The 50495-nt window shown below is 67.6% G+C and carries 63 protein-coding genes (1 of these 63 running past the window's edge); 18 read left to right on the top strand and 45 right to left on the bottom strand.

The genetic code is table 11. The features are described 5' to 3' along the window. From QRN67_RS19230 to QRN67_RS19305, 16 genes are all read right to left on the bottom strand, one after another. Positions 1–528, bottom strand: the 5' portion of a protein-coding gene (locus QRN67_RS19230) for a phosphatase PAP2 family protein (protein WP_106936607.1). The gene continues 180 nt to the left of window position 1, outside the view; 528 of the gene's 708 nt are visible here — the first part of the coding sequence; the start codon lies at positions 526–528; its stop codon lies off the left edge, out of view. 25 nt (positions 529–553) lie between these two features. Beyond that, the gene (locus QRN67_RS19235) at positions 554–1681 is read right to left on the bottom strand and encodes a Gfo/Idh/MocA family protein (RefSeq protein WP_409196308.1); all 1128 of its coding nucleotides are present in this window, start codon (positions 1679–1681) and stop codon (positions 554–556) included. A gap of 37 nt (positions 1682–1718) precedes the next feature. Further along, positions 1719–2681 (bottom strand): substrate-binding domain-containing protein, encoded by a 963-nt coding sequence (locus tag QRN67_RS19240; protein ID WP_106936605.1) that lies wholly within the window; start codon positions 2679–2681, stop codon positions 1719–1721. 44 nt (positions 2682–2725) lie between these two features. Then, the gene (locus tag QRN67_RS19245) at positions 2726–3760 is read right to left on the bottom strand and encodes an ABC transporter permease (RefSeq protein ID WP_285413150.1); all 1035 of its coding nucleotides are present in this window, start codon (positions 3758–3760) and stop codon (positions 2726–2728) included. Further along, a complete protein-coding gene (locus QRN67_RS19250; protein WP_285413151.1) occupies positions 3720–5264 on the bottom strand; it encodes a sugar ABC transporter ATP-binding protein in 1545 nt (514 codons plus the stop codon). Before QRN67_RS19250 ends, QRN67_RS19245 begins: the two co-directional genes overlap by 41 nt. Further along, entirely contained in the window at positions 5261–6430 is a 1170-nt protein-coding gene (locus tag QRN67_RS19255) for an ROK family protein (RefSeq protein ID WP_285413188.1), read from the bottom strand. The genes QRN67_RS19250 and QRN67_RS19255 overlap by 4 nt, the downstream gene beginning before the upstream one ends. 254 nt (positions 6431–6684) lie before the next feature. Further along, positions 6685–7104 (bottom strand): F0F1 ATP synthase subunit epsilon, encoded by a 420-nt coding sequence (locus QRN67_RS19260; RefSeq protein ID WP_081266093.1) that lies wholly within the window; start codon positions 7102–7104, stop codon positions 6685–6687. Positions 7105–7116: 12 nt separating this feature from the next. Beyond that, positions 7117–8517, bottom strand: a complete 1401-nt coding sequence (gene atpD / locus QRN67_RS19265; protein ID WP_081266094.1) for a F0F1 ATP synthase subunit beta — start codon at positions 8515–8517, stop codon at positions 7117–7119. A 127-nt stretch (positions 8518–8644) separates the two neighbouring features. Further along, positions 8645–9025 carry a hypothetical protein gene (locus QRN67_RS19270; protein WP_285413152.1) on the bottom strand — a complete coding sequence of 127 codons (381 nt, stop codon included), beginning with the start codon at positions 9023–9025 and terminating at the stop codon, positions 8645–8647. A gap of 95 nt (positions 9026–9120) precedes the next feature. Further along, complete coding sequence (atpG, locus tag QRN67_RS19275) at positions 9121–9996, bottom strand: F0F1 ATP synthase subunit gamma (RefSeq protein ID WP_081266096.1); 876 nt, start codon at positions 9994–9996, stop codon at positions 9121–9123. 21 nt (positions 9997–10017) lie between these two features. After that, positions 10018–11631, bottom strand: coding sequence for a F0F1 ATP synthase subunit alpha (gene atpA / locus QRN67_RS19280; RefSeq protein WP_106936601.1), 1614 nt, complete (start codon positions 11629–11631; stop codon positions 10018–10020). A gap of 38 nt (positions 11632–11669) precedes the next feature. Next, positions 11670–12200: a F0F1 ATP synthase subunit delta gene (locus tag QRN67_RS19285; protein ID WP_081266098.1), complete on the bottom strand. Its 531-nt coding sequence runs from the start codon at positions 12198–12200 to the stop codon at positions 11670–11672. Between the two features lie 8 nt (positions 12201–12208). Beyond that, complete coding sequence (locus tag QRN67_RS19290) at positions 12209–12679, bottom strand: F0F1 ATP synthase subunit B (protein WP_081266099.1); 471 nt, start codon at positions 12677–12679, stop codon at positions 12209–12211. 82 nt (positions 12680–12761) lie between these two features. After that, a complete protein-coding gene (gene atpE / locus QRN67_RS19295; protein ID WP_019657641.1) occupies positions 12762–13025 on the bottom strand; it encodes a F0F1 ATP synthase subunit C in 264 nt (87 codons plus the stop codon). A gap of 60 nt (positions 13026–13085) precedes the next feature. Continuing rightward, positions 13086–13955: a F0F1 ATP synthase subunit A gene (atpB, locus tag QRN67_RS19300; protein WP_081266100.1), complete on the bottom strand. Its 870-nt coding sequence runs from the start codon at positions 13953–13955 to the stop codon at positions 13086–13088. A gap of 4 nt (positions 13956–13959) precedes the next feature. Further along, positions 13960–14445 (bottom strand): ATP synthase subunit I, encoded by a 486-nt coding sequence (locus QRN67_RS19305; RefSeq protein ID WP_081266101.1) that lies wholly within the window; start codon positions 14443–14445, stop codon positions 13960–13962. A 157-nt stretch (positions 14446–14602) separates the two neighbouring features. On the opposite strand from QRN67_RS19305, the gene QRN67_RS19310 reads away from it, so the two are divergent. The 5 genes from QRN67_RS19310 to lipA are packed head-to-tail and all read left to right on the top strand — an operon-like array spanning position 14603 to position 18728. Further along, a complete protein-coding gene (locus QRN67_RS19310; RefSeq protein WP_285413155.1) occupies positions 14603–15496 on the top strand; it encodes a D-amino acid aminotransferase in 894 nt (297 codons plus the stop codon). Beyond that, the gene (locus tag QRN67_RS19315; RefSeq protein WP_081266103.1) at positions 15493–15801 is read left to right on the top strand and encodes a YbeD family protein; all 309 of its coding nucleotides are present in this window, start codon (positions 15493–15495) and stop codon (positions 15799–15801) included. The genes QRN67_RS19310 and QRN67_RS19315 overlap by 4 nt, the downstream gene beginning before the upstream one ends. Next, on the top strand, positions 15798–16994 hold the full coding sequence (locus QRN67_RS19320) for an MBL fold metallo-hydrolase (RefSeq protein ID WP_285413157.1): 1197 nt from the start codon (positions 15798–15800) through the stop codon (positions 16992–16994). Before QRN67_RS19315 ends, QRN67_RS19320 begins: the two co-directional genes overlap by 4 nt. Continuing rightward, positions 16991–17719, top strand: coding sequence for a lipoyl(octanoyl) transferase LipB (lipB, locus tag QRN67_RS19325; RefSeq protein WP_285413158.1), 729 nt, complete (start codon positions 16991–16993; stop codon positions 17717–17719). The genes QRN67_RS19320 and lipB overlap by 4 nt, the downstream gene beginning before the upstream one ends. Positions 17720–17726: 7 nt before the next feature. Next, positions 17727–18728 (top strand): lipoyl synthase, encoded by a 1002-nt coding sequence (gene lipA, locus QRN67_RS19330; protein WP_285413159.1) that lies wholly within the window; start codon positions 17727–17729, stop codon positions 18726–18728. Between the two features lie 20 nt (positions 18729–18748). On the opposite strand, the gene QRN67_RS19335 is transcribed toward lipA, so the two are convergent. Both QRN67_RS19335 and QRN67_RS19340 read right to left on the bottom strand, forming a co-directional pair. Beyond that, on the bottom strand, positions 18749–19243 hold the full coding sequence (locus QRN67_RS19335; RefSeq protein ID WP_285413160.1) for a hypothetical protein: 495 nt from the start codon (positions 19241–19243) through the stop codon (positions 18749–18751). A 13-nt stretch (positions 19244–19256) separates the two neighbouring features. Then, positions 19257–19499 carry a GlsB/YeaQ/YmgE family stress response membrane protein gene (locus tag QRN67_RS19340; protein ID WP_081266107.1) on the bottom strand — a complete coding sequence of 81 codons (243 nt, stop codon included), beginning with the start codon at positions 19497–19499 and terminating at the stop codon, positions 19257–19259. Between the two features lie 194 nt (positions 19500–19693). Between QRN67_RS19340 and QRN67_RS19345 the strand changes: the two genes are divergently transcribed. From QRN67_RS19345 to QRN67_RS19390, 10 genes are all read left to right on the top strand, one after another. After that, positions 19694–21226, top strand: a complete 1533-nt coding sequence (locus tag QRN67_RS19345) for a class I adenylate-forming enzyme family protein (protein ID WP_285413189.1) — start codon at positions 19694–19696, stop codon at positions 21224–21226. Positions 21227–21264: 38 nt separating this feature from the next. Then, positions 21265–22725, top strand: coding sequence for a sensor histidine kinase (locus QRN67_RS19350; RefSeq protein WP_285413161.1), 1461 nt, complete (start codon positions 21265–21267; stop codon positions 22723–22725). Next, positions 22710–24071: a sigma-54-dependent transcriptional regulator gene (locus QRN67_RS19355; protein WP_285413162.1), complete on the top strand. Its 1362-nt coding sequence runs from the start codon at positions 22710–22712 to the stop codon at positions 24069–24071. The genes QRN67_RS19350 and QRN67_RS19355 overlap by 16 nt, the downstream gene beginning before the upstream one ends. Positions 24072–24221: 150 nt before the next feature. Then, entirely contained in the window at positions 24222–25019 is a 798-nt protein-coding gene (locus QRN67_RS19360; RefSeq protein ID WP_285413163.1) for a hypothetical protein, read from the top strand. A gap of 19 nt (positions 25020–25038) precedes the next feature. Continuing rightward, positions 25039–26301: an MFS transporter gene (locus QRN67_RS19365; protein WP_285413164.1), complete on the top strand. Its 1263-nt coding sequence runs from the start codon at positions 25039–25041 to the stop codon at positions 26299–26301. Next, complete coding sequence (locus QRN67_RS19370) at positions 26298–27458, top strand: SLC13 family permease (protein ID WP_285413165.1); 1161 nt, start codon at positions 26298–26300, stop codon at positions 27456–27458. Before QRN67_RS19365 ends, QRN67_RS19370 begins: the two co-directional genes overlap by 4 nt. Positions 27459–27500: 42 nt before the next feature. Continuing rightward, entirely contained in the window at positions 27501–28055 is a 555-nt protein-coding gene (locus QRN67_RS19375) for a hypothetical protein (RefSeq protein ID WP_285413166.1), read from the top strand. Between the two features lie 52 nt (positions 28056–28107). Further along, positions 28108–28824, top strand: a complete 717-nt coding sequence (locus tag QRN67_RS19380) for an AraC family transcriptional regulator (RefSeq protein ID WP_285413167.1) — start codon at positions 28108–28110, stop codon at positions 28822–28824. Positions 28825–28910: 86 nt separating this feature from the next. After that, positions 28911–29756 carry a DMT family transporter gene (locus QRN67_RS19385; protein ID WP_285413168.1) on the top strand — a complete coding sequence of 282 codons (846 nt, stop codon included), beginning with the start codon at positions 28911–28913 and terminating at the stop codon, positions 29754–29756. Positions 29757–29827: 71 nt separating this feature from the next. Beyond that, entirely contained in the window at positions 29828–30145 is a 318-nt protein-coding gene (locus QRN67_RS19390; RefSeq protein WP_081266143.1) for a hypothetical protein, read from the top strand. 31 nt (positions 30146–30176) lie between these two features. Here QRN67_RS19390 and QRN67_RS19395 read toward each other — a convergent pair whose 3' ends face one another. From QRN67_RS19395 to QRN67_RS19450, 12 genes are all read right to left on the bottom strand, one after another. Beyond that, positions 30177–31220, bottom strand: coding sequence for an NADP-dependent oxidoreductase (locus QRN67_RS19395; RefSeq protein ID WP_081266142.1), 1044 nt, complete (start codon positions 31218–31220; stop codon positions 30177–30179). Positions 31221–31341: 121 nt separating this feature from the next. After that, positions 31342–32721: a HAMP domain-containing sensor histidine kinase gene (locus QRN67_RS19400; RefSeq protein ID WP_205367927.1), complete on the bottom strand. Its 1380-nt coding sequence runs from the start codon at positions 32719–32721 to the stop codon at positions 31342–31344. A gap of 26 nt (positions 32722–32747) precedes the next feature. Beyond that, entirely contained in the window at positions 32748–33440 is a 693-nt protein-coding gene (locus QRN67_RS19405; RefSeq protein WP_172839771.1) for a response regulator transcription factor, read from the bottom strand. A gap of 50 nt (positions 33441–33490) precedes the next feature. Next, positions 33491–33874: a hypothetical protein gene (locus QRN67_RS19410; protein WP_285413169.1), complete on the bottom strand. Its 384-nt coding sequence runs from the start codon at positions 33872–33874 to the stop codon at positions 33491–33493. Then, entirely contained in the window at positions 33871–34275 is a 405-nt protein-coding gene (locus QRN67_RS19415) for a DUF4260 domain-containing protein (protein WP_285413170.1), read from the bottom strand. The genes QRN67_RS19410 and QRN67_RS19415 overlap by 4 nt, the downstream gene beginning before the upstream one ends. 95 nt (positions 34276–34370) lie before the next feature. Beyond that, positions 34371–34826: a Spy/CpxP family protein refolding chaperone gene (locus QRN67_RS19420; protein ID WP_205367666.1), complete on the bottom strand. Its 456-nt coding sequence runs from the start codon at positions 34824–34826 to the stop codon at positions 34371–34373. Positions 34827–34958: 132 nt separating this feature from the next. Then, positions 34959–35336, bottom strand: coding sequence for a DUF4148 domain-containing protein (locus tag QRN67_RS19425; protein ID WP_285413172.1), 378 nt, complete (start codon positions 35334–35336; stop codon positions 34959–34961). 107 nt (positions 35337–35443) lie between these two features. Further along, the gene (locus tag QRN67_RS19430; RefSeq protein ID WP_285413174.1) at positions 35444–36169 is read right to left on the bottom strand and encodes a YoaK family protein; all 726 of its coding nucleotides are present in this window, start codon (positions 36167–36169) and stop codon (positions 35444–35446) included. Positions 36170–36218: 49 nt separating this feature from the next. Further along, positions 36219–38030, bottom strand: coding sequence for a phosphoenolpyruvate--protein phosphotransferase (gene ptsP / locus QRN67_RS19435; RefSeq protein ID WP_081266135.1), 1812 nt, complete (start codon positions 38028–38030; stop codon positions 36219–36221). A gap of 10 nt (positions 38031–38040) precedes the next feature. Further along, the gene (locus QRN67_RS19440; RefSeq protein ID WP_081266134.1) at positions 38041–38310 is read right to left on the bottom strand and encodes an HPr family phosphocarrier protein; all 270 of its coding nucleotides are present in this window, start codon (positions 38308–38310) and stop codon (positions 38041–38043) included. Then, on the bottom strand, positions 38279–38734 hold the full coding sequence (locus QRN67_RS19445; RefSeq protein WP_081266133.1) for a PTS sugar transporter subunit IIA: 456 nt from the start codon (positions 38732–38734) through the stop codon (positions 38279–38281). The genes QRN67_RS19440 and QRN67_RS19445 overlap by 32 nt, the downstream gene beginning before the upstream one ends. Positions 38735–38877: 143 nt before the next feature. Next, complete coding sequence (locus QRN67_RS19450) at positions 38878–39414, bottom strand: hypothetical protein (RefSeq protein ID WP_285413178.1); 537 nt, start codon at positions 39412–39414, stop codon at positions 38878–38880. A gap of 98 nt (positions 39415–39512) precedes the next feature. Here QRN67_RS19450 and QRN67_RS19455 point away from each other — a divergent pair, with 98 nt between their 5' ends. Further along, positions 39513–40010 carry a TlpA family protein disulfide reductase gene (locus QRN67_RS19455; RefSeq protein ID WP_081266131.1) on the top strand — a complete coding sequence of 166 codons (498 nt, stop codon included), beginning with the start codon at positions 39513–39515 and terminating at the stop codon, positions 40008–40010. A gap of 50 nt (positions 40011–40060) precedes the next feature. Here the strand turns inward: QRN67_RS19455 and QRN67_RS19460 are convergent, their stop codons facing one another. Next, entirely contained in the window at positions 40061–40507 is a 447-nt protein-coding gene (locus QRN67_RS19460) for a c-type cytochrome (RefSeq protein ID WP_106936582.1), read from the bottom strand. 154 nt (positions 40508–40661) lie between these two features. Between QRN67_RS19460 and QRN67_RS19465 the strand changes: the two genes are divergently transcribed. Next, entirely contained in the window at positions 40662–41381 is a 720-nt protein-coding gene (locus tag QRN67_RS19465; RefSeq protein ID WP_285413179.1) for a cytochrome b/b6 domain-containing protein, read from the top strand. After that, positions 41378–41965: a GNAT family N-acetyltransferase gene (locus QRN67_RS19470; RefSeq protein ID WP_106936580.1), complete on the top strand. Its 588-nt coding sequence runs from the start codon at positions 41378–41380 to the stop codon at positions 41963–41965. The genes QRN67_RS19465 and QRN67_RS19470 overlap by 4 nt, the downstream gene beginning before the upstream one ends. 5 nt (positions 41966–41970) lie before the next feature. On the opposite strand, the gene QRN67_RS19475 is transcribed toward QRN67_RS19470, so the two are convergent. From QRN67_RS19475 to rpsJ, 14 genes are all read right to left on the bottom strand, one after another. Then, positions 41971–42477, bottom strand: a complete 507-nt coding sequence (locus tag QRN67_RS19475) for a peroxiredoxin (protein WP_081266127.1) — start codon at positions 42475–42477, stop codon at positions 41971–41973. A gap of 82 nt (positions 42478–42559) precedes the next feature. Then, positions 42560–42829 (bottom strand): 30S ribosomal protein S17, encoded by a 270-nt coding sequence (gene rpsQ / locus QRN67_RS19480; protein WP_015867662.1) that lies wholly within the window; start codon positions 42827–42829, stop codon positions 42560–42562. Positions 42830–42838: 9 nt separating this feature from the next. After that, on the bottom strand, positions 42839–43048 hold the full coding sequence (rpmC, locus tag QRN67_RS19485) for a 50S ribosomal protein L29 (protein ID WP_026284221.1): 210 nt from the start codon (positions 43046–43048) through the stop codon (positions 42839–42841). Positions 43049–43103: 55 nt separating this feature from the next. Next, positions 43104–43520, bottom strand: a complete 417-nt coding sequence (rplP, locus tag QRN67_RS19490; RefSeq protein WP_007838137.1) for a 50S ribosomal protein L16 — start codon at positions 43518–43520, stop codon at positions 43104–43106. Positions 43521–43572: 52 nt separating this feature from the next. Next, complete coding sequence (gene rpsC / locus QRN67_RS19495; protein WP_081266126.1) at positions 43573–44484, bottom strand: 30S ribosomal protein S3; 912 nt, start codon at positions 44482–44484, stop codon at positions 43573–43575. A 17-nt stretch (positions 44485–44501) separates the two neighbouring features. Beyond that, the gene (gene rplV, locus QRN67_RS19500) at positions 44502–44834 is read right to left on the bottom strand and encodes a 50S ribosomal protein L22 (RefSeq protein ID WP_007838134.1); all 333 of its coding nucleotides are present in this window, start codon (positions 44832–44834) and stop codon (positions 44502–44504) included. Between the two features lie 9 nt (positions 44835–44843). After that, positions 44844–45122, bottom strand: coding sequence for a 30S ribosomal protein S19 (rpsS, locus tag QRN67_RS19505; protein WP_007838132.1), 279 nt, complete (start codon positions 45120–45122; stop codon positions 44844–44846). Between the two features lie 10 nt (positions 45123–45132). After that, a complete protein-coding gene (gene rplB, locus QRN67_RS19510; RefSeq protein WP_015867666.1) occupies positions 45133–45957 on the bottom strand; it encodes a 50S ribosomal protein L2 in 825 nt (274 codons plus the stop codon). Positions 45958–45959: 2 nt separating this feature from the next. Beyond that, positions 45960–46295, bottom strand: coding sequence for a 50S ribosomal protein L23 (gene rplW, locus QRN67_RS19515; protein ID WP_007838129.1), 336 nt, complete (start codon positions 46293–46295; stop codon positions 45960–45962). Continuing rightward, positions 46292–46912 carry a 50S ribosomal protein L4 gene (gene rplD / locus QRN67_RS19520; protein ID WP_081266125.1) on the bottom strand — a complete coding sequence of 207 codons (621 nt, stop codon included), beginning with the start codon at positions 46910–46912 and terminating at the stop codon, positions 46292–46294. The genes rplW and rplD overlap by 4 nt, the downstream gene beginning before the upstream one ends. Continuing rightward, the gene (rplC, locus tag QRN67_RS19525) at positions 46912–47592 is read right to left on the bottom strand and encodes a 50S ribosomal protein L3 (protein ID WP_081266124.1); all 681 of its coding nucleotides are present in this window, start codon (positions 47590–47592) and stop codon (positions 46912–46914) included. The genes rplD and rplC overlap by 1 nt, the downstream gene beginning before the upstream one ends. Before the next feature lie 224 nt (positions 47593–47816). Then, positions 47817–48341, bottom strand: a complete 525-nt coding sequence (locus QRN67_RS19530; protein WP_285413183.1) for a hypothetical protein — start codon at positions 48339–48341, stop codon at positions 47817–47819. Positions 48342–48352: 11 nt separating this feature from the next. Then, positions 48353–49957 carry a hypothetical protein gene (locus QRN67_RS19535; protein ID WP_285413184.1) on the bottom strand — a complete coding sequence of 535 codons (1605 nt, stop codon included), beginning with the start codon at positions 49955–49957 and terminating at the stop codon, positions 48353–48355. Between the two features lie 148 nt (positions 49958–50105). Further along, on the bottom strand, positions 50106–50420 hold the full coding sequence (gene rpsJ, locus QRN67_RS19540) for a 30S ribosomal protein S10 (protein WP_007838118.1): 315 nt from the start codon (positions 50418–50420) through the stop codon (positions 50106–50108). Between the last annotated feature and the right edge of the window lie 75 nt (positions 50421–50495).

Here is a 50495-nt window from a genome sequence, read left to right on the forward strand (position 1 = left end):
CGCGCCCGCATCGCGCAACTGCCGCGCGAGCATCACGCAGGCGAACACCGAGAACGACACATGCAGCGACGGAAAGGCATTGCCCGCCGAATCGACCATCTTCAGGAACTGCAGCGAAGTGCCCGGCGTGGTGGCGACCGCGAAATTGGGAATGGCCGTGGGCATGAACCAGAACACGAGCAGCGCCAGCAAGGTCATCGCCGCGCAGCCGAGGGAGAAGCGCGTCAGCTCGCGCATGTCCTTGGCCAGCAGCACCGGCAGCGCGATGTAGCCCCACAGCGAGAGATACACCGGCAGCAGCGCCGGCCAGAAGGCGATGGCGCGGTCGAAGGCGGTGAGCGGCAGCACCCAGGCCTGGCCCGCGTTCTTCGCGATCCAGAAGTACAGCGGGAAGAAGCCGAGCGTGGCGACCGTGTTGCCCACCAGCTTCAGCGGGAACAGCGTGATGCAGCGCCGCCAGAGCGCCGCGGGCCATGTCTGCGTGGCCGGGCGCGAGGCGCCGGTGTTGTCGGTGATGGTGGATGTCATGGAAGCCCGCGGCAGCGCGCATGCGCTACCAGGGCGTCCACTTTAATTCGCTTTGCGCGGATGCCACCGTGCGTTCGATGAAGCGCACGCCGCGCGCGCCGTCTTCCACGCGCGGATAGTCGGCGGCCAGCGGGTCGGCCGCACGGCCTTCGAGACGGGCGCGGATGTCCGCCGCCACGCCGGCATACACGTTGGCGAAGGCCTCGATGAAGCCTTCGGGGTGCCCCGCCGGCAGCCGGCTCGCGCGTTGCGCGGCCTCGCACAGCCAGGGCGCGCCGCGCGTCAGCACGCGCCTGGGTCCGTCGTGCGGCAGGTGCTGCAACTGGCTGGGCTGCTCCTGGTGCCATTCGAGCGTGCCCCGCGTGCCGGAGATGCGCAGGCGCAGGTCGTTCTCCAGCCCCGTGCTGATCTGCGAGGCCACCAGCACGCCGCGCGCGCCGCCCTTGAAGCGCAGCAGCAGGCTGCCGTCGTCGTCGAGCATGCGGCCCGGCACCAGCGCGCTGAGGTCGGCGCAGAGGCTTTCGATCTCCAGGCCGGTGACGCTGGCCACGAGGTTCTCGGCATGCGAGCCGATGTCGCCGATGGCCCCGGCCGCGCCGCTGCGCGCGGGGTCGGTGCGCCAGTCGGCCTGCTTGTTGGTGCCGCCTTCGACATGGCTGGCAAGCCAGCCCTGGTTGTATTCGACGACGACCTTGCGCACTTCGCCGATCTGGCCCGACCGCACCATCTCGCGGGCCTGCCGCACCATCGGGTAGCCGGTGTAGTTGTAGGTGACGCCGAACACCGTGCCCCGCTTAGCGACCGTGGCGACCAGCGCATCGGCCTGCTCGCGCGTGTGCACCAGCGGCTTGTCGCACACCACGTGGAAGCCGGCGTCGGCAAAAGCCTGCGCCACCGGAAAGTGCACGTGGTTGGGCGTGACGATCGACACGAAGTCGATGCGTTCATCAGCGGGCCGCTTCAGCTCGTCGGCCAGCAGCGACTGCCAGTCGCCGTGGTTGCGGCCGTCGGCCAGGCCGAGGTCGCGGCCCGAGGCGCGCGCCTTGTCGGGGCTCGACGACAGCGCCCCCGCCACGAGCTCGATCTGGCCGTCGAGCGCCATGGCCTTGCGGTGCACGGCGCCGATGAAGGCGTCGCGGCCGCCGCCGACCATGGCGTAGCGGAGCTTGCGTGGAGCGATCTCGATCACCTCAGAACGGCGAGTTGGGGTGGTAGAACTCTTTGGCGTTTTCCTTCGTGATCAGCACCGAAGGAATGATCGTCGTCGCCGGCAGCTTCTCGCCCTTCAGGCGCGCTTCCGCCGTGAGCTTGATCGCGTCGTAGATGAACTTGGGCGAATAGCTCACGTCGGCCGTGATGCGCGGGTCCTTGCCGTCCATGATGGTCTTGACCATGTCCTTCGCGCCGGCGCCGCCGAACACGATCTTGATGTCGTCGCGCTTGGCCTGCGAGATGGCCTTGAGCACGCCCACGGCCATGTCGTCGTCGGCGGCCCAGATGGCGTCGATGTTCTTGAAGCGCGTGAGGTAGTCCTGCGTGACCTTGAAGGCGTCGTCGCGGTTCCAGTTGGCGTACTTGGCGTCCAGCAGCTTGATGTCGGGGCTGCCCTTGAGCACGGCGTTGAAGGCGTCCATGCGCTCGTTGTCGAGCGTGGTCGCGATGCCGCGCAGCGCCACCACGTTGCCCTTGCCGTTGAGCTGCTTCACGATGTACTCGGCCGGGATCTTGCCGAAGGCGGTGTTGTCGCCGGCCACGTAGGCATCCTGCGCGCTGGTGTCGGTCAGGCCGCGGTCGACCACGGTCACGTACGCGCCCTTGGCCTTGACCTGCGCGACCGGCTTGGTCAGCGCGGCGGATTCGAACGGGAACACGACCAGCGCGTTGATCTTGGTCACCGTCGACAGGTCCTGCAGCTGGTTGGCCTGCTCGGGCGCGTTGGCGGCCGTCTTGATGGTGATCTTCAGGTCCTTGTGTTCCTTCTCGAGGTCCTTCTTCGCCTGGTTGGCCCAGTAGTTGATGCCGCCCATGAAGCTGTGCGTGGCCGCGGGAATCGAAACGCCGAGGTTGACCTTCTCTGCGGCGAGCGCGGGCAGGCTGGCGAAGGCCGCGGCGGCAACGGCCGTGAGCGCGAGGCGTCTGGTGAAAGTTGTCATGCTGGATGTCTCCTCTTGGTGGATGGAACGGAACGGGAACGGAACTAGCGCCGGCCGCGCTGCAGGAACGCGACGATGATGATCACGAAGCCCTGCACCGCGGCATTCAGGTACACGCTGATGATGCTGGTGAGGTTCAGGATGTTGCTGATGACCGAGAGCAGGATCGCGCCCACCACCGTGCCGGTGATGCTGCCCGCGCCGCCCTTGAGCGCGGTGCCGCCGACGATCACCGCGGCAATGGCTTCCAGCTCCCACAGCAGGCCGGTGGTCGGCGAGGCCGAGCCCAGGCGCGGCACGTAGAGCAGCGTGGCGATGCCCACGCACACGCCGAGCAGCACGTAGGTCATGATCTTCACGCGGTCGACGTCCACGGCCGCGTAGCGCGCCACCTGCTCGTTCGAGCCGATGGCCTGCACGTAGCGCCCGTAGGCCGTGCGGTTCAATATGACGCCGCCGATGATCGCGACGATCACGAACACCCACACCGGCACCGGAATGCCCGCGAGGCTGGCGTAGTACACCGGCGCGTAGAGGTCCGACAGTTCGTTGTCGAGCGTGAGCGCGCCGCCGTCCGCAAAGTAGGTGAGGTACGCGCGGAAGATGCCCAGCGTGCCCAGCGTCACGATGAAGGGCTCGATGCGCCCCTTGGTGATGAGCAGGCCGTGCGCAAGGCCGAACACGGCACCCAGCACGATGGCCAGCACCGCGCCCATCAACACCGCCAGCAGCGGCGAGCCCGAGGCCGGGCCGGCCCAGTTGATGAACATGATCACGCTGCCCGCGATGAGCGCGGCCATCGAGCCCACCGACAGGTCGATGCCGCCCGAGATGATCACGAAGCACATGCCCACCGCGATGATGCCGATGAAGGCCGTGCGCGTGAGCACGTTCATCGCGTTGTCGACGGTCGCGAAGTCGCTGTTGAGCAGGGTGCCGGCAATGCAAAGCAGCACCAGGCCGATGACCGGGCCGAGGCCGTGCAGGCGCTCGGTCCAGCGCGGCTTTGCCTCGCTGCGGTGCTGCTGCTGCGCGGCTTCAAGCGTGCGCGGCGGTGGTGTCTGCTGTTCCGGTGGCATGAGCGATGAGCTCCTCTTCTGTCAAATGGTCCGCGTCGAGCGTGGCGACCAGCTTTCCGGCGCGCATCACCGCCACGCGGTGGCACAGGCCGATCAGCTCCATCAGCTCAGACGAGACGACGATCACAGCGAGCCCTTCGCGGGCCAGTCGCTGGATCAGGAAATAGATGTCGCGCTTGGCGCCCACGTCCACGCCGCGCGTGGGCTCGTCGAGCACCACCACCTTCGGCTGCGGCTGCAGCACCTTGGCGAGCGCGAGCTTCTGCTGGTTGCCGCCCGACAGCGACGAGGCCTTGACCTCGAGCGAGCCGGTGCGGATGCCGTAGTCCTTCACCGCCCCGGCCAGCGCGCCGCGTTCGGCTTCGGGCTTGAGCCAGGGCTGCGCATAGCGCTCGAGCGCCATCAGCGTGAGGTTCTGCCGCAGGCCGAAGTTGACGTGCAGGCCCTTGCCCTTGCGGTCTTCGCTCAGATAGGTGAGGCCGTGCTTCGCCGCGTCGCGCGGGTTGCGCCAGCCCTTGCCGCCGGGCACGGGCTTGCCGAGCATCTCGACGCTGCCGCTCGCGGGGCGAAGGCCGAGCAGGCCTTCGAAGAGCTCGGTGCGGCCCGCGCCCACGAGGCCTGCGAAACCGAGGATCTCGCCGGGGCGCACCTCGAAGCTCGCGTCTTGCGCCCAGCCGGGCACATTGAAATTTCGCACGCGCATGGCGGGCGCATCGGCGGCCACCACCACGTCGCGCGGCGGGTACAGGTCGGCCAGCTCGCGGCCCACCATGAGGTTGGCCATCTGCTGGCGCGTGACCTCGGGCGTGGGCGCGCGCGCGACGAAGCGGCCGTCGCGCATGACGATCACCTCGTCGGTCACCTGCTCCACCTCGTCGAGCTTGTGCGAGATGTAGACGATGGTCACGCCATCGGCGCGCAACTGCGCGATGAGCTTGAACAGCCGCTCGGTCTCGCCGGGCGTGAGCGTGGCGGTGGGTTCGTCCATCACGAGCAGGCGCGCGCGGCGGGCGATGGCCTTCGCGATCTCGACGAGTTGCTTTTCGGCGACGATGAGCTTTCGCACCTTGGTGCGCGGATCGATGTTCAGCCCGACGGCGGCGAGCGCGGCGGCGGCTTCGCGTTCCATCGAGGCGTCGTCGAGCAGCCAGCCTTTCTTCTTCTCGTGGCCCAGGAAGATGTTCTGCGCCACGCTCAGGTCTTCCGCGAGGTTGAACTCCTGGTGGATCAGCACGATGCCCAGCGCCTCGGCGTCGCGCGAGCTACCGAACTGCTGCGGCTGGCCGTTGATGCGCAGCGTGCCGCCGGTGAGCTGCTCGTAGCCGGCAAGAATCTTCATCAGCGTCGACTTGCCCGCGCCGTTCTCGCCGAGCAGGCCGTATACGCGACCGGGCGCGAGCGCAAAGCTCACGCCGTGCAGCACCTGCACCGGGCCGAAGGCCTTGACCACGCCGTCGAACTCGACGGCGACGCTGCCCTTGTTGCTTGGCGTACTGCTGCTCATGGCGCCACTCCGCGGACCTTCAGGGTCTCGTGCATCGCAAGCACGCCCGCGCCTATCAGTCCGCCCTGCATGCCCAGCGGCGTGTACTGGATTTCCAGGTGCCGCGTGGAGAGCGCGAGCGAGCGCTGGTACACGCTCTGGCGCACCGCCGCGAGGAACAGCGGCCCGATTCGCGTGATGCCGCCGCCGATGAACACATGCGACGGATTGAAGAAGTTGACGACCGACGCGAGCATCTGGCCGATGAGGCTGCCCGCGCGCTGGATGATGCCGTTGGCCGCGGTGTCGCCGCCGCGGCTGGCCTGGCCGACGTCGATCGCGTCGATGCGGCCATGCACGCGCAGGCACTCGGACAGCAGTTCGCTTTCGCCGGCCTCGGCCGCCTGCACGGCCATGCGCGTGATCGCGGGGCCGGCGGCCATGGCCTCGACGCAGCCCAGGTTGCCGCAGTGGCAGCGCGGGCCTTCCTGGTCGACGCAGATGTGGCCCACGTCGCCCGCGGAGCCGGCCGCGCCCCGGTACACCTCGCCGTGGCAGACGATGCCGCAGCCGATGCCGGTCCCGATCTTGATGACGAGGAAATTGGTCAGCGAACGCTTGAGCCTCCACAGCTCGCCGAGCGCCATGAGGTTCACGTCGTTGTCGACGAAGACGGGCGCGGCGTAGTCCTCGCGCAGGTAGTCGCGGATCGAGAAGCTGTCCCACGCGGGCATCAGCGGCGGGTTCACGAGCTGGCCGATCTCGAAGTTGACGGGGCCGGGCACGCCGATGCCGATGCCGAGCACGTCGCGCGCGGCATGGCCGCCTTGCGCCAGCAATTCGCGCATCAGCACCCGGACCCGGGCCAGCACCACGGCCGGGCCCTCGCGCACGTCGGCGGGCTCTTCATGTTGCGCAAGCACGGTGAGGTCGGGCCGCAGCACGGCCACGCCGAGGCTGGTCGCGCCGATGTCGATGCCGACCAGCACGCCGAGCCCGAAGTGCAGCTGGAGGTTTTCGGCACGCCGCCCGCCCGATGAACGCTGCAGGCCCGCTTCGGCCAGCAGCCCCTGTTCGACAAGGCCGGCGATGAGCGCATTGGCCTTGCTCTTGGAGAAACCGAGCTGCTCGGCCATGGCATGGCGCGATCCGCCGGCCGACCAGAAGGTCGTTTCCAGCAGCCGCATTTCATCGGCGGTGATGCCGCTCCAGGGTGCCACGCGTTTGTCTCCGTGTTCTTTCTTTTGAAGTCGCCGCCCGCAACCTTCGGCTGTCGGGCGAAGGCGAATACTAGGTGCAGGTCTTCAGCCGGACAAGGCCGAACTTCGGCCAAGTTCAAACCGAAGTCGACTTGAATGGGGAAACGCCGGACGCAAAAAAGCCGCCCGGAGGCGGCTTTTCAGGAAGAGAGCCCAGGGGCTCCCTTTGATTGCTTGCTTACTTACTTCTTCTGGCGGTACTTGCGCAGCGCCGCGATCTGGGCGGCCATCACGGCCAGCTCCGATTGCGCCATCGCAATGTCGATGTCGCTCTTCGCGTTCTTCAGTGCTTCCTCGGCCGCGGCCTTGGCCTGGTTGGCCTTCTCGTCGTCGAGGTCCTTGCCGCGGATCGCGGTGTCGGACAGCACGGTCACGGCGTTGGGCTGCACTTCGAGAATGCCGCCGGCCACGAAGACGAACTCTTCGCCGCCATCGGCCATTTCGATGCGCACGGCGCCGGGGCGGATGCGCGTGATCAGCGGGGTGTGGCGCGGGTAGATGCCGAGCTCACCGGCTTCACCGGGCAGCGCGACGAACCTGGCTTCGCCCGAGAAGATCGACTCTTCCGCGCTGACCACGTCCACATGAATGGTGCCTGCCATGGTGATTCCTTCTTAAGCGACCTTCTTGGCCTTTTCGAACGCTTCGTCGATGCCGCCCACCATGTAGAACGCTTGTTCCGGCAGGTGGTCGGCTTCGCCGTTCACGATCATCTTGAAGCCACGGATGGTTTCGGCCAGCGGCACGTACTTGCCGGGCGAGCCCGTGAACACTTCGGCCACGTGGAACGGCTGCGACAGGAAACGCTGGATCTTGCGGGCGCGGGCCACGGCGAGCTTGTCGTCGGGAGCCAGTTCGTCCATGCCCAGAATCGCGATGATGTCGCGCAGTTCCTTGTAGCGCTGCAGCGTGCCTTGCACGGCGCGGGCCACGTTGTAGTGCTCTTCGCCGACCACGTTCGGGTCGAGCTGGCGCGAGGTCGAGTCCAGCGGGTCCACGGCGGGGTAGATACCGAGCGAAGCGATGTCACGCGACAGCACCACGGTCGAGTCCAAGTGGGCGAAGGTGGTGGCGGGCGACGGGTCGGTCAAGTCGTCGGCGGGAACGTAAACGGCCTGGATCGAGGTGATCGAGCCGACCTTGGTCGACGTGATCCGCTCCTGCAGGCGGCCCATTTCCTCGGCCAGCGTCGGCTGGTAGCCCACGGCGGAAGGCATGCGGCCCAGCAGAGCCGACACTTCGGTACCGGCCAGCGTGTAGCGGTAGATGTTGTCCACGAAGAACAGAACGTCACGGCCTTCGTCGCGGAACGACTCGGCGATGGTCAGGCCGGTCAGCGCCACGCGCAGACGGTTGCCCGGGGGTTCGTTCATCTGGCCGTAGACCATGGCCACCTTCGAGTCCTCGAGCTTCTCGAGGTTCACGACGCCGGAGTCGGCCATCTCGTGATAGAAGTCGTTGCCTTCGCGGGTACGTTCACCCACACCGGCGAACACCGACAGACCCGAGTGAGCCTTGGCGATGTTGTTGATGAGTTCCATCATGTTCACGGTCTTGCCCACGCCGGCGCCACCGAACAGGCCCACCTTGCCGCCCTTGGCGAACGGGCACACCAGGTCGATCACCTTGATGCCGGTTTCCAGCAGGTCTTGCGAAGGCGACAGTTCGTCGTACGCGGGAGCCTTGCGGTGGATCGAAGCGGTGAGCTCCTGGCCGACCGGGCCGCGTTCGTCGATGGGCGCGCCCAGCACGTCCATGATGCGGCCGAGCGTGGCCTTGCCGACGGGCACCGTGATGGGTGCGCCGGTGTTCGTGACGATCAGGCCGCGGCGCAGGCCGTCGGACGAGCCCAGTGCAATCGTGCGCACCACGCCGTCGCCGAGCTGTTGCTGGACTTCGAGAGTCAGCGCGCTGCCTTCGAATTTCAAGGCGTCGTACACCTTGGGCATCTGGTCACGCGGGAACTCCACGTCGACCACGGCGCCGATACATTGGACAATTTTTCCTTCAGCCATGGCGTTTCCTTCTGGATGGATCTCAATAAATTTGCGACAGGTTCTTGCAGAAGCGTCCTGGTGCCGAAACGGGCCGCTTTTGCAAGAATGCCGGACGGGCCGGCACCCTTGATTGGTTCAGTTCAGGTCAGCACTTCATTGCCGTGGCTTGCGCCGCGAATGCGTCCGAGGCGGCCTTGCAGGCCTGACCCAGCGCAGCCTTGTCGGCACCCATGGAAGCCCAGGTGGCCTTGGTCTGGTCGAGGCTTGCCTTCATCGCGTCGGCGGCTGCACCGCTTTGCGCGGAAACGCAGGTCTGCACCTTGGCCAGGTAGTCGTTGCACTCTTGCGGCAGGTCGGCCGAAGCCGTCGATGCCGCTGCGGGGGCTGCAGGCGTTGCGGCGGCGGGAGCGGGCGCGGGCGCCGCGGGTGCAGCGGCCGGAGCCGGTGCAGGCGCGGGCGCCTCTTCCTTTTTGGAGCAGGCGGTCAGAGCGGCAGCAACCGCCACCAGAGCAAGAATTTTCTTCATTTGCGCGTAGTCCCCTTGAAAGAAGGCCTTGAATCACTGTGCACGCTAGGCGCGCACGGCAGGCAATGTGGCCCGTTCCATTGCCCCGCCAACCATCAAACGCCCGCGGCGGCTGCAGCGCCGGACACGATCTCCGACAGTTCCTTGGTGATGCCGGCCTGACGGGTCTTGTTGTAGACCAGCTTCAGTTCGCTGATCACGTTGCCCGCGTTGTCCGTTGCAGCCTTCATGGCCACCATGCGCGCCGAATGCTCGGACGCCATGTTCTCGGCCACGGCCTGGTACACCAGCGATTCCACATAGCGCACCAGCAGCTCGTCGATCACGCTTTGCGCGTCGGGTTCGTAGATGTAGTCCCACGAATGGTGTCCCGACTCGGTCTGCAGCGTTTCGGCCTTGAGCGGCAGCAACTGCTCCACCATCGGCTCTTGCTTGATGGTGTTGATGAACTTCGTGTAGCACAGGTACACGGCCGACAGCTTGCCTTCCGCATAGGCGTCGAGCAGCGTCTTGACCGGCCCGATGAGCTTGTCGAGATGCGGCGTGTCGCCCAGTTGCGTCACATGGGCCACCACGCGGGCGCCGATGCGGTTCAGGAAACCCAGGCCCTTGCTGCCGATGGCCACCGACTCCACCACGTTGCCGGCCGACTGCGCTTCGCGCAGCTTGGCCGTCACTGCACGCAGCAGGTTGGTGTTCAAGCCGCCGCACAGGCCCTTGTCGCTGGTCACGATGATGAAACCGACGCCCTTGGCTTCGGTCGTCTTCATGAACGCGTGGGTGTACTCCGGATTCGCCTTGCCGAGATTGGCCGCGATGTTGCGGATTTTTTCGCTGTAGGGGCGAGCGGCGCGCATGCGTTCCTGCGCCTTGCGCATCTTGGAAACCGAGACCATTTCCATGGCCTTGGTGATCTTCTTGGTGTTTTCCACCGATTTGATCTTGCCGCGGATTTCCTTACCAGCTGCCATGAGAGCTCCTTCTTGCGTCGATCAGGCGAACGACTTCTTGAACGAAGTGGCGGCGGCCAGCAGTTCGGCTTCGGCGTCCTGGCAGGTCTTCTTGAGTGCCTTCTTGGCGTCGCTGTCGTCGGCCTTGGCGGGCTTGACGTCCCACTTGGCGCCGTGCTTTTCCATCGTTTCCAGCAGCGAGGCGTGGCTCGACTTCAGGTACTGATGGAAACCGTGTTCGAACGAGAGCACCTTCTTGACGTCGATGTCGTCCATGAAGCCCTTGTTCACCGCGAACAGCGTGGCGCTCATCAGCGAGATGGGCAGCGGGCTGTACTGGGTCTGCTTCAGCAGTTCGGTCACGCGGGCACCGCGGTCGAGTTGCTTGCGGGTGGCTTCGTCCAGGTCCGATGCGAACTGGGCGAAGGCCGCGAGTTCACGGTACTGCGCCAGGTCGGTACGGATACCGCCGGACTGGTTCTTCACCAGGTTGGTCTGGGCCGACGAACCCACGCGCGACACCGAGATACCGGCGTTGATGGCGGGGCGGATACCGGCGTTGAACAGGTTGGTTTCCAGGAAGATCTGGCCGTCGGTGATCGAGATCACGTTGGTCGGAACGAAGGCGGACACGTCGCCGGCTTGCGTTTCGATGATCGGCAGTGCGGTCAGCGAACCGGTTTTGCCCTTGACTTCACCCTTGGTGAAGGCTTCGACGTAGTCGGCGTTCACGCGGGCTGCGCGTTCGAGCAGGCGGCTGTGGAGATAGAACACGTCGCCGGGGTAGGCTTCGCGGCCTGGCGGGCGGCGCAGCAGCAGCGAGACCTGGCGGTATGCCACGGCTTGCTTGGACAGGTCGTCATAGACGATCAGTGCGTCCTGGCCGCGGTCGCGGAAGTATTCGCCCATCGTGCAGCCCGAGTAGGCCGACACGTATTGCATGGCTGCCGATTCGGAGGCAGATGCCGCCACCACGATGGTGTAGTCCATCGCGCCGGCTTGTTCGAGAGCGCGCACCACGTTCTTGATCGACGAAGCCTTCTGGCCGATCGCAACGTAGACGCAGGTCATGTTCTGACCCTTCTGGTTGATGATCGCGTCGATGGCCACCGCGGTCTTGCCGGTCTGGCGGTCGCCGATGATCAGCTCGCGCTGGCCGCGGCCGACGGGCACCATCGAGTCGACGGACTTCAGGCCGGTCTGCATCGGCTGGTCGACGGACTTCCGTGCGATCACGCCCGGAGCGACCTTCTCGATCACGTCGGTCATCTTGGCGTTGATGGGACCCTTGCCGTCGATCGGCTGGCCCAGTGCGTTCACCACGCGGCCGATGAGCTCGGGGCCGACCGGCACTTCCAGGATGCGGCCCGTGCACTTGACGGTGTCGCCTTCGGAGATGTGCTCGTATTCGCCCAGAATCACGGCGCCGACGGAGTCGCGCTCGAGGTTCAGTGCGAGGCCGAAAGACGGCGTGCCGTCTGCGCTCGGCGGGAATTCGAGCATTTCGCCCTGCATCGCGTCCGACAGGCCGTGCACGCGCACGATGCCGTCAGTCACCGAAACCACGGTGCCTTCGTTGCGGATGTTGGCGCTGACCCCGAGGCCCTCGATGCGGCTCTTGATCAGTTCGGAAATTTCTGCGGGATTGAGTTGCATGACTCTTTCCTTCTTTCTTTGTAAGGCGATGGAGACCGTCAGGCCGCCAGCGCAACTTTCATTTGTTCAAGGCGCGCTTTGACGGAGGTGTCGAGCACCTCGTCGCCGACCACCACACGAATGCCACCGATCAGTTCCGGCTCTTGCTGGACCGTGACCTGGAGCTTGCGACCGAAACGCTTTTCGAGCGCGGCCGACACGTTGGCGAGGGCCGCGGCATCGATCGGGAAGGCGCTGTAGACAACGGCGTCGGACGAACCGCTCTTCGCGTTGGCCAGTGCCCGGAACTGCTTCGCAATTTCCGGCAGCACCGAAAAACGTCCGTTCTCGAGGAGCGCACCCAGGAAGTTCTGGGCGGGAGCGGCGAGCGGTGCACCGAATGCACCGGCGACCACGCCGATCACCTGTTCGGCCGTGGCCTTGGGGTTCTCGGCGAACTGCTTGAGCTCCGGGCTGGCCGCGATGGCGGCAACCTTTTCGAGCCAGGCGCTGGTGCCGGCGAGATCGGACGACGACGCCTTGAAGAGCGCCTCGGCGTAGGGGCGTGCAATGGTGGCGAGTTCTGCCATGGCTTCTATCAGAGTTCGGTCTGCAGACGGGCGAGCAAATCGGCGTGAACGCCTGCATTCACTTCCTTGCGCAGAATCTGCTCCGCGCCCTTGACGGCCAGCGCGGCGACCTGCTCGCGCAGGGCCTCACGGGCCTTCAGTGCCTGCTGGTCGGCTTCGACGCGTGCGGCTGCAACGATCTTGTTGCCTTCCTCGGTCGCGCGGGCCTTGGCCTCTTCAACGATGGCCTGGGCGCGACGTTCGGCGTCGGCAAGACGCTGTGCGGACTCGTTGCGTGCCTGGCCCAGTTCGGCTTCCACGCGCTTGTTGGCGGCGGTCAGCTCGGACTTGGCCTTGTCGGCGGCAGCGAGGCCTTCGGCGATCTTCGCAGCGCGGTCGTCCAACGCCTTCGCGATCGGCGGCCACACGTACTTCATCGTGAACCCGACCAGGATCAGGAACACGATCATCTGAACGATCAGGGTACCGGTAATGCTCACTTTTCACCCTCTCTATGGGATTGAATCGAAGCCATTCGCTAGGGGCTCTAGGGAACGACGACGCAGGTCCGACGAGAAAGACTTACTTCGGCAGGTTGGCGATTTGCGACAGGAACGGGTTGGCCGTTGCGAACCACAGGGCGATACCGGTGCCGATAATGAAAGCAGCGTCGATCAGACCAGCCAGCAGGAACATCTTGGTTTGGAGTTCACCCATGAGTTCAGGCTGACGTGCGGCCGACTCGAGGTACTTGCTGCCCATGATGCCGATGCCGATACATGCGCCAACAGCGCCCAGACCGATGATCAGGCCGGCGGCCAGTGCAACAAAGCTAATAACTTCCATGATGACTCCTAGAGGACTTTGGTTGAAGAGAAAAACAAAAACAGAAACGAAAACTGATGATCAGTGGTGATCGTGGGCCTGGCCGATGTAGACCAGCGTCAGCATCATGAACACGAAGGCTTGCAACGTGATGATCAGGATGTGGAAGATGGCCCAGGCCGTGCCCGCGATGATGTGGCCGATGGCCAGGCCGATGCCGGTGGCCGACATGGACCAGGCACCGCCCATCAGGGCGATCAGCAGGAAGATCAGTTCACCGGCGTACATGTTGCCGAACAACCGCATGCCGTGCGAGACCGTCTTGGCGACGAACTCGATCATCTGCATGGCGAAGTTGAAGGGGTACAGCGCCCAGTGGTTGCCGAAGGGGGCGGTGAACAGCTCGTGCACCCAGCCGCCAGCGCCCTTGATCTTGATGTTGTAGTAGATGCAGATCAGCAGCACGGCCACCGACATGCCCATGGTCACCGAGAGGTCGGCCGTGGGCACGACGCGCAGGTAGGCGTGGTGCGGGTCTTCGCCGGCGAGGCCGAAGATCTTGGCCCAGATGGCCGGGAACAGATCGACCGGGAACAGGTCCATCGCGTTCAGCAGGAAGATCCAGACGAAGATCGTGAGTGCCAGCGGGGCCACGAACTTGCGGCTCGTGGCGTTGTGGACGATGCCCTTGGCCTGCTGGTCGACCATTTCGACCAGCAGCTCGACCGCCGCTTGAAAACGGCCGGGAACGCCCGAAGTGGCCTTGCGGGCGGCAAGCCACAGCAGCCAGCAGCCCAGGATGCCGAGCGAGATCGAGAAGAAGAGCGAGTCGAAATTGAAAACCGTAAAGTCAGCCACACCTCCAGGCTTGGAGCTTTGCAGGTGCGTCAAGTGGTGAACGATGTATTCACCCGCGGTCTGACTATGTTCCGCAGCGTTTTCAGCAGCCATTCCGTTACTCGTCTCTCTGTTTCCGGCGCCGGGGCGAGAACATCACCGCCAACCAGGCCGCCTTCATTGTCACCACCAGGCCGACCAGCATTGCTGGCCAGCTCAGCGCCGTAATCAGCCTTGGCGCAGCGATCAGCATCGCCACAGACAAGGCCATCTTGACCATTTCCCACAGGAAGAACCCGAACACCGCAGTACCCGGATTCAGGGAAGAAAACCGACCGGTCAGCCCCCGTGCGAACACCGCCGATGGAATGACCACCGCGATCGCACCGTAAGCGGCGGACCAACCCAGATTTTGCCTCCCCGTCAGCCCCCAGATGGCCAGAGCCACCAGCAGACCGACAACCAACTGCCCCGCAACCACCCGCCAGGGGGAGATCGAAGGGTTCTTTGCACGCAGTTCACGCGCCTCCTCGGCGGTCAACGGCTTGAATTCTGCGTCGAGGTCTTCAGCGACCTCCGAGTCTTGTCGGGCGATTGTTTTCATTTTGAATGAAGCCCGGATGACGACCCAGAATTTCTACAAAGCCATTGATTATAAGTAAAAACCCAACCCATCCCGCCACCCCACGTGTCGCGCATGCAAATCGCTCCTGCATTCCCTGACGCGAGCCCGACCCGGCGCACGCAACCATAATTCCTGCATGCACCCTATCACCGACGCCCTGCCCGCCACGCTTTGTTACCTCGATGGCGAGTACATCGCGCTGCGCGACGCGAAGATCAGCGTCCTGGACCGCGGCTTCATTTTCGGCGACGGCATCTACGAATACGTCCCCGTCTACTTCGGCCAGCCCTTCTGTTTCGAGGAGCACATGGCCCGGCTCGACCGCTCGCTCGCAGAGCTGCAGATCGAGAACCCGCTCTCGCTCGCGCAGTGGCGCGAGATCGTGATGCGACTGGTCGCTCCCGGCGGCGAAGCGCCACAATCCGTTTACTTTCAGGTGACACGCGGCGTGGCGCCGCGCGACCACGCCATGGTGCGCGGCATTCGCCCCACCGTGTTCGTGATGGTGAACCCGCTGCCGCCCATCTCCGAGGCCGTGCGCGCCAAGGGCGTGGCCTGCGTGACGGCGGAAGACTTCCGCTGGCAGAAGGCCCACATCAAGAGCACCAGCCTGCTGGGCGCCGTGCTCGCGCGGCAGATCAGCGTGGAAGCCGGCGCGGCCGAGACCATCATGTTCCGCGGCGAATGGCTCAGCGAAGCCTCGTCGAGCAATGTGTGGATCGTGAAGGACGGCGTGCTCGCCGGCCCGCCCAGGGACAACCTCGTGCTGACCGGCATCCGCTACGGCCTGCTGGAGCGCCTGTGCGAGGAGCATGGCATTCCTTTCACGCTGCGCCGCATCTCGCGCGACGAGGTGTTCGCCGCCGACGAGCTGCTGATCTCCTCGGCCAGCAAGGAGCTGCTGCCCGTGGTCACGCTCGACGGCAAGGCTATTGGCAACGGCCGCCCCGGCCCCATCTACAAGAGCTTGTACGCGGCCTACCAGGAGGCCAAGCTACGCAACGCACAGAAGCACGGAGTCCCGGCATGACCGACAACACGACCACCACCGAAACCACCTCGATCCCCGACCCGCGCAAGGAGTCGCTGATCGAGTACCCCTCGCAGTTCCCGATCAAGGTGATGGGCGCCAAGGTCGACGGCTTCGTGCACGCCGTCACGCAGATCGCCGAGCGCTTCGACCCCACCTTCGACGCCACCACCGTCGAGTTGCGCGACAGCAAGGCCGGCAACTACCTCGGCGTGACCATCACCGTCACGGCCACCAGCCGCGAACAGCTCGACGACCTGTACCGCGCGCTGTCGTCGCACCCTCAGGTCAAGGTCGTGCTTTGACCCGCCTGCGGCACGTCGCGGCGGCGCTCTGCGCGGGTGGCCTGCTGGCCGCCTGCTCGACGCCGCCGAACCCGTACTACGACGCCAGCCGCAGACACCACCGGCCCGACGGCTTCCAGGACAACTACGTCGAGTTCAAGCCCAAGAATTTCTTCACCGACGTGCTGCTGGGCTGGCAGATTCCATCGTGGTTCAAGGGCCTGCCGCCCGCGCCCGAAGCGCCACCGCCGGTGGTCGCGCCAGACCTCGCCTTCATTGTGTCGAACACCGGCGCACAGGCCCGGCCCGCCGCCACCTTCATCGGCCACGCCACCGTGCTGGTGCAGGTGCCGACCGCGAACGGCAGCCTCAACGTGCTGACCGATCCGGTGTTCGGCGAGCGCGCCTCGCCCGTCTCTTTCGTGGGACCGAAGCGCTTCCAGCCGCCCGGCGTGGCCCTGAAGGACCTGCCGCGCATCGACCTCGTGCTGATCAGCCACAACCACTACGACCACCTCGACGAGGCCAGCGTGAAGGCGCTGAATGCTCAGGCCGGCGGCCCGCCGCTGTTCGTGGTGCCGCTGGGCATCAAGCCGTGGCTCGCGGAGCGCGGCGTCACGAACGCGGTCGAACTCGACTGGTGGGACAGCGTCACGCTGCCTGCCACGCCTTCCGCGCAGGCACTCGTCCAGCGCAACGGCGCGGGCATCGACGCTGGCGCCAACAGCGACGCGGTGCAGGTGTTCCTGACGCCCGCGCAGCACTGGAGCGCCCGCGGCCTCGGCGACCGCATGAAGACGCTCTGGGGCGGCTTCGCGCTGCTTTCGCCGAAGCTGCACGTGTTCTATTCCGGCGACACCGGCTACTCGAAGGATTTCGCCGACATCCAGGCCCGTCTCGCGCCGCGCCAGGCCGACGCGCAGGGCGGCGGCTTCGACCTCGCGCTGCTGCCCGTCGGCGCCTACGAGCCCCGCTGGTTCATGAAGGACCAGCACGTCAACCCCGACGAAAGCGTGCGCATCCACCGCGAGCTGCACGCCAGGCGCAGCCTGGGCGTGCACTGGGGCACCTTCTCGCTCACCGACGAAGCGCTCGACCAGCCGCCCAAGGACCTTGCCGCAGCCCGCAAGGCCCAGGGCGTGGCTGACGACGCCTTCTTCACGCTCGCCATCGGCGAGACCCGCAAGCTGCCCGCGCGGCAGGCCACGCCATGACAGACATTGCCGCCACCGTTCCCGCCATCGAGCTGCATCCGATGGGCCGCGTCGACTACGCGACCACTTTCGCGGCCATGAAGCAGTTCACGCTCGAGCGCACGCCCGAGACGCCCGACGCGCTGTGGGTCTGCGAGCACGCGCCGGTGTTCACCCAGGGCATTGCCGGCAGGCAGGACCACATCCTGAACCCCGGCGCCATTCCCGTCGTGCAGACCGACCGCGGCGGCCAGGTCACCTTCCACGGCCCCGGCCAGGTGGTGGCCTATCCGCTGATCGACCTGCGGCGCGCCGGCTATTTCGTGAAGGAATACGTCTACCGCATCGAGGAATCGGTGCTGCGCACCCTCGCCCACTTCGGCGTGACCGGCCACCGCGTGCCGGGCGCGCCGGGCATCTACGTGCGCCTGGACGACCCGTTTTCGCACGCGATGCTGAAGGCATCGCCTCTGCCTGGTTCAGCCCCGACCGGCCCGCTGCCCGCCGCCGACCCGTTCCGGGGCCTCGGCAAGATCGCCGCGCTGGGCATCAAGGTGAGCCGCCACGCCACTTACCACGGCGTGGCGCTCAACGTCGAAATGGACCTCGAACCCTTCTCGCGCATCAACCCTTGCGGCTACGCGGGGCTGCAAACGGTCGACCTTTCTACAATCGGCATTCAAACCACATGGGAAGAAGCCGCCACGGTGCTGAGCCAGAAGCTCCGCGCCTTCCTGGCGCCTTGACATACCAATGAGCACCACAGAAGTCGTCCGCGACGCGCAAAGCGCCGAAAACTACAACCCCCTGGCCAAGCAGAAAGCGGCGGCCAAGCTCTCGCGCATCCCCGTCAAGGTGGTGCAGGGCGGCGAGGTGCTCAAGAAGCCCGACTGGATCCGCGTCAAGGCCGGCAGCCCGACCACGCGCTTCTACGAGATCAAGCAGATCCTGCGCGAAAGCAACCTGCATACGGTGTGCGAAGAAGCCTCGTGCCCGAACATCGGCGAATGCTTCGGCAACGGCACCGCCACCTTCATGATCATGGGCGACAAGTGCACGCGCCGCTGCCCGTTCTGCGACGTGGGCCACGGCCGGCCCGACCCGCTCGACAAGGACGAGCCGCTCAACCTTGCCAAGACCATCGCCAAGCTGCGCCTGAAGTACGTGGTGATCACCAGCGTCGACCGCGACGACCTGCGCGACGGCGGCAGCCAGCACTTCGTCGACTGCATCAGCAACATCCGCGAACTCTCGCCGATGACGCAGATCGAGATCCTGGTGCCCGACTTCCGCGGCCGCGACGACCGCGCGCTGGAAATCCTCAAGGCCGCGCCGCCGGACGTGATGAACCACAACCTGGAAACCGCGCCGCGCCTCTACAAGGAAGCGCGCCCCGGCAGCGACTACCAGTTCAGCCTGAACCTGCTGAAGAAGTTCAAGGCGCTGCACCCCAGCGTGCCGACCAAGAGCGGCATCATGGTCGGCCTGGGCGAGACCGACGAGGAAATCCTGCAGGTCATGCGCGACATGCGCGCCCACGACATCGACATGCTGACCATCGGCCAGTACCTGTCGCCGTCGGGCTCGCACCTGCCGGTGCGCCGCTACGTGCACCCCGACACCTTCAAGATGTTCGAGGAAGAGGCCTACAAGATGGGCTTCAGCCACGCCGCCGTGGGCGCGATGGTGCGGTCGAGCTACCACGCCGACCAGCAGGCGCATGCGGCCCAGCAGGCCGTGACTCACCAGGCGTGAGCCGGCAGCCCGCGCGGCCCTCAGCCGCGCGTGGCGTTCTCTTTCATCTTCGCCAGCGCGATGGCAATCGCCGCGCCGCCCAGGGTCTTGATCAGCCCCGAGTGCTGCGCATAGAACTGGCTCACCTCGTCGATGATGCCCGCGTGCTGCTGCTCGGCATGCGCGGCGATTTCGGTCACCTGCGCGGGTGACAGCTGCGAGGCCTGGTCGGGCGTGACCTGCGTCTGTCCCGGCTGCAGCATGCGGCCGAGCACGCCGCCCGCCAGCGCCGACGCGGCCGCCGGCCCGAGCGTGGCCAGGATCTGGTTGAGCACGCCGGCCTGCTGCTGCGGCGACGACTGGCCGAACAGCTGCCCGACCATGTCGCCGAATGGCGGCGTCTGGTCGGAGCGCATGGCCGCCGCGAGCCCCGCGCCGACCTCGCCGGTGGAAGCGTGCTGCGTGACCTGGTCGAGGTGGGCCTCGGGGCTGCTGTTGCCGCCGATGGCCTGCTGGAGGATGTCGAGTAGACCCATGTGGAACTCCTTGTCAGCGGGTCACGAGATGCCAGACCCCGAGCAGCAGGGCCGCGCCGATCACCGAGGCGATGAAGCCGGCGCCCGCGCCCGCAGCGTACAGCCCCAGGGCCTGTCCTGCATAGGTCGCCACCAGCGAACCGGCGATGCCCAGGATGACCGTGAGGATGAACCCCATCGAGTTGTTGCCCGGCAGGACCGCGCGGGCGATCAGCCCCGCGATGAAACCGATCAGGATCGTCCAGATGATGTGCACGAGAAGCTCCCTGTTTGCTGATGGTGACGAGGGCATCGTGGACCGCCCATCCTGATCGCTGGCTGACGGCTGCGCCCTGCAGGCTCGAGGTCGCCAAGGCGCTGGCCGAAAGCGTGAACATTTCGCTATCCTGCCCTTTGGTTGGTCAAGAAGAAGGAATGACTTTGCAAACGCACCCTGCCGTTCAAGCCGCGATGGAACGCAACTTCGGCGCCATCGCCGACCTGGTCCGTCTCCATGCGCAACACACGCCCGGGAACGCCGCGCTGGCCGACGCCCAGCACACGCTGGACTACCGCGCGCTGGACGCGCTGATGGACCGCATCGCGGCCAGCCTGCAGCGCGACGGCCTCGAGCCCGGCGACGCCATCGCGATATGCGCGTCTTCGTCGGTCAACTATGCGGCGGTGTTCCTGGGCGCGCTGCGCGCGGGCGTGGCGGTGGCACCGCTGGCGCCCGGCTCCACGCCGGCGAGCCTGGCCCGCATGATCGAGGACGCCGAGGCGCGCATCCTGTTCAGCGACGCATCGGCCGCCGAGGTGATCGGCCCCGCCAGGGAAGGCGGCATCGCCCGCGTCGCGCTCGACGGCTCCGCCGTGGGCCGCGGCTTCGAAGGCTGGCTCGCGCCGGCGGGCACGCAGCCCGCGCCCGTGGAGGCGCAGCCCGCGTGGGCGTTCAACATCATCTATTCGTCGGGCACCACCGGCGAGCCCAAGGGCATCGTGCAGGGCCACGGCATGCGCTGGGCCCATGTGCAGCGCGGCGCCAAGTACGAGTACAGCCCCGACACCGTCACCCTGCTGTCGACGCCGCTCTACTCCAACACCACGCTGGTGGTGTTCTTCCCCACCATCGCCTTCGGCGGCTGCGTGGTGCTGATGCCCAAGTTCGACGCGCTCGGCTACCTGCAGCTGGCCTCGCAGCGTCGCGTGACGCACACCATGCTCGTGCCGGTGCAGTACCAGCGGCTGATGGCGCACCCGCGCTTCGACGAGCACGACCTGTCCGCCTTCCGCCACAAGTTCAGCACCAGTGCGCCCTTCAGCGCCGCGCTCAAGGCCGACGTGCTCAAGCGCTGGCCCGGCGGGCTGGTCGAGTTCTACGGCATGACCGAAGGCGGCGGCACCTGCATCCTGGAAGCGCACCTGAACCCGGCCAAGCTGCACACCGTGGGCCGGCCCGCCGAGGGCAGCGACATCCGCCTGATCGACGAGCAGGGCAACGAACTGCCGCGCGGCAACACCGAGGTGGCCGGCGAGGTGGTGGGCCATTCGGCCGGCATGATGACCGGCTACCACCGCCAGCCCGAGAAGACGCGCGAGGCCGAGTGGTTCGACGCCGCGGGCAAGCGCTTCATCCGCACCGGCGACGTGGGCCGCTTCGACGCCGAGGGCTTCCTCACGCTGTTCGACCGCAAGAAGGACATGATCATCAGCGGCGGCTTCAACATCTATCCGAGCGACCTCGAGGCGGTGCTGCGCGGCCATGCGGCGGTGGCCGACGCGGCCGTGGTCGGCGTGCCGTCGCAGCAGTGGGGCGAGACCCCGGTGGCCTTCGTGGTGCGCCGCGAGGGCGACGCCACCACCGAGGCCGCGCTGCTGCAATGGACCAACGACCAGCTCGGCAAGACCCAGCGGCTGGCGCGGCTGAGCTTCATCGACGAACTGCCGCGCAGCGCGATCGGCAAGGTACTGAAGCGCGAATTGCGTGAACGCGATCACGGCTGACGCGTCGCCGCCCTGAAAACAGGGCACGATTGCGGCAGATGAAATCTCTACGCGGTCAGTTGCTCTTTTTCTGGGTGCTGTTGTTCGGCATGTGCGCCACGCTGGCGGTGGTCATGCTCACGCTGTACCGCAGCAGCGCGGGCGCGCAGGTGGCGGCGGGGCGCACCGCCACCGAGCAGTCGTGCCGGTCCATCGCGGCGCGCTATGCCCGCTCGGCCACCGCCCCCCCGACCGCCCAGCCGCAGGTCGACCTGCTGCAGGTGCTGCTGCAGCTGGTGCTGATAGAGGCGCCGCATGTCGAGGGCGGCGTATGGCAGGCCGGCGGCGGCCACCTGGCCTACGCCTACCCCACCTACGAAGGCAGCGGCGTCAAGCGCGACGTGCCCGCGGCCGAGCAGCCGCTGATCGCCGAGCTGGCGCAGCTCGCGGCGCGCACGCAGCAGCCGCAGACCGACGTGGTGCGCGGCAGCCGCGAGGCGCTGATCGTCTCGGCCTGCCCGCTGGCGACCCCGCGCAATGACCTGGCGGCCTGGACCATGACCCGCACCAGCGGCGGCGCGCTGGCCGCGCAGGACAGCCTGCGCACCGGCCTGGGCGTGTTGCTGGTGCTGGTGCTGGCCTCGGGCCTGTGGCTGGGCTTCATCCTGCTGCGCGGGCTGCGCCATGTGCAGCGCCTGGAAAGCCGGCTGGCCCAGGCCGACGCCGACGGCGCCGCCGTGCCCGAACTCCCCCGCACCGGCGTGCGCGAGCTCGACCGCATCGTCGACGGCTTCAACCACTACCGGCTGCGCTTCGAGGAGGCCCGCACGCACCTGCGCGCGGCCGCCCAGCAGCGCAGCCGCGACCAGCGCCTGGCCGCGCTGGGCCGCATGACGGGCGGCATCGCCCACGAGATCCGCAACCCCATCGCCACCATGCGGCTGAAGGCCGAGAACGCCCTGGCCGCCACGCCCGAGCGGCAGGGCGCCGCGCTGCAGGCCATCGTCGGCCAGATCGACCGGCTCGACGGCCTGGTGCAGAGCCTGCTGGCGCTGGTGCAGCCGGTGGCGCTGGCGCCGGTGGAAGTGGTGCTGCACCGCTGGCTCGACGAGCGCGTGGCCGCCGTGGCGCCCAAGGCCGATGCCGCCGGCGTGCAGGTCACGCTGCATCACGACCATCCCACCAGCGCCACCTTCGACCCGGTGCACCTGGCGCGCGCGGTCGACAACCTGCTCGACAACGCGGTGCGCCATGCGCCGCGCGGCGGCCACGTGGTGCTTTCGGCCCTGCAGCCCGACGCGCGCACGCTGGCCATCCGCGTGGACGACGACGGCCCCGGCGTGCCCGAATCGCTGCAGGCCAGCCTGTTCGAGCCCTTTGCCACCGGGCGCGCCGACGGCACCGGGCTGGGCCTGGCGCTGGCGCGCGAGGTGGCGCTGGCGCACGGCGGCGATCTGCGCCACGTGCCGCTGACGCCGGGCGCCCGATTCGAACTGGAGCTTCCATGGCGCATCTCCTGATCGTCGACGACGACGACGCCTTCCGCGACACGCTGGCCGAGACGCTGCAGGGCCTGGGCCATGAAACGGTCCCGGTCGCCAGCGGCGCCGAGGCCATCGAGACGGCGTCGCGCGAACGCTTCGACGCCGTGTTCCTCGACCACCGCATGCCCGGCATGGACGGCCTGCAGACGCTCGCCGCCCTGCAGGCGCGCCTGGCGCGGCTGCCGCCGGTGATCGTGCTCACGGCCTTTTCGAGCGCGGGCAACACCATCGAGGCGATGCGCCTGGGCGCCTTCGACCACCTGGCCAAGCCCATCAGCCGCGAGGCGGTGCGCGAGGTGCTGGAACGCGCGCTGCAGCAGCAAACGGCGGCCCTGCCGTCCGCCGCGGCGGCAGCGGACGACGACAGCGACCTGATCGGCCCGAGCCAGGCCATGCGCGAGGTGCACAAGCGCATCGGCCTGGCGGCCGCCAATTCGATGCCGGTGCTGGTGCTCGGCGAAACGGGCACCGGCAAGGAAATGGTGGCCCGCGCCCTGCACCGCCATTCGGCCCGCGCCGGCCAGCCGTTCGTGGCCGTCAACTGCTCGGCCATTCCGAAGGAGCTGCTCGAAAGCGAACTCTTCGGCCATGTGCGCGGCGCCTTCACGGGCGCCGCCGGCGAGCGGCCCGGGTGCTTTCGCGCGGCCGACGGCGGCGTGCTGCTGCTCGACGAGATCGGCGACATGGCGCTGGACGTGCAGGCCAAGATCCTGCGCGCCCTGCAGGAGGGCGAGGTCACGCCGCTGGGCAGCCACAAGACGGTGAAGGTCGACGTGCGCGTGGTCGCGGCCACCCACCGCGACCTGGCCGCCGCCGTGCGCGAAGGCCGGTTCCGGGAAGACCTGCTGTACCGGCTCGACGTGCTGTCGATCCGCATGCCGCCGCTGCGCGAACGGCTGGCGGACATCATTCCGCTGGCGGAGCACTTCCTGCGCCGCGCCGCGCTGCAAGGCGCACCCGATGCCGTGTCCAAGGCGCTGTCGGCCGAGGCGGCGCAGCGGCTGCTGAGCCACCCGTGGCCGGGCAACGTGCGGGAGCTGCGCAACGTGATGGAACGCTGCCATGCGCTGGTGCGGCACCGCGTGATCGGCGGCGCGGACCTGGACCTCGCGCTCGGAGCCCCGGCTCCCGGCGAAGCACCCGCCACGCTGCCTGCCGACTGGCTCGAGGGCGAACTCCCCGCCGCCGTCGAGAAGCTGGAGCGCCTGCTGATCGCGCACGCGCTGGCGCAGACGCAGGGCAATCGCGCCGAAACGGCACGCCGGCTGGGCATCCACCGGCAGCTGCTGTATCGAAAACTGGCGCAGTACGGCCTCGAATGAGCCACGGGTGTCCGCAAACCGGACACCCGGTGTCTCCGGATCATGCGGCGGCAAGCTGCATGATCCTCGTAAGTTGTTGATTTGAAAGGATTCATGGGCTGGCACGTTGTGTGAGATGTCTTTGGGCATCCACCCTTCAAGGAGCCATCCATGACACATCGCATCACCTTCCTCGCTGCCGCCTGCCTGCTGGCGAGCAGCGCTGCTTTCGCCCAGGTGCCGCCGCCGCCCGGCGGCCCGGTGCCCCCGCCGCCGCTCGGCGCCACCGCCCCCATGCCGCCCGCCGCGCCGGAAGCGGGCACCGTCGCCAGCGGCCGCGTGCAGCAGTGGCTCATCAACCCCAATGGCGAAGCCGACGGCCTGCTGCTGAGCGACGGCACGCAGGTCGCATTTCCGCCGCACCTCTCGGCGGCGGTGATGCAGATGCTCAAGCCCGGCGACACGGTGCAGGTCAGCGGCTGGCGCGCGCCCAACGTGCCGGTGGTGCGCATGCAGGCCCTCGTCGCCAACGGCCGCAGCCTGACAGACCAGCCTCCGGCGCCCGGCATGGCACCGCCGCCGCCGCGCGACCCGGGCGCGCTAATCGCGCTGTCAGCGGGCGGTCGCATCGAACGCCTGCTCTACACCGACCGCGGCGACGTGCGCGGCGTGGTGCTCGCCGACAAGACCACGGTGCGCTTTCCCCCGCACATCGGCGCCATGTACGGCGCGCAGCTGCAACCCGGCGCACAGCTCCATGCACGCGGCTGGGGTACGCGCAGCGCGCAGGGCACGGCGCTGGAAGCCACCAGCCTCGGCCCGACCGCGGACACGGTGCGCGAAGTATTTGGCGGGCCGGGCCTGGAACCCGCACCGCGCGGTCCCGGCGGTCCCCGCGGTCCGAGGGGCGCGGGCCCCACGCCGCCCGCGCCGCTGATGGCTCCGCCGGCCCCGGTACCGGCCTCCTGATCTTGCTGTCCGGCCCGCCATGACCACCACCGCCGCACCCTCGCGCCGCAGCCTGCGCGCACTCGACGCACTGGCCTTCTTCGCACCCGACATCCAGGGCGGCGTCGGCCCGTTCCTGATCGTCTTCATGGCCGGCACGCTGGCCTGGGACCCGCAGCGGATCGGCACCGTGATGTTCGTCTCGGCGCTGGTCGGGCTGCTGGTTCAGGCGCCGGCCGGGGCGCTGATCGACAGCGCGCGCCACAAGCCGCGCTGGATCGCCGGCGCCATTTCGCTCATCGCGGCATGCCTGGTGGTCATGGCGCACTGGCCGGGCTACGGCGTGATCCTGGCGGGGCAGTCGCTCATCGGCGCGGCGGGCACGCTGGTGGCGCCCGCCATCGCGGCCGTCAGCCTGGGCATGGTGGGCCGCGCCGGGCTGGACGCGCGGGTCGGCCGCAACGCCGCGATCACGGCGGCGGGCACGGTGCTGTGGGCGCTGGGCACCGGCTGGGTGGGCCACGCGTTCGGCCCGCGCGCCATGTTCTTCTACGCGGTGGCGATGGCGCTGCCGACCATCGCGGCGGCCATGCTGATCCGCAAGCGCGACGTCGATCCGAAGCTGGCGCGCGGCGCCGATGCCGATCACGACGAGGCCGGCGCGCCGCACTCCACCGCACGCTGGTACGACCGCCGCTTCATCGTGCTGCTGACCTGCGCCTTCCTGTTCCACCTGGCCAATGCCGCCATGCTCACGCTCGTGGCGCAGAAGGTCGGCACGCAGGCCGGCACCTCGGCCACGCTGTGGCTTTCGGGCGGGGTCATCGTCACGCAGCTGGTCACCATCCCGATCGCCCTGGCGGTCGGGCGCTGGGCGCCGCGGCTGCCGCGCAAGCCGATCTTCCTGGTCGGCTTCGCGGTGCTGCCGGTACGCGGGCTGATGTACCTGCTGGCCGACAGCCCGGCCGCGCTGCTCTCGCTGCAGGTGCTGGACGGCATCGGCGCGGGCATCTTCGGCGTGATGCTGACCCTGATGATCGGCGACCTCACGCGCGGCAGCGGCCACTTCAACTTCGCGCTGGGCATCGGCGCGGCCTGCGTGGGGCTGGGCGCGGCGCTCAGCAACCTGGTGGCGGGCACCGTCGCGCACCTGGCCGGCTACGGCACGGCCTTCGTGATGCTGGCGGGCATCGCGGCTGCTGCGCTGACGCTGTTCGCGCTCGCGATGCCGGAAACTCGCGAGCGGCGCCGTTCGATGGCGAACGCGCCGGCCGCCTCCGCACTGACCATCGCCGCTCCATGACCAAAGACACCGTGTCCGCCCTCGCTTCCTCCTCGCCCGCCGCTTCCGGCGCCGACGCGCCCGCAACCCACGAAGGCGGCGGCAACGGCCTGCTCTGGGTGCTGGTGGCGGTGGCGGTGCTGTTCGCCTTCTTGCGCCCGCGCGCGCCGATGGACTGGCTCAAGCTGGTCGACTGGCAGACCGTGGGCGCGCTGGCCGGGCTGCTCGCCATCACGCAGGGCGTGGAGAAGAGCGGCATGCTCCAGTCGGCCGCCCAGCGGCTGCTGGCACGCACCACCGACCTGCGCCAGCTGGCGCTGCTGCTGACCGCCACGGCGGCCGTGCTGTCGGCGCTGGTCACCAACGACGTGAGCCTGTTCCTGCTGGTGCCGCTCACCCGCGTGCTGGCCACCCAGGCGCACCTGCCGCTGGCGCGGCTGGTGGTGCTGCAGGCGCTGGCGGTGAACGCGGGCTCCGCGCTCACGCCCATCGGCAATCCGCAGAACCTGTACCTGTGGCACCGCACCGGCGAGAGCTTCGGCGGCTTCATGCTGATGATGGCGCCCACCGTGCTGGTCATGCTGTTCTGGCTGTTCGTGGCCGTTTGGCTGCTGGTGCCGCGCACGGCCATCGCGCTCAAGCCGGCGGCCGAGGCCACGCCGGTGCAGCCGAGGCTGCTGGCGCTGTCGGGCGTGCTGTTCGTGGGCTTCGTCGTCGCGCTCGACCGGCACTGGCTGCTGGCGGGCCTGGCGGTGGTGTTCGTCGCCTACCTGCTGTTCCAGCGCCGCGTGCTGCTGGGCGTCGACTGGGCGCTGCTCGCCATCATCGCGCTGATGTTCGTCGACCTGCGACAGCTCGCCGAACTGCCGGCGGTGGCTTCGCTGGTGGGCCAGTGGCCGATTGCCGAGGGCTGGCGCGCGTACCTCGCGGCCATCGTCACCTCGCAGTTCATCAGCAACGTGCCGGCCACCATCCTGCTGGACCGCTACGTGCACGACCTGCCCGCGCTGGCGGCGGGCGTGAGCGTGGGCGGCTTCGGCTGCGTGCTGGGCTCGCTGGCCAACCTCATCGCCCTGCGGCTGGCCAAGGTGCCGCACGGGCTGCGCGAGTTCCATCGCATCAGCATTCCCTTCCTGGTCGTGTGCGCAGCATCGGCGCTGCTGCTGCGGCTCGGTTGATCGCGTTTTCCGTTCCACAACCACACTCAAAAAGGACATTCCATGCCACATCCCCACGACACCCTCGACGTCTGGTCGGTCGAAGGCCGGTTCCAGCATCTGATCTACAGCCCCAAGGGCGGCATCGAAGGCGTGCTGATCGACACCGACGGCGTGCCCACGCAGTTCGTGTTCGAGCGCCACGACGAAGACGCCGCGGCCGCGTTCGCCGACCTGAAGTCCGGCCAGGCACTGGTGATCGAAGGCATCGAGGAAGGCCCCTCGCCCAAGGGCGAGGCGCAACACACGGTCTACCGCTTCGAACGGCTGGCGTCGGTCGACGGCAAGGCCCCGCGCCAGGCGGAGGCCGCCGCAAGCATCGACGGCCAGGTGGTGCGCTTCAACTACGCGCGCCACGGCGAGGCCAACGGCGTGGTGCTGGACACCGGCGACTTCGTCCACACCAAGCCCGACGGCATGGCGCGCCTGGGCCTGAAAGTGGGCGACAAGGTGCGGGCCGAGGGCCGCACGCAGCCGCTGGCGACCGGCAACGGGCGCGTGGTCGAGGCCGTGCGGGTCAACGGACAGGCCGTGCGGGACGACGCCGACGAGGGCTGATCGATCCCGCTTGCGGCACGGCCGGGGCTGCGCGGACAATCCGCTGCAGCCCATGCATGCCCCCGCTTCCTCCCAGCCGCCCCACCAGCCCCGCCATGAACTCGCCCTGCGCGACTATGGCCACTCGCACGGCAGCCACGCGCACGACCACTTCCAGGTGCTGATCGGCCTGGACGGCGTGCTCGAGATCGAAGTGGAGGGCCGGGGCCGCGACATCGGCGCAGGCCAAGCGCAGGTGATCGCCCCGGGCGAGCGGCACGACTTCAGCGCGCGCAAGCACGGCAGCCTGTGCCTGGTGCTCGACACCACGCAGCCGGCATGGGCGCGCTGCACCGAGCGCGCACCGACCGGCGCGCCACAACTGCACACGCTGGCGCGCTACCTGGCGCAATGCATCAGGCAGCCGCAGGCCTCGGCGCTGGCCCTGCTGCACGGCCCCGCGCTGCTGCTGGAGGCCTGGAGCCCCGGGCCGGCGTCTTCGGACTCGCGCCGTCGCCGCATCGACTGGCCCCTGCTCGCCGACTGGGCCCGGGCCCGCTGGCACGAGCCGCTGGGCGTGGCCGACCTGGCCGATGTCGCCTGCCTGAGCCCGAGCCAGTTCGCGCAGCGCTGCCGCGAAGAACAGGGCACGAGCCCGATGCACTGGCTGCGCTCGCTGCGGCTGGCGCATGCGCGCGAACTGCGGCTCGGCGGCATGGGCGTGGCCGAGACGGCGCGCCGCACGGGCTACCGCTCGCCGTCGGCGCTGACCGCCGCGCTGCGCCGCTGATTTCACCGCCGATCCCGCCGCAAACCGTCGTTGCGCGACGACAGTCCGTCATTGCGCGACGCTCGCATCGCGTAGCCTCGCCGGCCATGCCGTCCACTTTCTTTGCACTGCTCGCCATTGCGCTCTGGGCGACGCTCGCCTCGCTGGGCACCTCGCTGTCGCACCTGCCCCCGTTCCTCACGACCGGTATCGCGCTGATCGTCGGCAGCGTGCCGAGCTGGCCGCTGGTGCTGCGCGACCGCAGCGCATGGAAGGTGCCGCCGCGCACGCTGGCGCTGGGCATCTACGGCCTGTTCGGCTATCACTTCCTGCTGTTCATGGCGCTGCGGATCGCGCCGCCGGTGGAAGCCAACCTCGTCAACTACCTGTGGCCGCTGCTCATGGTGATGCTCGCGCCGGTGCTGCTGACAGGCATGTCGCTGCGACCGGTGCACGTGGTGGCGGCGCTGCTGGGGTTCGCGGGCGCGGCGGCGGCGATCCTCGGGGCGCGGGGGGCCGTGGCCTCCGGGCCGGCAACCACGTACTGGGGCTTCCTGACCGCGCTGGCCTCGGCCGTGATCTGGGCCAGCTACTCGCTGTGGACGAAGCGCGTGCCGGCCTTCCCCACTTCCGCCATCGGGCTGTTCGGGCTGGTCTCGGGCCTGCTGGCGCTGGCCTGCCATGCCCTGCTGGAGACACCGGCCGTGTTGTCGGGCCGCGACTGGCTGCTGCTGGTGCTGTGCGGCCTCGGCCCGCTGGGCGCGGCCTTCTTCCTGTGGGACATGGCGCTCAAGCGCGGCGACGCGCGGCAGATCGGCATCCTGAGCTACATCACGCCGCTGGCCTCGACCGCGCTGCTGCTCGCCGTGACCGGCCGGCCGCTGACCTGGAGCATCGCGCTCGCGGCGATCCTGATCATCTCGGCCGCGCTGATGGGCACCCGCGCGCGCTGAATGCGCCTGCGTCCGACGGCGCGCCGCGCGTTTTCTGGCAGAGTGGCGGCTCAGGAACAAAGGAGCCACGCATGAACGAAAAGAACGGTGATTTCGAGATCACGCCCAAGCTCGTGTTCGACATGAACCTTGCGCTGTACCTCGATCTGGTCGCCGCACTGGAAACCGCGGGCGCCGTCACCTACCGCCAGATGGCGGCCCGCGTTCTGAACATCAGCATGGATGCCCGCGACGACGGCGAAGCCGGCCTGTCGACGGTGCTCGAAGGCATCGCCAAGGGCTTCGCGGGCCGGGGCGACGGCCTGTCGATCGAGCTGCTGAAGGCCGCGCGCGGCCTGCGGGACGACGAGGCGATGGGCGACATTCCCATGCGCCCCGAAAACGACTGAAGCGTCCCCCGCCCGTCGATCAGTCAGTCGATCAGGCTTCGGCGACCTGCAGCACCAGCTTGCCGAAGTTCTCGCCCGCAAAGAGCTTGTTGAGCGACTCGGGGAAGGTGTCCAGTCCCTTGACGACGTCTTCCTTGCTCTTCATGCGGCCGTCCTTCAGGTAGCCGGCCATCTCGGCGATGGCGATGTGATACCGGTCGGCGTAGTCGAACACCACGATGCCCTCCATGCGCGCGCGGTTCACCAGCAGGCTCAGGTAGTTCTTCGGCCCGGCCGAGGGCATGCTGTTGGCGTTGTTGTACTGGCTGATGGCGCCGCAGATGATGATGCGGGCCTTGCGCGCGAGCCGCGCCAGCACCATGTCGAGGATCTCGCCGCCGACGTTGTCGAAGTAGACGTCCACGCCCTTCGGGCAATGCGCCTTGAGGCCTTCGCGCACAGCGCCCGCGCCGGCCTTGTAGTCGATGCAGGCGTCGAAGCCCAGCTCCTTGACCACCCAGTCGCACTTGGCGGCGCCGCCGGCGATGCCGACGACGCGGCAGCCCTTGATCTTGGCCAGCTGGCCCACGGTCTGGCCCACGGCGCCCGCCGCACCGGAGACCACCACCGTCTCGCCCGGCTTCGGCTGGCCCACGTCCATCAGCCCGAAGTAGCCGGTCATGCCGGGCATGCCCAGCACGTTGAGCCACTGGGTGATGCTGCCGACGCTCAGGTCGATTTTCACCAGACCGTTGCGCTTGAGGTCGTCCTGCGCGATGAGGATGTATTCCTGCACGCCGAGCGTGCCGTACACCGTGTCGCCGACGGCGAACTTCGGGTTCTTCGAGGCCACCACGCGGCCGACGCCGCCGGCGCGCATCACCTCGTCGATGGCCACGGGCGGGATGTAGCTCTTGGCGTCGTTGAGCCAGCCGCGCATGGCCGGGTCGAGCGACAGCGACAGCGTCTTGACCAGCACGCCGCCCTCGGCCGGCTCGCCGACGGGCTCGGTGGTGAACTTCCAGTTCTCGCGGGTGGCGGCGCCTTCGGGGCGCTTGGCAAGGCGGACCTGGTGGTTGGTGAGGGGGCTGCTCATGGTGTCTCCTTGAATGACGGGCCGGGCGCCGGCGTGGGCGCGCAGGCGCATCGTAGCCGCGCACCCCGCGCCCTCCGTAGCCCCGCCTGTAGCGCATGCGACAGCCGGGCGCGGCCGCGCGCTACACCAGCCGCACGATGATCTGCAGCCCCGGCGAGGCGTTGCGCACCATGAGTTCGCCGCCGTGCGCCTCGGCGATCAGCCGGCACAGGTACATGCCCAGGCCGACGCCGCCGGTGGCCCGCGCCCGCGCGCCGTCGGTGCGGTAGAAGGGCTCGGTGAGCCGCTCCAGCTGTGCATCGTCGACGCCGGGGCCGTGGTCGCGCACCTCGATCTCGACGCCCTGCTGCTTGCCGTCGAGCACCGCGCGCAGCGACACGCAGGGCGGGCGCGGCGCGTCGTTGCTGTAGCGCAGCGCGTTGTCCAGCAGGTTGCGCACCAGCAGGCGGATGCGCATGCGGTCGACGGCATGCGGCGGCAGGCCGTCGGCCAGGTCCAGGTGCACCTGCTGCGCGCCGGGCATCTCGGCCACGGTCTCGCGGATCAGCACGGCCAGGTCGACCGGCTCGCGCTGCAGCGCCACGTGCGGGCTCGCCAGCCGTTCGCTTTCGAGCAGGTCGCTGATGAGGTCGCGCATCTCGTTCAGGTCGCGCAGCAGCGCCTCGCGCTCGGCCTGGCCTTCGGGCGTGGCCGGCAGCAGCTCGGCGTTGAGGCGGGCACGGGTGAGCGGCGAGCGCAGCTCGTGGCTCAGCGCGAGCAGCAGGCCGCGCTTGGCGTCGAGCATGGCCTGGATGTCGTCGGCCATGGTGTTGACGCGCTGCGCGAGATCGCCGAGGTCGTCGTTGCGGCGGACCGGAATGGGCTGCGAGAACTCGCCGCGCCCGAAGCGCTGCGCACCTTCTCGGATGTCGATCAGCGGCCGCAGCAGCCGGCTCACGTAGGCATAGGCCAGCAGCACGCACGACAGCAGCACGCCGAGCGTGGCCCAGCCGATGACGCGCGGCGCCAGCTCCCAGAGCTTGGGCGACCAGCCGAAGATCACGCGGTGCCCATCGGCGGTGGAGCGGATGAACCACTTGTCGCCGCCTGGCCTGTCGTCGCGGTCGTGCATCCAGCCGCCGGGGCTGTTCGCGCCGCCGGGGTTGGAGTCCCAGTTGACCGTGGGGCCGACGATGCGGATGGTGATGGGAAGGCGCGCCACCAGCGCCTGCGCGCGCGCCACGTCCGGCGGCGTGCCGATGTCGGCGACCAGGCGGTCGGTGTAGTCGGTCAGCATCGGCCTGGCGGCCTCGGCCCAGCCGGTGGAAAAAGCCCGCTTCATGCCGCCCATGAAGACCACTGCCATCACCATGGCCAGCAGCACGAACATCAGCACCAGCCGCACGCGCAGCGAACGGCGCCAGCGGCGCTTGCCCTGCACCTTCTCGTTCCAGCGAGCATGCCACTGCTTGTGCCACTCCTGGCGCCATTCTTCGTCGCGGCATTCCATGCGCCGCCGCATCTCGCGGGGGAACCTGCGGTTGAAGCTCATGCAGTCTCGCTGCGCGCCACGGCCAGCGCGTAGCCGGCATTGCGCAGCGTCTTGATGCAGTCCAGCGGCTCCAGCTTCTTGCGCAGGCGGCTCACCACGATGTCGACCGCGCGCGTGTAAAGCTCGGCCTCGTGGCCGCGCAGGCGGTTGAGGATGTCGTCGCGGCTGAAGACCTTGCCGGGTTCGCCGGCCAGCAGCGCGAGCAGCTCGAACTCGGTGCCGGTGAGCTCCACGCGCTCGCCGTGGCGCAGCACCTGTCGGCGGTCGAGGTCGATCGACAGGCCGTCGAACACGCGCTGCTGCGTGCTGCTTGCGGCCGGCGGCGCGCTGCGCTGGCGGCGCAGGATGGTCTGCACGCGCGCCACCAGCTCGCGCGGCTCGAAGGGCTTGGGCACGTAGTCGTCGGCGCCCAGTTCGAGGCCGACCACGCGGTCCATCACTTCGCCGCGCGCGGTGAGCATCACGATGGGGATGTCGCTTTCCTTGCGGATCTCGCGGCACAGCTCGAAGCCGTCCATCTCGGGCAGCATGACGTCGAGGATGGCGGCGTCGTATTGGCCGGCGCGCAGCTTGGCGAGGCCTTCGCTCGGGCGCACTGCGCTTTCGAGCGTGCAGCCGAAGCGTGCGAAGTAGGTGGTCAGCGGCGCGGCGAGGTGTTCGTCGTCGTCGATCAGCAGGATGCGCGGCATGGCGGGATTGTGCCTCCTGGCAAGCATGTGGCGGATGACTTCGCTCACCATCAGACCCGCCGGCATCGCACCGCCCAGGTCAGGCCCGCCACCAGAAGTGCGAGCAGCAGCGCGTGGTAGACCACGTCGCCCGTGGAGCCGGGGCCGATGCCGGCCACGATGGTGCCCAGCCCGACCAGCGTGCCCAGCAGCGCGAAGCCCTGGCCGAAGATGGCGGCGCGCCGCGCATGCGCGGGACGCAGCCAGGTCTCGACCGAAGCCAGCACCAGCACCGTCGCGATCACCGCCTCGGCGATGCGCGCCTGTGCATGCGCATGGCCCGGCACGAGGTAGCCGGCATGCACCGTCGACGCGACACCGAGCGTGAACGCCTCGGCGAGCATCCATGCGCGCGCGGTGCGCGGGCGCATGACGGGGGCGGCGATGGCGCTCACCACGGATCGGCCCGGCCGATGCGGCCGAGATGCGTGAGCCCGAAACCGGCGGCGTACTTGAGCCCGTAGCCGAGCGCGCGGTCGAAGCCGATGTGGGCGAACCAGATCAACCCGCCGGCCACAGCCCACGGCGTGGCCGCGAGCACGCCGAGCGCGAGCAAAAGTGAGGGGCCGACGTATGAGTGCGTCGCGTTGTACAGCGCCGCGCCCACGCGCGGCCCGGCAAGGTAGCCGAGCATCGCGAGGTCGGGCGCCAGCAGCCAGAGCGCGAACACGCCCCAGCCCAGCCCGTACTGCGCGTACGCGGCAAGCGCCACGCCAAGCACCACCGCGCCCTCGAGGCGCAGCAGCGCACGCACGCCACCCGCGGCCGCGGCGCCAGAGGCCTGTTCGCGGGACACCGCGGAACCGGCTTCGCCGGCCCGCAGGTATCGCCCCCGGAGAGGGGGAAGGCGAAGCGACACGAAGTGCGCGAAGACTGGGGGCGAGCCCATGCTCAGTTCCAGCGGCGGCCGCCGCGCTCCATGAAGTCGCGCACCTTCTGCTGCTGCGCGGCGTTCAGGTTGTCGTAGAAGTCGGCGGCGGCCGCGATGATCTCGGGGCTGCCGGCGCGCACCGCCGCGGTCTTCTCGTCGACGAGTCGTGCGGCACCGGCCTGGTCGAGCTTGTTGCCCGCGAACAGCGCCTTGAACTGCGAGCGCGGGTCGCCCGAGCCGCCTGCGCCGCGCATGGCTTCACGCTGCGCCTGCATCTTCTCTGCCAGCACGGTGAGCTTCTGTTTCTGGTTGGCGTCGAGCTCGAGCTTGCTGCCCACGCGTTCGACCATCTTGGCGCGGAATTCGGCACTGTTGCCGCTCCAGCCGTGGCGGTGGCCGGCGCAGCCGGCGATGCTGCCGGCCACCACCGCGAGGCCGGCAAAACCGAAGAGAGTACGTTTGATCCAGTGCTTCATGATTGTTCCTTGCTCGCCCCCAGGCTTGCCCACTTCGTGTGGCCGCCATCCCCCTACCGGGGGCGACACCCGTGGCCCGGCAAAGCCGGTTCCACGGTGTCCCTGAAAAAGGGGCATCGTTGATTGGAGGGATTACAGGCGGCTGCTCTTGGCGTTGGCCGCCGAGGCGCGCGCGTCCACGGGGTTCTGCATGGTCGAGATGACCTGGCTGTTCACGCGCGAGCCCGAGGACACGTTCTGGTCGGGCGCCGCCGCGGTGCGCACGGCTTCGGCGACGACGCGGGCGCGCTCGGTCGACACGGCCACGGTCTCGGGACCGCGCGAGCCGCGCACCACGTTCTGGTCGGGGGCGGACGCGGTGCGCACGGCTTCGGCGCTGACTTCGGCGCGGCTCTTGGCCGACACGGCGGGCAGCACGCCCTCGTAGCTTTCAGCCTTGGCGCCGGCTGCCGCGAGCATGGCGAACGAACCGACGGCGATGATCTGGGTCAGGGAGAGAGATTGCTTCATTTGGCAGGCCTTTCTTTCAGGGGTTGGAAGAGAAGGCCTGATCGTGCTTGCGGGGCCGCCGCAAGTCCTTTCGCCGCAGTTTCGGCGTGTTTCGTTTTATTGCGGCGCTAGTGCTTTCGCAGCAGCCGCAGCAGCACCGCGAGCGCGATGCAGGGCGCGAGCAGCGCCCAGAAGCCCGCATGCGCATAGCCCAACCCGCCCGCCAGCGAGCCGGCGGCGAACGTGGCCACCGGCGGCCACGCCTTGTGCAGGCGGGCACCGGCCGCCGCCATGCCGGGCGCGCGCGTCGCGATGTCGACCAGGTCCATCACCAGCTGCGTGACGTTGCCTGTCATCACGGTGCTGGGCGTCAGGCGCGAGAACACGCTGCGCGCGGCGGTGTTCTGCACCGACATCGCCAGCACGCCCATCAGCCCGACGCCGATGGCCTGCATGCCGCCGCCGTGTGCAAACGGCCCGGCCCACACGCCGGCAAGCATGAAGGCCACGAGGCCCGCGAGCTGGATGGCGACCAGCGGCGCGGCGGTGTCGCGCCCTTGCCGTTCGCGCCGCAGCTGGAACAGGCGCGTGGCAGCGACGCCGATGACGAAGGTCGGCAGCGCCAGCAGCTTGCCGACCACATCCGCATGGCCGTCGCCCGCCATCGCCGCGCCGATCAGCACGAAGTTGCCGGTGACGTGCGCGGTGAAGAGGCCGAACAGCGCGACGAAGCCGAGCGTGTCGACGAAGCCGCCGGTGAAGGCGAGCAGCATGCCGTGGCCGGGAGGATCGACAGGCGCCGCGTCGGCAGCGTGGGCGGCGGGCGCGGCGGGCGTGGACGAAGGCGAAGTCATGCGAGCGATGTCCCTTGGCAATGCGCGGTGCCGCGCGCCACGAAAAGACTCAGCCCGCGAGCGCGGCGGCCGGGTCGTCGGATTCGAGCACGCCCCTGGCCCACGCCTCGAGCTTGCCGGTGTCGGCGCGCAGCACTTCCTGCTTGACCGCGAGGATGCGCGAGGGGTGCATCGAGAAGCTGCGCAGGCCCAGCCCGAGCAGCAGCCGCGTGAACGCCACGTCGCCTGCCATCTCGCCGCACACCGACACGCCCTTGCCCTGCCGGCGGCACTCGGCGATGGTGTCGGCCACGAGCTTGAGCACGGCCGGGTGAGCCGGGTCGTAGAGGTGCGCCACCGACTCGTCGGCGCGGTCGATGGCCAGCGTGTACTGGATCAGGTCGTTGGTGCCGATCGACAGGAAGTCGAAGTGCTTCAGGAAGATGCGCAGCGTGAGCGCCGCGGCCGGTATCTCGATCATGGCGCCGAGCTTGACCGGGCCGTACACCGCGCCGCGGTTGTCGAGCTCGGCCCGCGCGAAGTCGATCAGCGACATGGTCTGGCGGATCTCGCTGGCGTGCGCGAGCATGGGAATCAGCAGGTGGATCTCGCCGTGCGCGGCGGCCCGCAGGATGGCGCGCAGCTGCGTGAGGAACATCGCCGGGTCGGCCAGGCTCCAGCGTATGGCGCGCAGGCCGAGCGCGGGGTTCAGGTGCTCCTGCTTGTTGGCCGACTTGCTGTCCAGCGGCTTGTCGGCGCCCACGTCGATGGTGCGGATGGTGACCGGCATGCCCTGCATGCCCTCGACCGCGCGCTTGTAGGCCTGGTATTGCTCTTCCTCGTCGGGCAGGCGCGTCTGGCGGGCCGAAGATTCGCGGCCCATGAAGAGGAATTCGCTGCGGAACAGCCCGACGCCCACCGCGCCGGCCTTGACGGCGCCCACGGTGTCCTCGGGCATCTCGATGTTGGCCAGCAGCTCGACGCGCTGGCCGTCGAGCGTGACGGCCGGCTTGTGGCGCAGCCGCGCGAGGCGCCCGCGCTCCAGGTCGCCCTGGCGCTGCTTGAAGCCGTATTCGGCCAGGATGATCGGCGAGGGGTCGACGATGACCACGCCGGCATCGCCGTCGATGATGACCCAGTCGTCCTGGCGCACCAGCTGGCTCGCGGTGCGCGCGCCCACCACGGCCGGGATGTCCATGCTGCGCGCGACGATGGCGGTGTGCGAGGTGCGCCCGCCCACGTCGGTCACGAAGCCGGCGAACACGCTCTTCTTGAACTGCAGCATGTCGGCCGGCGACAGGTCGTGCGCGATCAGCACCAGCGGCACGTCGATGCCGTCGCCCGCGGTGGGGTCGTCGTGCTCGTCGTTGTCGTCGACCGGCGCGGCGGCGCGCTTGCGGCGCGGCGGGCTCGGCGCGAGCACGGCGGCCGTGCCCTTCATGCGGTGCAGCAGGCGCTCGACCACCTGCTCGAGGTCGGCCTTGCGCTCGCGCAGGTAGGCGTCTTCCATCTCGTCGAACTGGCGCGCGATGATTTCCAGCTGCGTGGTCAGCGCCCATTCGGCGTTGTAGAGCCGCTCGCTGATCCAGTGCTTGACGCCGCCGCTCAGGGCCTCGTCCTGCAGCAGCATCTGGTGCACCTCGAGCAGCGCGGCGAGTTCGTGCGGCGCGTCGTTGGGGCCCATCTGGGCCACGTTGGCCTGCAGCTTGGTGAGCTCGTCGGCCACCGCGTTGCGCGCGGTGCGCACGCGGTCGATCTCGGTCTCGATCTCTTCGGGCTTGATGAAGTAGTGGGCCACGTCGATGCGGCTCGACACCACCAGCACAGCGCGCCCGATGGCAATGCCACGGGCGACAGGGAGGCCGTGGACTGCGAAGGTCATGGGAGAGTCCTTATTCGCCTTCGCCGAACTTGTCGTCCATGAGATGGACGATGGCGTTCATCGCTTCTTCTTCCTGCGGGCCGTTGGTTTCGAGCTCCACGGTGGAGCCGAGCCCGGCGGCCAGCATCATGACGCCCATGATGCTCTTGGCATTGATGCGGCGGTCGCCGCGCGAGAGCCAGACCTCGCAGGGAAAGCTGCCTGCGAGCTTGGTCAACTTGGCCGATGCGCGTGCATGCAGGCCCAGCTTATTGCTGATGGTCACGGATTTCTTGATCACTGTGCTTTCTCTTCGCCTGGTTCTGGGGAGCGGCCGCCGCCACCTGCATGACACCCGCGGTGCCGCCGGCCAGGGCCCGTTGCACCAGAGTCTCGAGCGGTTCGTGCCGGTAGGTGACGGCGCGCAGCAGCATCGGGAGATTGACCCCCGCCACCAGCCGCGACCGGACGCCGTCCACCAGCTTCTGCGCCACGTTGCAGGGCGTGGCGCCGAACACGTCGGCCAGCACCAGCACCTGCGCGCGGGGCGCGTGCAGCTGCTGAGCGAGCGTGATGCGCGCGGCGGCCAGCGTTTCTTCGGGCGACACGTTGGGCAACACGTCGAGCGCGACGATGGCCTGCTCGCAATCTGGGAACACATGCAGCGCGCACTGCCGCAGCGCATGTGCGAACGGTGAGTGGGCGATGATGAGGATGCTGTTCATGCGGGACGGAGGACGACGCGCCGATTATGCGGGGGCGCCCAGTGGATGTAGATATATGACACAACGCGGCAGCGCGGCAAACCGGACAGTGCCGCCCCAGGGCGAGCGGCACGCGCGGCTATCAAAACAATAGCAGCCTCGCTTCACGGGAGGCGCAGGCCTTCGAAGAAGGTTTGCGAGGCATCGGCCGCGGACGGCTTGCCGAGCACGGTGGCCTGGTAGAGCGCCACGGTGCCGTCTTTCTGCGATTGGGCGAACCACAGCACCTGCACGGGCGCGCCGGCCTGCGCCGGTCGGGCATCCAGCCGCAGCGGCGGCGGCACGGCGGTCGCGCGCTGCACGCTGGCGCTGGTTTCGGTCACCTGCATGCCGCCGAGCTGGGCGCGGGTGGCGGTGCGCCACGCATTGAGCCAGGCTTCGGCCTGCGCCGGCCCGCTGGCCGAAGCGTGCGCGATGGCGAAAGTCGCGCCGCCGGCTTCGCAGCCCGTCATGTCGACCTGCACCGATTCGGCACCGAGCGGCACGGCACGGTTCGCCTTGTCGGCCTTGCAGGGCAGCATCGCGATCAGCCCGGCGTCGCCGACCGGCACGTCGCGCCAGTTGAAGGTGGGGCTGCAGGCGGCGAGCAGGGCCGCCGCGATCAACGCAAGCCAGGAAGATGGAAAGGGCGACGACGGCATGGGGGAGCGATTATCGAGCCGCCCGGGGCCGGCGGGGCTTCGCAAGCACGATCGGGCGGGCGGAACTAAAATCGCGCCGCCCTCCTCTCTACGCTGCCATGAAAAAATACATCGCCGCTGCCGCCGTCGTCATCGCATTGGCCACCGGCGTGGGCGTGTACCTCGGCTCCGGCGCCACCGCCGCCCCGGCCTCGACCTTCGTGCTGCTCGACGGCTCGAAAAAGAGCACGGCCGACCTGAAGGGCAAGGTCACGCTGGTCAACTTCTGGGCCACGAGCTGCGTGACCTGCGTCGGCGAGATGCCCAAGGTCATCGCCACCTACGACAAATACAAGGCCCGGGGCTACGACACGCTGGCAGTGGCCATGAGCTACGACCCGCCGAGCTACGTCGTCAATTTCGCCGAAACGCGCAAGCTGCCGTTCAAGGTGGCGATCGACAACACCGGCAGCGTGGCGCAGGCCTGGGGCGACGTGAAGCTCACGCCGACCACCTACCTGGTCAACAAGCGCGGCGAGATCGTGAAGCGCTATGTGGGCGAGCCCGATTTCGCCGAGCTGCACAAGCTGATCGAGAAACTCCTGGCCGAAGCCTGATCCTTCGGCCGGCAACAAGAAAAAGGCGCTCCGAGGAGCGCCTTTTGTTTTTACTGGTTGCGGAAGCTGTCGTGGCACGCCTTGCAGCTCGCGGCGGTCGGGCCGAACTGGGTCTTCAGCGCGTCGATGTTGCCGGCCTTGGCTGCGACCAGCAGCTTGCCGGTCTCTTCGACCAGCTTCTGCTGACGTTCCTTGAACTTGGCGTCTTCCTTCCACACGTCGGGCCTGGCCTTGCCGCCCTCGGTGCCGGGGCCGAAGGCCGCCCAGGGCAGCTTCGCCATGTCGGCGACCACTTCGGCGTTGGCGGCGGCCATGGCGGCGTCGTAGGGCGCACGGCCGTTGGCCATGGCGCCGAGACGGCTGAAATGCTGGCTCATCACGAACAGCCCGCTCTGGCGGTACTTGATGGCGTCCTCGGGCTTGGCGAACTGGGCCGCGGCGGGCAGGGACATCGCAGCGCAGGCGGCTGCAACGGCGAACGAAGCGAATCGGGTCATCGGGGCTCCTCGTTGGGAAACGCCGTCTGGCGCGGCGCGGCGCGAGTGTAGGTCGCGCCGGCGCCGGGCTCATAGCAACAACCCGAAGCGAATGAGGGTCCGGACTTTGCTAATCTGCGCCTTCCGCAGCATTGCGCCCTCCGCGCCTCCTTCGATGACCGACTCCTCCGTGGCCGCCCCTCGAACGGCCTTCGGCACCGGCACGGCCACCCGGGTCTGGGACCTGCCGACGCGCCTTTTCCACTGGGCGCTGGCCATTGCCGTGATCGGCCTGATCGGCACCGGCCTGAACGGCATCATGGAATGGCACTTCCGCCTGGGCTACGCGGTGCTCGCGCTGCTGCTTTTCCGGCTGGCCTGGGGCTTCGTCGGCGGGCGCTGGTCGCGCTTCGCGGCCTTCGTCTACGGGCCAGGCTCCGTGGTCGCCTATCTGCGCGGGAAGGCTCATCCGGACCATCTGATCGGGCACAACCCGCTGGGCGCCCTGTCGGTTTTCGCCGTGCTGGCCATCCTTGCGCTCCAGGTGGCAACCGGCCTGACGGCAGATGACGAGATTTCGGCCTCCGGACCGCTCACGCGCTTTGTCTCGAGCGAGACGGTGAGCCTGGCCACGAGCTGGCACAAGGCCTGGGGCAAATGGATCGTGATCGCGCTCGCGAGCCTGCACGTGCTGGCCGTGCTGTTCCATGCACTCGTCAAGCGGCACCGGCTGGTGCGGCCGATGGTGACGGGCGACAAGCTGATCGCCGCCGGCGCCGGCGCCGGCGGCAATGTCGCACCGAGCCGCGACGATGCGGCCTCGCGCGCGTTTGCCCTCGTGGTGTTCGCGCTCTGCGCGGGCGTGGCTTACTGGATTTCTTCGTTGCGCATATGAGCTTTTCCGTTTCACGCCCACTGCCGCTGGCGGCCATGCCCGCCGTCGTGCTGCTGACGCCCGAGGAGGCGCACGAGATCGATGCCGTACGCGCGATCTTCCGCGACTATGCGAACTCGCTCGGCATCGACCTCGACTTCCAGGATTTCGAAGGCGAACTGGCCGGCCTGCCGGGCGAATATGCCGAGCCGCGCGGCACGCTGCTGCTGGCGCTGGTCGATCCGGTCAACGTGAAGGAAGACGCCGGCCGCCAGGCGCCGACCCTGAAACGCGCCGACGGCACGCTGGCGCACGTGGCGGGATGCTGCGCGCTGCGTCCGCTGGACAGCGCGGACTACGCCAACGCGGCCGAGATGAAGCGCCTGTATGTGCGCCCCGGTTTCCGCGGACTGGGCCTGGGCCGGCAGCTGGCCGAGGCGATCCTCGATGCCGCGCGCAGCTCTGGCTACGGCTGCGTGCTGCTCGACACCCTCGACGACATGGAGTCGGCGCGGGCCCTCTACGAAGACCTGGGCTTCGCGGAGGTGCCGCCCTACTATCACAACCCCGTCGCCGGGGCCCACTACCTGAAGGTGGATCTCTAGCCGGATCAGCCGCGGGCTTGCGCCAGCAGGGTCTCGGCGTTGCTCACTTCGAACTTGCCGGGCGCTTCGACGTTCAGCGTCGCGACCTTGCCGTCCTTCACGAGCATCGAATAACGGTTGCTGCGCAGACCCATGCCGCGGCCGGTCAGGTCGAGCGTGAGGCCGGTGGCCTTGGCGAAATCGGCGCTGCCGTCGGCCAGCATGCGCACCTTGGCGCCGGTCTTCTGGTCGCGCGCCCAGGCGCCCATCACGAAAGCATCGTTCACGCTCACGCACCAGATCTCGTCCACGCCGGCAGCCTTGAAGTCGTCGAAGTGCTGCACGTAGCCCGGCACGTGCTTGGCCGAGCAGGTGGGCGTGAAGGCGCCCGGCAGCGCGAACAGCGCGATGGTCTTGCCGGCCGAAGCCTTGGCCACGTCCACGGCGTTCGGGCCGATGCTGCAGCCCTCGCCCTCGACTTCGGAATATTCCTGCAGGGTGGCCGCGGGAAGGGTGTCGCCGACTTTGATCATTCGATGTGCTCCAGAAAAAGAAAAACGGCCCACATTGTGGGCCGTTTCCGGATTGGTTGCCCCAGGGGGCACCAATGATTGATCAGACCAGGACGGCCTTCTCGACCAGACGGGTCACGACCCAGTTCTTGGTCTTCGAGATCGGACGGCTTTCCGTGATCTCGATGGTGTCGCCCAGCTTGTACTCGCCCTTTTCGTCATGGGCGTGGTACTTGCTCGTCTTGGCCACGATCTTGCCGTAGAGCTCGTGCTTCACACGGCGCTCGACCAGCACGGTCACGGTCTTGGCACGCTTGTCGCTGACCACCTTGCCGATCAAGGTGCGCTTGAGGGATTTTTTAGCTTCCGTCATGTTCACTCCTTACTTGGCGGCTTGGGTTTCTTGCTGCTTCTGCGCAAGAATGGTCTTGGCGCGTGCGATGTCGCGACGCGTCACGCGCAGCGTCGAGGTGTTCGACAGCTGTTGCGTGGCCTTCTGCATACGCAGGCCGAAATGGGCCTTCTGCAGATCCTTGATTTCGGCTTGCAGGCCTGCGACGTCCTTCGTGCGCAGGGTTGCGGCCTTCGTCACCTTGGCCGGAGCCGCGGTTTCTTTCTTCTTACGGGTTGCCATAAGTGTTCTCCTCTCAGGCGCCGAGCTGGCGAGCGACGAAAGTCGTACGCAGCGGAAGCTTGGCGGCGGCCAGGCGGAACGCTTCGCGGGCGAGTTCTTCGGGCACGCCGACGATCTCGAACACGATCTTGCCAGGCTGGATTTCAGCGACGTAGTACTCGGGGTTGCCCTTACCGTTACCCATCCGCACTTCTGCGGGCTTGGTCGAGATCGGCTTGTCCGGGAACACGCGGATCCAGATACGGCCACCGCGCTTCACGTGACGCGAAATCGCGCGACGAGCGGCTTCGATCTGGCGCGCCGTGAGGCGGCCGCGGTCGGTGCATTTGAGACCGAAGTCACCGAACGCAACCGAGTTACCCGTGGTTGCGATGCCGGTGTTGCGGCCCTTTTGTTCCTTGCGGAACTTTCTGCGTGCAGGTTGCAGCATGTTTTATTACTCCGTGAGGGCCCCAGGCACTTGCGTGCCCGGGAGCGACCGATTACTCGGTCTTGGCACCGTCCGCTGCTGCAGCGGGCGCGGCTTTGCGGACGCGCTTAACGGCGGGTTTCGAGTCTGCACCGGCACCGCCGGTTGCTTCTGCGGGCTTGTCGCTGCCATCGGCCGGAGCGGTGTTGCCACCGATCGGGCCGCGGCCGCCGGCACGGGGGCCGGGACCACGACGGTCGCCACCCGGACGGTCGCCAGGGCGACCGTCACGGCGCGGACCGCGCGGACGACGTTCTTCTTCGGGACGCGGCGTTTCGACGGCCGGCAGGTCGTTACGACCCAGCGTGTCGCCCTTGTAGACCCAGACCTTGACGCCGATGACGCCGTAGGTGGTCTTGGCTTCCGAGGTGCCGTAGTCGATGTCGGCGCGCAGGGTGTGAAGCGGCACGCGGCCTTCGCGGTACCACTCGGTACGAGCGATTTCGATGCCGTTCAGGCGGCCAGCCGACATGATCTTGATGCCCAGGGCACCCAGACGCATGGCGTTCTGCATGGCGCGCTTCATGGCGCGGCGGAACATGATCCGCTTTTCGAGCTGCTGCGTGATGCTGTCGGCGATCAGCTGCGCATCGATTTCGGGCTTGCGCACTTCTTCGATGTTGACCGCAACCGGCACGCCGAGCTGCTTGCCCAGTTCGCGCTTGAGGTTCTCGATGTCTTCGCCCTTCTTGCCGATCACGACGCCCGGACGTGCCGAGTAGATCGTGATGCGTGCGTTCTTGGCGGGACGTTCGATCATGACGCGCGACACCGAAGCGTTCTTCAGCTTCTTCTTCAGGTATTCGCGAACCTTGATGTCTTCGGCCAGCATGCCCGCGAAATCGCGGTCGCTTGCGTACCAGCGGCTGGACCAGTTACGGGTAACCGCAAGGCGGAACCCGGTTGGGTGGATTTTCTGTCCCATATTTCTTCCAGGCCTTCTTAGTTGCCAACCGTCACGTACACATGGCACGTGGGCTTGCTGATGCGATTGCCGCGACCCTTGGCCCGCGCGGTGAAGCGCTTGAGCGTTGCACCTTGCTCGACGTAGATGGTCTTGACCTTCAGCTCGTCGATGTCGGCACCGTCGTTGTGCTCGGCGTTGGCGATAGCCGACTCCAGCACCTTCTTGATGATCACAGCGGCCTTCTTCTGCGTGAACTGCAGAACGTTGAGCGCTTGATCGACCTTCTTGCCGCGGATCAGGTCAGCGACCAGACGGCCCTTGTCGACCGACAGGCGGACACCGCGGAGGACTGCACGTGTTTCAGACATGGTCGTTCCTTACTTCTTCTGGACTTTTTTGTCCGCGGGGTGCCCCTTGAACGTACGCGTGAGCGCAAATTCGCCGAGCTTGTGGCCGACCATCTGGTCGGTGATGTACACGGGCACGTGTTGCTTGCCGTTGTGCACGGCGATGGTCAGACCGATGAACTCGGGCAGAACCATCGAGCGGCGCGACCAGGTCTTGATCGGCTTCTTGTCCTTGGTCGTCACGGCCTTGTCGGCCTTGGCCACGAGGTGGTGGTCGACGAAAGGACCCTTTTTGAGAGAGCGAGTCATTGGCTATCCCTTACTTCTTGCGACGCGACACGATGAAGACCTGCGTGCGCTTGTTGTTACGGGTGCGATAGCCCTTGGTCAGGTTGCCCCATGGGTCGACAGGATGGCGGCCTTCGCCAGTCTTGCCTTCGCCACCACCGTGCGGGTGGTCGACCGGGTTCATCACCACGCCGCGAACGGTCGGGCGAATACCCATGTGACGCTTCACACCGGCCTTGCCGAGCTGGCGCAGGCTGTGTTCTTCGTTGGCAACTTCACCGATGGTCGCGCGGCATTCGATGTGAATGCGGCGGACTTCGCCCGAACGCATGCGGACCTGGGCGTAGACGCCTTCACGGGCCAGCAGCGTGGCCGAGGTACCGGCCGAACGAGCGATCTGCGCGCCCTTGCCGGGTTGCAGTTCGATGCAGTGGATCGTCGAGCCGACCGGGATGTTGCGGATCGGCAGGGTGTTGCCGGCGCGGATCGGCGCTTCGGAGCCCGACAGCAGCGTTGCACCGGCTTCCAGACCGCGCGGGGCGATGATGTAGCGGCGCTCGCCGTCGGCGTAGCAGACCAGAGCGATGTGGGCGGTACGGTTCGGGTCGTATTCGATGCGTTCGACCTTGGCCGGGATGCCGTCCTTGTTGCGCACGAAGTCGACGACGCGGTAGTGGTGCTTGGCACCGCCGCCACGATGACGGATCGTGATGTGACCGTTGTTGTTACGGCCGGCCTTCTGGAACTGGGGTTCCAGCAGGGGAGCGTGAGGAGCACCCTTGAACAGGTGGTCACGCGAGATCTTCACCGCGCCGCGTTGGCCCGGCGAAGTGGGTTTCATCTTGATGACGGCCATGATTAAGCGCCTTCCCCGACGAGGTTGAGCTCTTGACCCGGCTTCAGGGTCACATAGGCCTTGCGCACGTTGTCGCGGCGGCCGATGGACTTGCCAAAGCGCTTGGTCTTGCCCTTGGTGTTGAGCACCGACACGCCCTGGACTTCGACCTTGAACATCAGTTCGACAGCGGCCTTGATCTCGGGCTTGGTGGCGTCTTGCAGCACCTTGAAAGTGACAGCGTTCGACTTCTCGCCGACCATCGTGGCCTTTTCGGACACGATCGGAGCGACCAGCACCGCCATCAGGCGGCCTTCTTCGAACGTACGTTCAGCGGCGGTAGGGTTCACGCGGCTCATGCGAACATCTCCTTGAGCTTGTCGACGGCACCCTTGGTGACCAGCACCTTCTTGTAGTGAACCAGCGACACCGGATCGGCGTAGCGGGGTTCGACCACGAGAACGTTCACCAGATTGCGCGAGGCAAGGTACAGGTTTTCGTCGACTTCTTCGGCGATCACGAGCACGGACTCGAGATTCATCGCCTTGAAACGGGCAGCCAGCGGCTTGGTCTTGGGCGAATCGACCTTGATCGAGTCGACCACGGCCAGACGGCCTTCGCGAGCGAGTTGCGAGAAGATGGACGCCATGCCGGCGCGGTACATCTTCTTGTTGATCTTCTGCGAGAAGTTTTCGTCAGGCATGTTCGGGAAGATGCGACCACCCCCGCGCCACAGCGGCGAGGACGTCATACCGGCGCGGGCGCGGCCCGTTCCCTTTTGCTTGAAAGGCTTCTTGGTCGAGTGCTTGACCTGTTCGCGGTCCTTCTGGGCGCGCGTGCCTTGGCGGGCGTTGGCCTGGAATGCAACGACGATCTGGTGGACCAGGTCTTCGTTGTAGTCACGGCCGAACACGGTCTCGGGGGCGTCGTACTTCGACGCGGCCTGGCCTTGTTCGTTCAGGAGTTCGAGTTGCATTACTTCGCTCCTTCAGCCGCTTGCGGCTTGGCCTTGATGGCGGGACGCACGGTGACGAAGCCACCCTTCGAACCCGGGATCGCGCCCTTGATGAGCAGCAGTTGGCGTGCTTCGTCGATGCGGAACACGTCGAGGTTTTGCGTCGTGCGGGTGACGTCGCCGAGGTGGCCCGTCATGCGCTTGCCGGGGAACACGCGACCGGGGTCTTGTGCCATACCGATCGAGCCGGGAACGTTGTGCGAACGGCTGTTACCGTGCGACGCGCGTTGCGAGCTCATGTTGTGACGCTTGATCGTGCCAGCGTAGCCCTTGCCGATGGAGGTGCCTTGCACGTCCACCTTCTGGCCCACGGTGAAAACGCTGTTCACGGCGATCACGCCGCCAGCCTTGTGCTGACCTGCGGTATCGGCGGTAACGCGGAATTCCTGGATGATTTCGCCTGCTTCGACACCCGCCTTGGCGAGGTGGCCGGCTTCGGGCTTGGTCACGCGCGATGCTTTGCGCGAACCGAACGTCACTTGCAGGGCGACGTAGCCATCGGTCTCTTGGGACTTGATCTGGGTCACACGGTTGTTGGACACATCCACCACCGTGACAGGAACTGCGTCCCCGTCATCGGTGAAGAGACGCATCATCCCCACCTTGCGGCCCAGCAACCCGAGGGAGTTGCTCAGACTCATATGTTTTCTCCAAAAATGGAAATCCTCTTCCGCCACTGCCACTTCAATTGGCAACAGCGTTTGCCAGATTTCTCCGGCTACGGAAGAAGGTTGATAAATCCCTGCCCGCATGGCGCCTTGCGGACGCAACAAGGGCAGAGCCAGCGATTATAGCCCGCGATGCGCAGGCCATGCAAGCGGCCGCTCAGGCCCCTTGTTCAGGGCCTCGAGCGCAGGTTTCCCGCTTATTGAGCGGGCAGCGAGATGATCTTTTCGCCGCCGGGCACGGCCTTCACCTCGCCCGCCGGCTTCATGGAAGGCGCATCCGAGCCGGTCTGCACAGGAATGGAAACGGCGCTGCGCGCGTTGCCCTGCGCGATGAAGACGTTCAGATAGGCGATGCCTTCGCGGTCGCTCACCACCGTGACGGTGGCGCTGGTACGTGCGCCTGGCGACAAAGTCAGCGTGTTGCTGCCCGACAACGTCAGCCCGGCGTCCGGGCTCAGGCGCACGGTCGCGCCGTCGGGGCTGGTGACGCCATCGAACTGGAGGGTGATGGCCGTCGGCTTGCCCACCTGGGGATTGCCGCTGAATTGGTACTGCAACGTGACGCCGGAGTCGTTGGACTTTCTGGACGCGGTGACCACGGGCTGGGCCGCCGGCTGCCTGGCGCCTCGCGAGCCCGGCATGCCGTCGGCCAGGGCTGGCGCCGACGCCGTTGCCAGCGCAAGCCATGCCAGCGCCATCGTCGAATGGGTGCGGATGTTCATGGCGAGCCTTCCTATTGAACGAGAACGGAGAAACACCTTGGCGGCAGATTGTTCGCGCCGGACACCGGCGCATCGTCGCGCACCGCAAGAACGTAGTCACCGGCGCCCAGGCTGACCTTGTTGCTGCTTCTCGCGATCAATCCGCCCTTGAAGAGGTCGAAGTTCGGCAGGCCGCTCCCTCCGGTGAGCTGGATCGTGTAGTCGCGGCTCGCAGGTGCATTGAAGGCAAGGTACGAAATGTTGCCGAGCTTGTTGACGGTACCTGCCACGTTGGAGATGCAGGCAACGTTGGACGCCAGAACGCCGACCGCCACGGGCGTGTACAAAGGCAGCACGCCGGGAACCGGCGTGGCGGCAGCACTGTCATCGCTCGTTTCACCGACGCCGTAGGCATCGGTGGACGTGATGCCCTGCCCCGCGAGCAGGGTTTTCAGCGCGGGCGCGCTCCCCGGGGCGACCGCATTGAACACCGAGGAGAACAGGTGGATCGACGTGACGGGCGTCGCACTGCGGAACTGGAAGCTCGTCATCGCGTCGTTGATCGGCTTGAATCCGACCTGCTGGTTCAGGTTCCAGAGAATGGACTGGATCGAAACCTCCCGGTACCAGCCGGGATTGGTCGATGGACCGGCCCTCAGGTCCACCGATATGGAATCGGTCGCCTGGCCGGGTCCGCGGGAATCCACATAGGTGCTTCGGTCCAGCGCAATGCCCGACCAGGCATTGCCCCACCCTTCCGAGAACGCCAGCCGGCGGTCGACCCGGTCACTGCCCGAATGCTCCCCGCCCGGCGAGTCGTCGCGGCTGAACGACGACTGGTAGTAGTGCCCCCATTCGTGCGCGATCACCGGCGAGTCGAATTCGTCGGTGTCGACGCCTTCCTTGCCCAACACGTAGATCTCGCGGCCGGTGCTCTTGCTGACGAAGTAGGTGGTGGTGATCTGGCCCAGCGCCGGATTGCCGGGCGATGGTGCGTTGTTGGGGCTCCAGTACACGCGCAACGACGGGAAAGACGTGGCAGGCGCGACCGACAGCACCTTCTGCATTGCCGTGTAGACCGTGTCGAGGATTGCAAAGGGCGCCGCCACACGCTGCGAGGCATACCTGGAACCGTCCCAGCCGGTTGCCGCCCGCAGGTCACGGGTCGATGACGCAGTGCCCGACGAGAACGCCGCCGTCTGCATCGAATACAAGGCGTTGCCCTGGGTGTTGTCGCGCACGCTGACATCCCAGGCCGCGCCGGGTGCGGTGCGGGTCAACTGGGCCCTCACGCGCACGATCACGGTTGAATTCGCCGGCACGCTCACCGAATAGGCGCCGTTGTCGTCGGTCGTGGCGACCGCGAGTTGCGCAGAAGTGGCGGCATCGACCACCTCCAGCGACGCGCCTCGCACAGGCTTGACGGACGTGGATGCATACACGAGGTTGCCGTTCGGATTGGGAACGGATTCGTAGGTGGCCGTGCCTGTCAGGGTAACTGGACCCGCGCTCACCGGCGGCAGAAAAGGCAACACGCCCACGCCACCGCCTCCCCCTCCTCCACCGCCGCCGCAGCCAGCCAGCAACGCCGTTGCAACGCATGCCGACGCAAACGCATAAGAGAACTTGTAGTTCATGACTGGTGCTGCCCTCGTTTCAGCCTCCGGTCGATACGCCGGAGTTGCCGCCGCGCGAGGATGCCATATCTGGGCAGAAAAGCACAAAGCCCGCCTGCATTTCTGCGGGCGGGCCTTGCTGAAAACACGACGAGTGTCGTGCTTCTTCTTACTGCAGCTTGATCTCGACGTCCACGCCGGCCGGCAGGTCGAGCTTCATCAGCGCGTCCACGGTCTTGTCGGTCGGGTCGACGATGTCCATCAGGCGCTGGTGCGTGCGGATTTCCAGCTGGTCGCGCGACGTCTTGTTGACGTGCGGCGAACGCAGGATGTCGAAACGCTTCATGCGGGTCGGCAGGGGCACGGGGCCCTTGACGATCGCACCGGTACGCTTGGCGGTGTCAACGATTTCGGCTGCCGATTGGTCGATCAGCTTGTAGTCGAATGCCTTCAGGCGGATGCGGATTTTTTGCTTGGTTGCCATGGTGATTCCTTTGCGTCCGGCTTAGATGTCGAGGATCTTGGCAACGACGCCCGAACCCACGGTGCGGCCGCCTTC

Source organism: Variovorax sp. efr-133-TYG-130, assembly GCF_030208835.1.
Classification (GTDB): domain Bacteria; phylum Pseudomonadota; class Gammaproteobacteria; order Burkholderiales; family Burkholderiaceae_C; genus Variovorax.

Excerpts from the sequence above, each read along its gene's own strand:
- rplP (WP_007838137.1), bottom strand. The coding sequence starts at position 43,520 with ATGCTGCAACCTGCACGCAGAAAGTTCCGCAAGGAACAAAAGGGCCGC.
- rpsJ (WP_007838118.1), bottom strand. The coding sequence starts at position 50,420 with ATGGCAACCAAGCAAAAAATCCGCATCCGCCTGAAGGCATTCGACTAC.
- QRN67_RS19255 (WP_285413188.1), bottom strand. The coding sequence starts at position 6,430 with ATGCGGCTGCTGGAAACGACCTTCTGGTCGGCCGGCGGATCGCGCCAT.
- QRN67_RS19535 (WP_285413184.1), bottom strand. The coding sequence starts at position 49,957 with ATGAACTACAAGTTCTCTTATGCGTTTGCGTCGGCATGCGTTGCAACG.
- atpB (WP_081266100.1), bottom strand. The coding sequence starts at position 13,955 with ATGGCTGCTGAAAACGCTGCGGAACATAGTCAGACCGCGGGTGAATAC.
- ptsP (WP_081266135.1), bottom strand. The coding sequence starts at position 38,030 with ATGACCTTCGCAGTCCACGGCCTCCCTGTCGCCCGTGGCATTGCCATC.
- QRN67_RS19345 (WP_285413189.1), top strand. The coding sequence starts at position 19,694 with ATGGAACGCAACTTCGGCGCCATCGCCGACCTGGTCCGTCTCCATGCG.
- rpsS (WP_007838132.1), bottom strand. The coding sequence starts at position 45,122 with ATGACTCGCTCTCTCAAAAAGGGTCCTTTCGTCGACCACCACCTCGTG.
- rplB (WP_015867666.1), bottom strand. The coding sequence starts at position 45,957 with ATGGCCGTCATCAAGATGAAACCCACTTCGCCGGGCCAACGCGGCGCG.
- rplC (WP_081266124.1), bottom strand. The coding sequence starts at position 47,592 with ATGAGTCTGAGCAACTCCCTCGGGTTGCTGGGCCGCAAGGTGGGGATG.
- QRN67_RS19420 (WP_205367666.1), bottom strand. The coding sequence starts at position 34,826 with ATGAAGCACTGGATCAAACGTACTCTCTTCGGTTTTGCCGGCCTCGCG.
- QRN67_RS19450 (WP_285413178.1), bottom strand. The coding sequence starts at position 39,414 with ATGCCGTCGTCGCCCTTTCCATCTTCCTGGCTTGCGTTGATCGCGGCG.
- QRN67_RS19350 (WP_285413161.1), top strand. The coding sequence starts at position 21,265 with ATGAAATCTCTACGCGGTCAGTTGCTCTTTTTCTGGGTGCTGTTGTTC.
- QRN67_RS19375 (WP_285413166.1), top strand. The coding sequence starts at position 27,501 with ATGCCACATCCCCACGACACCCTCGACGTCTGGTCGGTCGAAGGCCGG.
- QRN67_RS19405 (WP_172839771.1), bottom strand. The coding sequence starts at position 33,440 with ATGCCGCGCATCCTGCTGATCGACGACGACGAACACCTCGCCGCGCCG.
- QRN67_RS19460 (WP_106936582.1), bottom strand. The coding sequence starts at position 40,507 with ATGACCCGATTCGCTTCGTTCGCCGTTGCAGCCGCCTGCGCTGCGATG.
- QRN67_RS19335 (WP_285413160.1), bottom strand. The coding sequence starts at position 19,243 with ATGGGTCTACTCGACATCCTCCAGCAGGCCATCGGCGGCAACAGCAGC.
- QRN67_RS19315 (WP_081266103.1), top strand. The coding sequence starts at position 15,493 with ATGACCGACAACACGACCACCACCGAAACCACCTCGATCCCCGACCCG.
- QRN67_RS19355 (WP_285413162.1), top strand. The coding sequence starts at position 22,710 with ATGGCGCATCTCCTGATCGTCGACGACGACGACGCCTTCCGCGACACG.
- QRN67_RS19245 (WP_285413150.1), bottom strand. The coding sequence starts at position 3,760 with ATGCCACCGGAACAGCAGACACCACCGCCGCGCACGCTTGAAGCCGCG.
- rpsQ (WP_015867662.1), bottom strand. The coding sequence starts at position 42,829 with ATGACGGAAGCTAAAAAATCCCTCAAGCGCACCTTGATCGGCAAGGTG.
- QRN67_RS19470 (WP_106936580.1), top strand. The coding sequence starts at position 41,378 with ATGAGCTTTTCCGTTTCACGCCCACTGCCGCTGGCGGCCATGCCCGCC.
- QRN67_RS19380 (WP_285413167.1), top strand. The coding sequence starts at position 28,108 with ATGCATGCCCCCGCTTCCTCCCAGCCGCCCCACCAGCCCCGCCATGAA.
- QRN67_RS19270 (WP_285413152.1), bottom strand. The coding sequence starts at position 9,025 with ATGAAGAAAATTCTTGCTCTGGTGGCGGTTGCTGCCGCTCTGACCGCC.
- QRN67_RS19285 (WP_081266098.1), bottom strand. The coding sequence starts at position 12,200 with ATGGCAGAACTCGCCACCATTGCACGCCCCTACGCCGAGGCGCTCTTC.
- QRN67_RS19305 (WP_081266101.1), bottom strand. The coding sequence starts at position 14,445 with ATGAAAACAATCGCCCGACAAGACTCGGAGGTCGCTGAAGACCTCGAC.
- QRN67_RS19235 (WP_409196308.1), bottom strand. The coding sequence starts at position 1,681 with ATGGTCGGCGGCGGCCGCGACGCCTTCATCGGCGCCGTGCACCGCAAG.
- QRN67_RS19385 (WP_285413168.1), top strand. The coding sequence starts at position 28,911 with ATGCCGTCCACTTTCTTTGCACTGCTCGCCATTGCGCTCTGGGCGACG.
- QRN67_RS19400 (WP_205367927.1), bottom strand. The coding sequence starts at position 32,721 with ATGCGGCGGCGCATGGAATGCCGCGACGAAGAATGGCGCCAGGAGTGG.
- lipB (WP_285413158.1), top strand. The coding sequence starts at position 16,991 with ATGACAGACATTGCCGCCACCGTTCCCGCCATCGAGCTGCATCCGATG.
- QRN67_RS19530 (WP_285413183.1), bottom strand. The coding sequence starts at position 48,341 with ATGAACATCCGCACCCATTCGACGATGGCGCTGGCATGGCTTGCGCTG.
- QRN67_RS19370 (WP_285413165.1), top strand. The coding sequence starts at position 26,298 with ATGACCAAAGACACCGTGTCCGCCCTCGCTTCCTCCTCGCCCGCCGCT.
- QRN67_RS19430 (WP_285413174.1), bottom strand. The coding sequence starts at position 36,169 with ATGACTTCGCCTTCGTCCACGCCCGCCGCGCCCGCCGCCCACGCTGCC.
- QRN67_RS19475 (WP_081266127.1), bottom strand. The coding sequence starts at position 42,477 with ATGATCAAAGTCGGCGACACCCTTCCCGCGGCCACCCTGCAGGAATAT.
- rplV (WP_007838134.1), bottom strand. The coding sequence starts at position 44,834 with ATGTCTGAAACACGTGCAGTCCTCCGCGGTGTCCGCCTGTCGGTCGAC.
- atpA (WP_106936601.1), bottom strand. The coding sequence starts at position 11,631 with ATGCAACTCAATCCCGCAGAAATTTCCGAACTGATCAAGAGCCGCATC.
- atpE (WP_019657641.1), bottom strand. The coding sequence starts at position 13,025 with ATGGAAGTTATTAGCTTTGTTGCACTGGCCGCCGGCCTGATCATCGGT.
- QRN67_RS19240 (WP_106936605.1), bottom strand. The coding sequence starts at position 2,681 with ATGACAACTTTCACCAGACGCCTCGCGCTCACGGCCGTTGCCGCCGCG.
- QRN67_RS19310 (WP_285413155.1), top strand. The coding sequence starts at position 14,603 with ATGCACCCTATCACCGACGCCCTGCCCGCCACGCTTTGTTACCTCGAT.
- QRN67_RS19465 (WP_285413179.1), top strand. The coding sequence starts at position 40,662 with ATGACCGACTCCTCCGTGGCCGCCCCTCGAACGGCCTTCGGCACCGGC.
- atpG (WP_081266096.1), bottom strand. The coding sequence starts at position 9,996 with ATGGCAGCTGGTAAGGAAATCCGCGGCAAGATCAAATCGGTGGAAAAC.
- QRN67_RS19395 (WP_081266142.1), bottom strand. The coding sequence starts at position 31,220 with ATGAGCAGCCCCCTCACCAACCACCAGGTCCGCCTTGCCAAGCGCCCC.
- atpD (WP_081266094.1), bottom strand. The coding sequence starts at position 8,517 with ATGGCTGAAGGAAAAATTGTCCAATGTATCGGCGCCGTGGTCGACGTG.
- QRN67_RS19425 (WP_285413172.1), bottom strand. The coding sequence starts at position 35,336 with ATGAAGCAATCTCTCTCCCTGACCCAGATCATCGCCGTCGGTTCGTTC.
- QRN67_RS19260 (WP_081266093.1), bottom strand. The coding sequence starts at position 7,104 with ATGGCAGGCACCATTCATGTGGACGTGGTCAGCGCGGAAGAGTCGATC.
- rpsC (WP_081266126.1), bottom strand. The coding sequence starts at position 44,484 with ATGGGACAGAAAATCCACCCAACCGGGTTCCGCCTTGCGGTTACCCGT.
- QRN67_RS19360 (WP_285413163.1), top strand. The coding sequence starts at position 24,222 with ATGACACATCGCATCACCTTCCTCGCTGCCGCCTGCCTGCTGGCGAGC.
- rplW (WP_007838129.1), bottom strand. The coding sequence starts at position 46,295 with ATGAGCCGCGTGAACCCTACCGCCGCTGAACGTACGTTCGAAGAAGGC.
- rplD (WP_081266125.1), bottom strand. The coding sequence starts at position 46,912 with ATGCAACTCGAACTCCTGAACGAACAAGGCCAGGCCGCGTCGAAGTAC.
- lipA (WP_285413159.1), top strand. The coding sequence starts at position 17,727 with ATGAGCACCACAGAAGTCGTCCGCGACGCGCAAAGCGCCGAAAACTAC.
- QRN67_RS19445 (WP_081266133.1), bottom strand. The coding sequence starts at position 38,734 with ATGAACAGCATCCTCATCATCGCCCACTCACCGTTCGCACATGCGCTG.
- QRN67_RS19250 (WP_285413151.1), bottom strand. The coding sequence starts at position 5,264 with ATGAGCAGCAGTACGCCAAGCAACAAGGGCAGCGTCGCCGTCGAGTTC.
- QRN67_RS19390 (WP_081266143.1), top strand. The coding sequence starts at position 29,828 with ATGAACGAAAAGAACGGTGATTTCGAGATCACGCCCAAGCTCGTGTTC.
- QRN67_RS19365 (WP_285413164.1), top strand. The coding sequence starts at position 25,039 with ATGACCACCACCGCCGCACCCTCGCGCCGCAGCCTGCGCGCACTCGAC.
- QRN67_RS19455 (WP_081266131.1), top strand. The coding sequence starts at position 39,513 with ATGAAAAAATACATCGCCGCTGCCGCCGTCGTCATCGCATTGGCCACC.